This is a genomic window from Pseudomonas sp. RA_15y_Pfl2_54 (genome assembly GCF_963971015.1).
Taxonomy (GTDB): domain Bacteria; phylum Pseudomonadota; class Gammaproteobacteria; order Pseudomonadales; family Pseudomonadaceae; genus Aquipseudomonas; species Aquipseudomonas baetica_A.
In genome coordinates, this window is record NZ_CAXAPN010000009.1 from 114,642 (window position 1) to 172,151 (window position 57,510).

Below are 57,510 nucleotides of genomic sequence, written 5' to 3' on the forward strand. Positions count from 1 at the left end.
ATCACGTTGACCTGCAATGTCCTGCGGCACTGACGGCTTAGTCGCACGCAGGTGCCGAGCCGACGCAGATCACTGCCGATCAGCACGATGTCCGCCGAGGCCAACGCGATATCCGCACCACCCGCCCCCATCGCGACGCCAACCACGCCAGCCTTGAGCGCGAGCGAGTCGTTGATGCCGTCACCCACCACCATGGGCCGGAAGCCGTTGTCGATTTCCTTGAGCACGCGATTGAGCTTGTCCTCGGGCAAGGCTTGGGCTTGAACCTCCTGCAGACCGACATCCCTGGCCAAGGTCTGGGCGACGCTTTGCCGATCACCGGTCAGCAACAACTGCCGGCCCAGGCCCAGCTCTCGTAATTCGGCAAGTGCAAAACGCGCTTCCGGTTTAACCATGTCGGCCAACAACAACCACGCGAGAAACTCACCGTTCAGCGCCAGGCCGGCAATCGGCCCGTCATGTTCAGGAACCGGCGTTGTGGCGATAGCCAATTGCGCGAACAACTCCGGCCGCCCGAGTGCCGCCTTGCCCTGCCTGGTCGTGGCGACAACACCAAGCCCCTGCCGCTCGTGAATATCGCTAAGCGACAAGTATTCTTCCTGGGTAACCAGCCCGGCAAGCGCACGACTGACCGGGTGACTGCTCGCCGCGCCAAGACTGGCAGCCAGCGCCATGACAGAGGATGAATCCGCGCGAGCACTGTCGATCGACTGCAAGCGTAAAGTGCCGTAAGTCAGGGTCCCGGTCTTGTCGACCACCAGGGATGTGAGGTCGGCCAGCTCTTCGAGGAACGCCGAACTGCGGATCAGTATCCCGTGGCGCGCCGCCACCGCAACACCGGCAATCGCCGTGGCCGGTGCCGACAACACCAAGGCGCACGGACACGCCGCCACCAGCACCGCGAGCATCGCCTGCGCATCGTGGGTGATAAACCAGGTCACCGCCGCCAGCAGCAACACCAGCACCATGTAGCTGCCGGCATAACGTTCGAGCAACCGGGTGATCGGCGGCTTCGAGCGCTCGGCGTTTTGCATCAGTGCGATGACTTTACCCAGGGTCGACTCATCGCCCGTACGGGTCACTTCGACGCGCAGCAAACCGTCGAGATTGATCGCGCCACCGAACACGGTCATACCGACACCCGCCTCAACCGGTACGGACTCACCGGTAATCGACGCGGTGTCCAGGCTGGCTTGACCGAAAAGCACCCGGCCGTCCGCCGGGATGCGATCACCGGCCCGCACCTCAACCATGTCGCCGGATTTGAGCGTGCCGTTGTCCACTTCGATGATCGAACCGTCAGCCTGAATCTTGCGCGCATGGCTGCGGGTCAATTGACCGAGGGCGTGAATTGCTTCCTGCGAACCGATGACACTGCGCTCCTCCAGCACATGACCAAAAATCATGATGATCGGCAGCAGCGCCGCCGTCAGCAGATCGCCCGTCGCCCAGGCCCCCATCATCGCCAGGGCAATCAGTTGATCGGTAATGCCGTGCAGGCTCGGATAACGCAGGCTGTACCACGCCGAGCGCATGACCGGCACGGCCACCAACACAGAAGCAAAACCGAGCAGCAACTGACTGACGCCGGTTTGTTCCGGCACCTGCCAACGCCAGATCAGGCCCAAGCCAAGCAAACCCAGCGCGAGCATCGCCAAGGTCAATTGCCTCGCGGCGCGGCGTTGTTCGGCCGAGGACAACAGGCTCGGTGCAGCAGTGGTCGCACTCATTTACTGGCTCCCTGAATGATCAGGCGCGAATCGTCTTTCGGATCGACCGTGGTCACCGATCCGGCCTGACCGAGAATCTTCGGCATGCGCTCACGGTAAATCCGCAAGAGCATTTGCGGGTCGGTGCCTTGTTGCTGCGCCTTGGCCAGACTCAGCACTGTGGCGGTGTCGGCGGATGCTTTGGCCAAGCGTTCGCCGGCCTGGGCATGGGCAACCTGCAAGGTGCGATCGGCTTGTTCATTGGCGGTTTGGGTGAGTTTTTCGGCGTCTGTACGCGCATTGGCCACGGCTTTATCGGCTTGTTGGCTGGCGGTCAAAACCGCATTGAAGGCACTGACCGCTGGGCCTGGCAGACTCGATTGCACATCGACCCGCGCCACTTCAATCCCGATACCCTGACCGCTCGCCTTCAACTCGGCCAAGCGTTTGTTGATGCCTTGCACCAGATCACCGCGCAACCGTTCACGGCGTTCAGCGGCCTGACTGTCGGCGCCGATCAGTTCCGGGCGGGCGACCAGAATGGTGTCCAGATCGCGCGCGGCGGTTAGCGCCACGGCACTGCGTGTGACCAGACGATCCAGCGCCGGCAGCACATGATCCCCCTGAATCACGAAGTCATACGGATCGGTCACCTTGTAAAACACTCGCACATCCAGCTGCACCACGCCTGCATCACCGGTCAATAAATAACCAGATCCGGCCAGCGCATCGCTCAAAGGCGTGGCGAAAGAGGCGACCCGGTCGGCCTTCAGCGCCTCATCCGAGCGCAGAAGATTCTCCACTCGACGCTCGATCACCCGATCCGCCGCTGGTAGCAAAACCACCTGCTCGAACGGCTGCGGCCACGCCAATAACAGGCCAGCATTCTGAACGCGATCCAGCGCGCCAAAATGCAAAACCACGGCGCGATTCTGCGGGTCGATTTGCCGCACATTGGAAAATGCCCAAGCCAATGCGGCCAACACCGTCACCGCATACAGGGCAAGAAAGGCCAAACGTCCTGCCTGAATCCATGGGCTGTTCAGCGAATGTGTTCCACGTGGAACTTCTTCACTCATGGCTGCGATCCGGATTTACTGTCGAGATTGGGAGGGCCATCGACGAGCACGCGGAATGGCGCGGCATCGGTGCGCAGGATCAGTTTGGTGCCTGGCGTAACGATGGTGCCGAGGGTGTCGAGTGAACGCAGCAAGTTGTAAAGCTGCGGAGAACCGGCATAGGCGCGGCCGTAGATTTGCGCAGCTTCGACGCGCGATTGTGCTTCGATGTCCGCCGCTTTCACCGTTGCGTCTGCCTGAACAATCCGGGCATCGCGCTCGGCGGCAGAGCGGATCTGCGCCGCTTCACGCTTGCCGATGGCCGTGCGCTCAGTGGCGATGGTTTCACGCTCAGCGCGCATCCGATCAACGGTGGCGGTGAGCGTCACCGACGGCAACGTCAGCCGTTCGATGCCCACCTGCACCACGCGCACACCGTAAGTGGCGAGCAATTGCTGATCGATCTGCTGACGCAATTGCGCTTCAAAATCAGCAATGCGTACCTGACTCGCGTCGGTGTTCACCAGGCTCGCCAGATCAAAACTGCTGGCCGTGGTCTCAAGTGCCGAGCCGACAAACGTGCGGATCTGCCGCGCGGCTTCGTCCGGCTGGTTCTGCACCGCACGCATGAAGCGTTGCACATTGTCCGGATCACCCTGCACCTGCCAAGCGACGTAAGCCTGAACAATGATGCGCAAACCGTCGCGGGTACCGACATCTTGCAAGCCGCTGGAGGTGGTACGAAGGCGCAGATCCACCGGAATCGCCGCTTCGAACGGCGCCGGCCAGCGCCAGCTCAATCCTGGATCAAGCAACACCCGCGATGGGTTTCCGAAGCGCGTGATCACCGTGGCTTCACCGGAGCGAACTTGCACCAGGCTCGCAGCCGCAACGGCGAACGCGACCAACAACACCGCCCAACCCATGCGCCGCCATGGAAAGGGCCCTGCTTCAGCCGGATCACCGTGGTGGTGATGTCCATGGTGATGGTGATGCCCGCCGTGGCCGTGATCGTGGCCGCTGTGGTCATGATGATCGTGAGTGTGCGACTGGCTCAATGGGCAACTCCTGGTTGAGCGGTGGTGCGCGCGGGCGTCGGGTCAGCCGGCAGCGTGAACGTTCGCAAGTCGATGGTCGGCGCATTGCTGCTGCCGCCCAGACGATGGTCAAGAATAAGCAGTTTGGCTTTGCTCAACCCAAGGCTCAGTTGGCTGAGGTATTGCTCCAGCACAAAGGCCTGGCCAGCACTGGCAAAGGCTTTTTGCTCAGCGCTGAATTTCAGATCCGCCGCCTGCGCCGTCGCGTTGATTTCACGCGCATTGGCGCTGGCCTGGTCGCGAGCAAGGCTGGCCTGCAACTGCGCCTGATTGCTCGCCTCTGCCGCAGCGCCACGCTCACGGGAGATCAGCGCCTGCGCACCGATCTGCGCGGCCTGCACACTGTGATAGGCATTGGCGGCACCGGCCGGCGGATGAATGGCCTCGACCACCGTGGCGAGAATCTCCACACCGCTGTCGAGTTTCTGCAGGTCACCTTGCACGGCACGACCGATCTCTTCGGCCAGCCCTGCCCTGTCCTCACCGAGCAAACCGTCGAGGGTTCGCGAGGCGAAGTCGTGCACCAGAATCCGGCTGGCGGTGCTACGAATCAACGTAGGCACATCGGCGCTGTTGTAGGTGGCGGCGAGCGCTGCCTGATCGCTCAGACCAATGCGATAGATGAAACGCACGTCCATGTTGACGATCTGAAAGCTCTGCTGCTCGCCACGGCGGCTGGCAATGACCTGGGACTTGTCGTTGACATGGCTGGCGTCCCACAAACGGTTGGCCGTCATCGGCGCCGGCCCTTCAGCAGGGTCGAGTTGAGCCGGTGCCGGGTTCTCACCGACACTGGTTGCCAATTCATGTACCACACCGTTTTCAACGCTCAACACGCGCCCCAACGGCCACGGCAAACCCGCGTGCAAACCGGGGCCGAAGACCTGCACCGGTTTACCGAAACGCTCGTAGATGCCCCGGCCTTGCAGTGGAATTTCGTGGAGGCCGGTCAATAACCAGCCCACCGCCACCACCAACGCCAACACTGGCAAAAACGCCCGGCGCATGTAACTGAACGCCCAGATCTGACGCAGATCGATACCGAAACGGTTGTGCAATTCATGCTGCAACGCGAGCAACGGCTGTGGCGGCCAGCGCAGCATGTCGGCGACAAAACTGCGGGCAAGCAGTGTCGGCTCAAGCTGTTCACGACGGGGACTGAACACCGACAATACGGCGCGCAATAGCAACTCGATCGCTACCATTGCCGGCAAGATACCCACCACAACTGCCAAACGAATTGGCCACACCGCCTGCTCACTGGCGAACAACAAACACAGCGCGCCGAGTACCAGACTGATGATCGCCACGCGGGTCAGTTGTGCCAGCGATCCTGCTTCAGGCCATTGGGCAGGATTTTCCTGCGCCAGTTGCCGCTCCATCACCAGCAAACCGAACGCCAGCAGCAACGCCAATGCCGCACCGACCGTGGCAGACAATCCAACCGCCGCCGGTGCAAGTGCGAGGTTCCACACCTGCTCGATGCTGAGCATCACCAAGAGCGCCCAGCCGCCCAGCCACAAAGTCGCTGCGCCGATCTGGCCTAGCAGGTGCAAACCGCGCTGACTCAGGCGATCCAACAATCGTTCGTACCAGCCATTGGGCCCAGGCGGCACTTCATCAGCAAGCGCCGTTGGCGCCACCGGATTGATCACCCGCTCGCGCCATTGCGTCACCCACCAGGCCGATTGCAGCCCGGCAACCAGCACCAGCAACGCCGCGCTTTGACTCACCAACAGCGGCAGCCACACCGATTGCGGCGCAAACAGCGCGACAAAAAACGCCAGAAGCCAACCCACCCCAGCCACGGCGCCGAGACCGATCGCCACCCTGCGCAATCGTCGACCTTGTATGGCCGCCTGCTGAAAGCGTGGCAATCCGGTCACTTGCGTGCCATCAATCTCCAGATCGACTTGCATATCACCCCAAAATCACTGGTTCACTCTTCATATCGTTACGATATAACGAAAAGCGTGAAATATTCGTACACAATCACGTTTATTCAAAAACGCTCAACCTGTCGCTTGCCTGAAGCCTTGACCGAAATACCCGGAAACGCACATATTACGCCCGTAATTTTATTCGAGAACTACCTTTAGCCATCCGCATCCATCAATGAGGAGCAAGCGCATGAGCAACTATGACGTGGTGATTCTGGGCGGCGGTCCCGGCGGTTATAACGCGGCCATCCGCGCTGGGCAATTGGGCCTCAAGGCTGCCTGCGTTGAAGGCCGGGCGACCCTCGGCGGCACCTGCCTGAACGTCGGCTGCATGCCATCCAAAGCCTTGCTGCATGCCTCCGAGCTGTACGACGCGGCGATGGGCGCGGAGTTCGCCAATCTCGGGATCGAGGTCAAACCGACGCTGAACCTCGCACAGATGATGAAGCAGAAAGACGAAAGCGTGACCGGCCTGACCAAAGGCATCGAGTTTCTGTTTCGCAAGAACAAGGTCGACTGGATCAAAGGCTGGGGCCACATCGACGGCCCGGGCAAAGTCACGGTGACAGGCGATCAGGGCAGCACGATCGAGCTGACCGCCAAGGACATCATCATCGCTACCGGCTCAGAGCCCACTCCCCTGCCGGGTGTCGACATCGATAACAAACGCATCCTCGATTCCACCGGTGCGTTGTCCCTGAGCGAAGTGCCCAAGCATCTGGTGGTAATTGGCGCCGGCGTGATCGGTCTCGAGCTCGGTTCGGTGTGGCGGCGTCTCGGCGCCCAAGTCACCGTGGTCGAATTCCTCGACCGCATCTGCCCCGGTGTCGATGCTGAGGCTGGCAAAACCCTGCAGCGTTCGCTGAGCAAACAAGGCATCGCGTTCAGATTGAGTTCGAAAGTCACCAGCGCCACTTCATCGGCCAACGGTGTTCAACTCAGTGTCGAGCCAGCGGCCGGTGGCACCGCTGAGTTACTGGAAGCCGATTACGTCCTGGTGGCGATTGGTCGCCGGCCCTACACCCAAGGCCTGGGCCTGGAGAACGTCGGTTTGAGCACCGACAAGCGCGGCATGCTGGCCAACAAGCAGCACCGCACCGAAGCGCCCGGCGTGTGGGTGATCGGCGACGTGACCTCAGGCCCGATGCTCGCGCACAAGGCAGAAGACGAGGCGATGGCCTGCGTCGAGCAGATTCACGGCAAGGCCGGTGAGGTCAATTACGATCTGATCCCTAACGTGATCTACACCAAACCGGAACTGGCCAGCATCGGCAAGACCGAAGAACAGCTCAAGGCTGAAGGCCGCGCCTACAAGGTCGGCAAGTTTCCGTTCACCGCCAATAGCCGGGCGAAGATCAATCACGAGACCGACGGTTTTGCCAAAGTCCTCGCCGACGAGCGCACGGATGAAGTGCTCGGCGTGCATCTGGTCGGCCCGAGCGTGAGTGAAATGATTGGCGAGTTTTGTGTGGCGATGGAGTTCAGCGCATCGGCCGAGGACATTGCCCTGACCTGCCACCCACACCCGACCCGGTCCGAGGCGCTGCGTCAGGCGGCGATGAATGTGCAGGGGATGGCGACGCAGATGTAAGCGCTGGCAGGACCATCGCCTTCGCGAGCAAGCCCGCTCCCACCCTGGGAATGCAATCCTCTGTGGGGGCGGGCCCTCAATCATGTAGAACTGCACGATTAAGCAATCTGTGGTTTAAAAAACTGAACCCCTACAGTTTGCTCGCCAAACGAGCCACTCGGTCTAGAGCGCAAGATGCCCCAACGGCAGCGCCCCCGGCGTCTTCACGGTGTGAATCGCGAAGTTGCTGCGAATGTCGCTCACCCCCGGCAACTTCAACAGACACCCCGTGAGAAAGCGGTCATACGCCCGCAGATCCGGCACCACGACCTGCAGCAGAAAATCCGACTCGCCTGACACCAGAAACGCCGAAATCACCTCGGGCAATGCCGTGACCGCCTGGTAAAACGCCTCGGCCTGTTCCTCGTTGTGTCGCTCGACCTTGACCCCGACAAACACCGTCAGCCCCAACCCCACCTCATCGCGATCGAGATTGGCCTGATAGCCGCGAATCACTCCCGCCTCTTCCAGCATCCGCACCCGACGCAAGCACGGCGATGCCGAGAGGCCGATCTCTTCCGCCAGTTCGACATTGCTCAGGCGTCCGTCCCTTTGCAGAGCGGCGAGAATCTTGCGATCAAAGGCGTCAAGTTTCATGTTTGGCAGATTCCGATAGTCATGTCGCTTAAAGCCAGCAGGTTATGCCAATTCCAAGCGCATTTGAAGCTGACTACGCAAGCACCTGCCCCACCCTTTGGCCCTAGACTGGCGTCACCGAATCGCCAATCAAAGGGGTGTAGCGTGGCAAGTCTCTGGCTGTTTTTCCTGGCATTGGCGGTGGTCTATTTGTTGCCCGGCCCGGACATGATCCTGTTGCTGCAGACCGGCGCCCGTCAGGGACGTGGCGCGGCACTGGCCACCGCGATAGGCCTGGCGATTGCCCGAAGCTGTCATGTGGCGTTGGCGGCGCTGGGGCTGGCGGCGCTGTTCAAGGCTGCGCCATGGACGTTCGAAGTGGTACGGCTGGCCGGGGCGGCGTATCTGTTGTGGATCGGCATTCAATGCCTGCGCAGCACGCTGGTGCCGAACCTGAATCCCAGCGACATTGCCGAGACTCGCGGGCAATGGCGTGAAGCGATACGGCGCGGCCTGCTGACCAATCTGCTCAACCCCAAGGCGTTGCTGTTCTGCTCAGTGTTGTTGCCGCAATTCATCGTCGCCGACGGCGCACCGGTACTGGGCCAATTCGCCCTGCTCGGCGCGATGCTGGTCGGCGCAGGCTTGCTGTTCGACAGCGCCTACGCCCTGACCGGCGCCGCACTGGGCCGTTGGCTGCAACACAGTCCAACGGCTCAACGCGTGCAGCAATGGCTGTTCGGCGGCCTGTTGATCGGCTTCGCCGTGCGCCTGGCGTTTATCCAGCAGGCTTAGCCTTTGCGCACCTTGCGCTGGCGCCGGGTGATCAGCAATAACGCGGCGCCGACACCCAACACAATCGCACCGATCTGCACCGGCCACTTGTACGGCCGCAAGGTGTCGCGCACGGCATCAGTCACCTGGGTAACGTAACGCTTATCGGCGTTCTCGAAGTCCGGGTATGGACATTGATTGCCGAAATCCACAGCCCACGGCACGTACGGCCCTTCCTTCACATAACGCTGATACAGCGCGCTCTGATCCTTTGGGCTGCTGTTCCAACCGGCGGCGTTGCACAGCACGGCAGCAAACGCCTGACTGGTGTGCGGCAGATTATCGGCGGCTTTGCGGGCCAGTTCGGTGGCGACGAAACGGTAGTGATAACGCTGATCCGGCTGCGCTTCACTGGCTTTCTGACGTTGCAATTCGGCGTCACTTACCAGAGGACCGACTGTAAGTTCGGCCGTCTCCAGGCTGTAGTTGCCACCGAACGTGGCGTAGTCCGGGGCCATCTCGTAACCGAGGATATCCATGCCCCACTCGCGGGCCGTCCACGCTGCGTTGTACAGCGCACTGGCGCGCTGGGTCGGCCACCACGCGGCATCAGCCTTCATTCGTTGCTCGCCGTAGAGCCGGGCCTTGTTCTGCAGATCGGCACTGTCGAAATACCCGACCGCCTGCGCGTAATGGCCTTCGCGCAGCAAACGTCGACCGAGCAGATCGCGCAGGCGTGCAGCAACCGGCAGCGGCACATAGTTGTCACGTTCCTGCTGGGTCAGCGCCGGCGGGGCCGGTACGTTGTCATCGACATACTGTTTGAGTTCATCGACCGTCAGCACACGCTCAGCGACCGTCGCGGCATCAAACCAATAGAGGTCATTGCTGCGATACAACTGCACAAAGGCTTGCAGGTATTCGCCCCGTTGCAACGCCAGAATCGCACTCTCGCCCTCGACCCGGCATTTGGGCTGCACACTTTCATACGCCCAGTCCGGCGTGCGTCGATAACCCCAGTCTTCGCTCTGCGGAAAGGCCTGCGCCGCTTTGGCGTAGGCCGCGGCGGCAGCGTTTTTATCGCCATCACGTACCGCCAGTTTTGCCCGTAACCACCAGGCCAGTCCGCCATCGCCCGCGTTCTCGAGGAAGGCCTTGGCGCTGGCGTAATCACCCTGTTGATAATTCAGCGCCGCCAGCCGGTCGGCGTTTTCCAGGCTGCCACGCGTGCTGTTCTGCAGCAGTTTGATGAGTTTTTTCTCGTTCGGTGGTTGCTCATCAAATGACCAGCCGACGCGACTGATCAACGACGCCGTAACCAGTTGTTGCACCGCTTTGCGTTGCAGCAGCTTCGCCAACTCGGCTTCGGGCAACTCGGCCAGTTCATTCATCACCTGTTTCAGCGAGGTGTAACCCACGGCGGAACCGTGCAGGTTTTGCGCTTCGTACAGTTCGATGGCGCCACTCCAATCGCCAGCGGTGCGCAACACCCGCGCCTCTTCACCAAGGCTGGCAACGCCCAGTTCCAGCGGGTCACTGAAGCCGTCGATGCTCATCTGCCGGGTTTGACGGAACGCTTGGCGCGATTGCTCAAGCGCCTGATCTGCGTCGTCCACCTCGCGGCTCATGGCAAACCAGGTGCGCCCCAAGGAGTACGCGGCCCACGTGCTGCGCAAGGGACGTTGATCGGCCGGCAGCGCCAGCAACTTGCCAAAATAGTCGACCGCCCGTTGATGATCGCCCGTGGCAAATGCCACCGCGCCCGCCACGTACAAACGCACTTCCGCCGGCAGGCTGGCGCCCTGCACCTCAACCTGACGCGCATCGGTCAGACCACGCAGTTGCTTGACCAGCGTTTGCTGTTCGGCGCTCAAGCCGGCCTGTTCGGCTTTATCGCGTGCCTCATTTGGCTCGCTCGCTTCACCGTACAGATCATTGGGATTGTGTGTGGCGGCGGTGACGTTTTTCAGCCCGGCGATGGTTTTGCCGAGGCGGCTGACCTCAAAGTTGAAGTTGCCTTCAGGCAGTTCCGCCAGCGTCTGCCCACGATTGTCGAGCAGGCGCATGGGGAAGTCCGGGCCGCAGGCCAGCGCCGAACCCAGCGGCAGGCTGAGGCTCAGGCAGAGCAGATGGCGGGGCCAGTTACGGGTCAACATGCGAACCTCCTTGATCAATAATTGCGCAACGCGCCCAACCGATGGCGCGCTGCCCGTCCGCAGGCAAGCGGCCGGCGCGCAAGCGGGTGAAGGTAAGCAGATCACGACTTTGTTGCAACGAGTATCCGGCGAGCGCATCGGCGCCTTCGCAGTCCCGGGCTTTAAGGGTGATGCGGGCGGGCCAGGCGCTGTCGAGGTTGCCGACATTGGCGAGGCTGATGTCGTAAAGGCCATTCTGTTCGCTGAGGCTCAAGCTGAGTTGGCTGTGCAGCGCATCACCCCGGGCAACGGCGCGCAGCGTGGTCAAGCTCCAGGCGCGGCGGTCGTTGGCCAGCGGCAAGCGAAACCAGATCAGCCCAGCCAGATGCGCAGGTGGGGCCTCACGCAATTGCTTGGCGAGTCGGCTCAATGGCACGGGATCGGCAAGCAATTCGCGGCGCTGACCGCCGCGCTCAAGCGGCACTTCGCTTTCCACCACTGGCGCGCCACCGGCATCCGGCAACAGCGCCACCCCATAGGCCGGCAGCGCCAGATAGAACGGCTTTTCAGAGACGTTGCCCCAGGCTTGGGCCCAACGCTGCGCCTGCTCAGCGTCGAACAGACCGCGGCGCGGGTCACTGACGGCATGCACTTGCAATACGCTGCTGTCGACCGAGGCCAGCAATGTCGGCAGTTGTGCACTGTCGAGCCACGCCGGCAGCGCGGTCATGCTCAGGGGTAAAGACGCCGGCAGTGCCGAACGCAGATGACTGAGAAATTGCGCGTAGGCTGGCAGCCGCGCATTCCCGGCATCGTGGTCGATCTCCACGCCACTGAGGGTCAGGCCCAACGCCTGCCAATCATTGACCAGTTGAAGGATCTGCGCCGTAACCTGCTGTTGATCCAGCCCCTTGAGTTGGCCGTCGAGACGAATCACCGCGATCAACGCGCGCCCATCGCTCTTCAGCAACGCAGGATCAATACGTGCCCGGCTCCATCCGGCGTTCGGGAACGCTTGCAGCGCCAGCACCCGCAGGGTGGAAAAATCACCTCGGCTCTCGCGCAACGCCGCCTCATGGGCCGGCGTCCACTGGCGTTGCCAGACGTAGAGTTGTTGATCGAGCGGCGGCGTGTCCTGCTGTTCGCAAGCGGACAGCAAGATCAGTGCAACCATAACCACAATAAACCGCATACCTTGCTCAATCCCTGACAACTCAAGGCTGCAAGGTTACACAAAACCCTGCGTCAAAAGGTTCAAGGCTTGCGGGCAATGATCACCTGACTTTTGGCCACCACCGCATCCAGTGCCTGCTTGATTTGTGCCCCTCGTGGCGAGTCCAGCACCGCTTGCCAGGTGTCGGCCCAGTGGTTGAGCAACGGATGATCCGGGTTACCGAAGTCGACTTTGGCCTCCCAGAACAACAACATCCACATCGACCAGTAAAAGCCGTACTGGCTGTGGCTGATGACTTCCAGCCCCGCCTCGCTGACCATCGCCTTGAATTGCGCTTCGCTGATGATGCGGATGTGATTGGGCTTCTGGAAATACTCTGCGGCGGCGATGTCTTTTTGCAGGTCTTCGGAGCTTGGGTGCGGCACGCTCAACAGGTACAGCGCGCCCGGCTTGCCGACGCGCACCAGCTCCGCAAGAAACTGCGCAGGGTCGTCGACGTGCTCGATGACTTCAGTCGACACCACGCGGGTTGCCGTAGCGTCGGCAATCGGTAGCGGGTTGCAGTCGGTGACGTGGCATTCGATGTCGCGTGCCGGGGTGTCGCTCAGGCGCTGACGGGTGGCCTCGACCTTGGCGCCGTCAATGTCGGCGATGATGATCTTCGCCCCGCGCATGCCACAGAAATGCACGTTGCCGCCGTCACCACAACCGACGTCCAACAGCGTGTCATCGGCCGTCACCGCAAAGCCCTTGAACAGCTCGCCGGTTTCCTGATTGAACCAGCCGCTGAGCATTGCATCGTGCAGGCCGAGCATGTACGGGTCGGTCTTCTCGGCGGCCGCAACAGGGGCCGGTGCAGGCGTCGACGCCGTCAGTTTCTTGAAAAGGCTCAGCATGAGGTGGCTCCAGTGGATGAGACGGCGGTTCGCGAGGTACCGAGGCGTTTGACGAACGCGGCGCCACGGTTGCGCATGGGCATTTCAATGAAACGGTAATTGAGTTCACTGAGCAGCGCGATCAGGCCGAACGCCAGCAACAGCGTGATGACCGGGTGTCCCGCGGGACTCGGCAGGCCAGCGCTCTGCAAACGGAAGATCAGCTCACGCACCAGTTGATAGGCCGGAATATGGATCAGATAGATCCCGTAGGAACGGCTGCCGACCCATGCCAGAGAGCGCTGCACGCCCCCGACAGGCATCAGGTAATCACGGTTGTACGAGGCTATCCACACCAGCAGCGCGCCGAGCACAGCGATCGAACCGATGCGGTAATTGGCAAACGTGAAGCGGTCGGTGGCCATGAAGCTCAGCAACAAACTGATTACCAGCAGCGCGCAAATTCCCGCCCAGGGCTTGCGCAGAAATGTCGGTTCCCAGCGCTGATAACTCGGCTGTGCGCTCCACATCGCCAACAAGACGCCCAAGGCCAGGGCGTCGGTACGCACCACCATCAGCAGCGGGGTGCGCAGCGTGAAAAGCTGCACGGCGACCAGCGTCAGCAATGCCCACACCAGATGTTGACGACAGAGCACAATCAGCAGCGGGAACAGCAAGTAGAACTGCTCCTCCAGCGACAGGCTCCAGTAGACGAAACTGCTGCCGTATTCGTAATGAAAGAAGCTGTCGGCAAAGCGCAAGTTGGCGTATTGCAGCACCCCAGCCAGCGTCGCTTGCAGGTTGGCGTACAGCGTACCGAACGCCCCCGAGCGATTGAGAAGAACGCACGCCAGCAGCATCAGTGCCAGCCACAGCCAGGCTGAAGGCAATAAGCGAAAGGCACGGCGCAGCCAGAAATTCCGTGTCTGTACCCAGTATTCCTGACGGGTCGTGCAGACCCGCAGCGCCGGAATCAGGCTACGGGCTATGACGAATCCGGAGATGGCAAAAAAGAGATCGACGCCCCACCACGGTTGCGCCCAGCCATGGATTTTTTCCAGCAACGGCACCGGATCAGTGAACAGGCTGCCCTGTAAGTGATGAAACAGCACCCCGAGCACGGCGATGGCGCGCAGGACCTCAATGTCCATGATCCGTTTGCTGTTCATGATTCAGGAGCTTGCGCGACGCCAGCGCAGCGCTCAAACAACTGCGCAAGAAAGACCTGCAAACGCTGCTCGGCCACCGCCTGACTGCAAAACCCTTGCAGGCTGCTGACAGCTTGCGCCGACATCTGTGCATAGCGTGCCGGATCGTTTTTCGCCACGTCATAACTGGCTTTATAGGCTTGGCACAGTGACGCCCAGTTAGTCACGTAACGCAGCGTGCGGAACGCCTTGCGCGGATCGTGAGGCCAGGCCGTGAGTTCGTCGGTGGATTCGATCAGGAACGCATTATCGGCACTCAGGTAATCGATCATCGCCGTGGTACGCGGGGCCACCGCCGGTTTGCCACACGACATGAACTCCATCAGCGGCAGGCACTGGCCTTCGCCGTAGGAGGTATTCACGACATAGCGGGTCGCCTGCACCAGTCGCTCGTAATCGGGATCGGCAAGGTAACCGTAGATCAGCACGATGCGGCAGCGATAAGACTGATTTTTGTACAGGTGATGGAGGATGTCGCTGAGTGCTTCTTTGGCATCGTGGTGGGTGAGTTTGAGCACCAGCGTGGCGTCGTCGACGTCGCGAAAACTCACGCAGAAAGCGCTGAGCATGTCTTCCCAGTTCTTTCGGCCATCGCCTGGATTGAACACCGAGGTATACACCACACCGTCGAGCACCAGCTCCTGCTCGGTAACCGGCGCGGCAAAATCAATGCCTTTGCCGCGGCGCAAAGGTTTGGGCCCGAACGCATTCAGATCAAGTACGCGGCTGTCGACCACCAGACCTTTGATCTTCAAGCGAAACGATTGCCCCTCGGGATGCCGCTGCAACGGCGTACCCCGCGCCGCGAAACGATCCCAGACTGGCGCCGGCACCGCGACGATAGGGTAAGCCGCGCCCATCGCCTCGCGCACTGCGTTGACCGTATAACTGGAGTGAGTGATCGCCGCCCCGCAGGCGTGCAGCACGGTACGCCAGTCGTTGCGCGGTTCATCGGCAAACGCTTCGTTGGGGATGGTGCTGAACTCCCAGGCAAACACCGGCAGGGTCGGACAGGCCAGTTGCACCGGCGTGCGGTGGGGCGGGGAAAACGACAGGAACACGCAAGGTTCGCCACGGCCCAGGCACTCGCGATAGAGCGCGTCGACTTCACGCGGCGGATCGGCAACCTCCACCACCCGTCCAAGCCGTTCAAGCACCGGACGGTATTCCTTGAGCACGAAGTAATAGCTGTACTCCGAACGCCCGAGATTTTGCGCGATGGTGTGCTGGTTGGTTTCCGAATGAATGATGATCAGCATGAGGCGTTATCCGTCACTGTCGCAGCATCGGCGACTGGCGCTACCGGCCCGAAAAAATCCGCCATGCGTTTTTGCACCGGGGCGAAGGCACAGTAATCGTGCATGCGTTGCACTGCAGCAGCAGACATGCGCTGATAATCCTGCGGCTGTGTCTTGGCCATCCGGTAGCTCTGTTCGTAAGCGTTTTTCAGCGATCCCCAATCAGGGCGGTAACGCAGAGTGCGGTAAATGATGCGCGTGTCCTGTGGCCAGATGGTCAGCTCTTCGCTGGACTTGACCACAAACGCTACCGCGTCATCGATGTAGTCTTCCATGGCCGTATGATCCGGTGCGATCACCGGTTTGCCGCTGGACATGAACTCCATCAATGGCAGGCACAAGCCTTCGCAGCGTGAGGCGTTGACGTAAAAACTGGCAGCCTTGTAGAGCCCGGCGTACTGCGCATCGTCCAGATAGCCGTGCATCACTACCACCCGGCAGGCGAACGGCGTGAGCTGGGCGAGCAACGTCATCAACTCGTTGTAGTAGGACGCCAGATCGTTCTGGGTGATCTTCAACACCAGTGTCGCGTCGCTCGTTTGGCGAAAGGCCCAGCAGAACGCGGTGACCAGATGATGCCAGTTCTTGCGACCATCCTTGGGGTTGAACACGCTGACGTAGACCACACCGTCGACATGGGTCTGGACCACTGATGTGGTGTCCGGCAAATCCACCGGCAGCGGTTCATCCACGGGCACCGCTTGCGGGCCGCAGACCACCGCAAAGCGCTGTTCGAGCCAGCCGTGAAGGTTGTCCGAGACCAGGTCGCGAATGCCTTCCCAATACCAGTTGTGCAGAAACTTCACCCGAGGCACCGGCTCTGCTTGCTCGCGCCCCTGGTCTAGCGCCCACAGCCGCAGGTAATGCCGGGCGATGACCAAGCGCCGCTTGAAGGTCAGCGGTGGCGGGCGGGCGGCTTCAAGCGCGGCTTGCTCCTCAGGCGTCAGTGGTTTGGGGATCAACGCATCGGCAGACAGTTCGAGTGTGCGCGTATCGAAAATGCAGCCCTTGATCGCCAGCGTTGCACCCGGATTGACTGGCACAGGGACATGCTGCTGACGAACCTGCGCGTACTGCTCCCACAGCGGTGTCGGCAACACCAACACCGGAAAGTTTTCGCCCATGGCCCGGCGAATGGCCCGGGCAGTATGGCTCGACAGGGTGATGACCCGCCCCTGACGAGCGAGCATCTGCGTCCAGTCCTGTCGCGGATCGTTGTCCCACGACTCATCGGGGATCGAATCGAACTCCCACGCGACCACGCAAATCGTCGGGCATTGCAGATCGACCGGGGTTTTCTGTGGCGGGGTGAATGACAGGAAAACGCTGTCTTCGCCGGCGGCGAGCCGTTGCCGATAAAGCGCATCGACGTCGGCAGTGGACGACACCACATGCACGCGCCCAAGGCTTTCCAGCACCGGGCGATAAGCCTTGAGCACGAAGTAGTAGCTGTATTCAGGACGCCCGAGGCTCTGGCTGATGGAGCTGTCGTTGACGTCCGAGTAGAGAATGAAATTCATGGCATCCCACGATGAAACTGCCGTCCTGGCCGCTTCATGCTATGACGACCAGGCGTTGGATCAAGTCGGCATCACCGAGACTTGTCCTTCGTCATCCAGCACGTCTTCGTTCTTGTTTTAGTGGTCGGTTTCACTCAGTTGCACACCCCTCTGGCGAACCTTGGGAGATGGCGACGAGGGGCATTCTAAACACATCCATCGCGGGTCCGGGAACCGCCCGGCGAGAATAAATCCAGCTACGCTAACGAGAACTGACCGGTCACGGTTTGGCCAGTTGAAATTGCTGCTCAATTGGCACAGATTGGTGCCAAACAACTACAACAACAGACTTCGCCTGTAGTCTTCCCGGTTTTTCCTCCGGTCTGACAGACCTTCCAACAAAGCCTGTAGGAAAGTGGCGCAAGTTCAAGACCAAGGGGTCGCTGTTTGAAAAAGCGTCTGTTCATCACGGGTCTCAGTGGATTCGTGGGACAACATATTCAGTCACGTCTGGCTTTGCCCGATTCATCGTGGGAGCTGCTGCCTGCCGCATCGCCCTACGACCTCACGAATGCGAACAGCCTTGTCGACCTGTGGCCGCAAATGCCCGATGCGGTGATTCATCTGGCCGGCCAGACCTTCGTCCCCGAAGCGTTCCGCGATCCGGCCCGCACCCTCGAAATCAATGTTTTCGGCACCCTCAACCTGCTGCAGGCGCTCAAGGCTCGTGGCTTCGCAGGCACTTTTCTGTATGTCAGTTCCGGCGACGTCTACGGCCAGGTGGGCGAAAGCGATCTGCCGATTACCGAGCAACACACCCCCTGCCCGCGCAACCCTTACGCCGTGAGCAAACTCTCGGCGGAGTTCCTCAGCCTGCAATGGGGCTTGAGCGAACACTGGCCGGTGCTGGTGGCGCGCCCGTTCAACCACATCGGCACCGGGCAGAAAGACAGCTTCGTCATCGCCAGCGCTGCACGCCAGATCAATCGCATCAAACAAGGCCTGCAAGCCCCGCAACTGGAAGTCGGCGATATCGACGTGACGCGTGATTTCCTTGATGTCGGCGACGTCGTATCGGCCTATTTCGCCCTGCTGGAAAAAGGCCAGCCGGGGCAGGTTTACAACATCTGCTCAGGGCGCGAGCAAAGCATTCGCAGCCTCATCGAACAGTTGGGCGATCTGGCCGAAGTCCAGATGCAACTGGTTCAGGACCCGGCGCGCATGCGTCGCGCCGATCAGCGCCGCGTTTGCGGCAGCCACGCAAAACTGGCCAAAACCACCGGATGGTCGCCAGTCATCACAACACAACAATCCCTGCGGGCGATCCTGTCCGACTGGGAGACGCGAGTACGACAAGAATGACAAAAAGTGCATTGATCACAGGGATCACCGGACAGGACGGCGCGTATCTGGCCAAGTTGCTGCTCGACAAGGGCTACAAGGTTTACGGCTTCGTGGCGCGCCGCAGCAGCGATTCGCGCTGGCGCTTGCGCGAGATGGGCGTCGAAGCCGACATCGTCTATCTGGACGGTGACATGGCCGATGCCTGCTCGGTGCAGCGTGCGGTTATCAAATCGGCGCCAGACGAAATCTACAACCTCGCCGCACAGAGTTTTGTCGCGGCCTCCTGGGATCAACCGGTGACCACCGGCATTGTCGATGGCCTCGGCGTCACGCATCTGCTCGAAGCGATCCGCCAGTTCAGCCCGCACACCCGCTTCTATCAGGCATCGACCAGCGAAATGTTCGGGCTGATCCAGGCTGAACAGCAGGACGAGAACACGCCGTTCTACCCGCGCAGTCCTTACGGCGTGGCCAAACTGTATGGCCACTGGATCACCGTCAACTACCGCGAAAGTTTCAATCTGCACGCCAGCAGCGGCATCCTCTTCAACCACGAATCACCGCTGCGCGGCATCGAGTTTGTTACCCGCAAGGTCACTGACGCTGCCGCCCGCATCAAGCAGGGCAAACAGCAGGCGCTGGCGCTGGGCAACATCGACGCCAAACGCGACTGGGGGTTTGCCGGCGACTACGTCGAGGCCATGTGGCTGATGCTGCAACAGGACAAGCCTGACGATTTCGTGGTCGCCACCGGTGTCACCACCACGGTGCGTGAAATGTGCCGCATCGCCTTCGATCACGTTGGCCTCAACTACCGCGATTACGTGAAGATCGACCCGGCGTTTTTCCGCCCGGCCGAAGTCGAAGTGCTGCTCGGCAACCCGGCCAAGGCTCAGCGCGTGCTGGGCTGGAAGCCGAAAACCGATCTGGACACCCTGATCCGCATGATGATGGATACGGACATGAAACGCGTCGCCAAGGAGTAGGCCATGCTGATCCCCGTGATTCTGTCCGGCGGTGCCGGTACCCGTTTGTGGCCGGTGTCCCGCGAGGGCCATCCCAAGCCGTTCATGACCCTGCCCGACGGCCAGTCGCTGCTGGGCAAGACCTATCAGCGTGCAGCGGCGTTGCTGGACGGCTGGGGTGACATCGTCACGGTGACCAACCGCGAGTACTACTTCCAGAGCAAAGACCACTATGGCGCCGCCCACGTGTCGCGCCATCGCGGGCACTTTCTGCTGGAGCCGACCGGACGCAACACGGCCCCGGCCATCGCAGCCGCCGCCCTGTCGCTGCAAGCGTTGCATGGCGACGAGGCGATCATGGTGGTAATGCCGGCCGACCATTTGATCGTCAATCAGGACGCGCTCAAGACGGCCGTCGAGCACGCGGTGAATCTGGCGAAGGACGGTTACCTGGTGACCTTCGGCGTGCTGCCGACCGCACCGGAAACCGGCTTCGGCTATATCGAAACCGGTGCGCCACTGGACGCCAAAGGCGCGGCCAAAGTGCAGCGCTTCGTGGAAAAACCCGACCTGCAAACCGCTACGCATTACCTGGAGAGCGGCAACTTCCTGTGGAACTCCGGCATGTTCTGCTTCACCACCGCTGCGGTGATCGCCGAGCTGCAACTGCACGCGCCGCAACTGCTGGAGCAGACCCGCGCCTGCATGGCCGCCAGCGTCCCGGTGGAGACCGTCGGCTGCCTGCAACAGGAACTGTCGCCTGCGCTGTTCGCTGAAATCACCGACATCTCCATCGACTACGCGTTGATGGAGCGCTCGGAAAAAGTCGTGGTCGTGCCTGCCGGTTTCGACTGGAGCGACATCGGTTCGTGGGGCGCCGTCGCGGCGCTGGTCCCGGCCGATGCCGACAACAACCGCGCCAGCGGCGAAGCAATCTTCATCGACAGCCACAACAACTTCGTCCAGAGCGAGGGCCGACTGGTCGCCGCCGTGGGGGTGGATAACCTTATTGTGGTCGACACCGCCGATGCCGTGCTGATCGCCCACGCCGACCGTGCACAGGATGTGCGGCGCGTCGCCAAGCAGCTCAAGGACAAATCCCACGAAGCCTATCGCCTGCACCGTACGGTCAGCCGTCCGTGGGGCACCTACACCGTCCTTGAGGAAGGCCCGCGCTTCAAGATCAAACGCATCGTGGTCAAACCCGGCGGCAAGCTGTCCCTGCAAATGCACCATCACCGCAACGAGCACTGGGTGGTGGTCGAAGGCATGGCCAAGGTCACCAATAATGGCTCCGGCACGACGCTGGTGGCCAAGAACGAATCGACGTTCATTGCCGCCGGCCACCGCCATCGCCTGGAAAATCCCGGGGTGATCGACCTGGTGATCATCGAAGTGCAAAGCGGCGAATACCTGGGAGAGGACGACATCGTTCGCTTCGAAGACCACTACGGCAGGACGGTTTGAATGCTGTTTTCCCTGTACCGCTCGCTGCACAGCTACCGCGGATTCATCCTCGGTAGCGTCAAGCGAGAGTTTCAAGCGCGCTATCGCAATTCGCTGTTCGGTGCGTTGTGGCCGATCTTCAACCCGTTGTCGATGATCGTCGTCTACACCGTGATCTTTTCCCACATCATGCGCGCGCGACTGCCGGGTGTGGACGACAGCATGGCCTACAGCGTCTACCTCTGCGCCGGGCTGCTGGCGTGGGGACTGTTTTCGGAAATCACCCTGCGCAGCCAGACCATGTTTCTGGACAACGCCAACCTGCTGAAGAAAATCAGCTTCCCGCGGATCTGCCTGCCAGTGATCGTGCTGATCAATGCCGGGATCAACTTCGCGATCATCATCGGTCTGTTTCTGGGCTTTCTGCTGGTCTCCGGGCGCTGGCCGGGCATGGCCTTGCTGGCGCTGTTGCCGCTGATCCTCCTGCAAATGATGTTCTGTGCCGGCCTGGGAATGGTGCTTGGCGTACTCAACGTGTTCTTTCGTGATGTCGGCCAGCTCTTCGCGATCTGCCTGCAATTCTGGTTCTGGCTCACACCGATCGTGTACCCGATGAGCATCCTTCCGGAATGGGTTCAGCATCTGTTGCAGCTCAACCCGCTGACCAACCTGATTGCCAGCTATCAGAATCTGTTCCTTTACGGGCAGTGGCCGGTCTGGAGTTCGCTGCTGCCGATTTTCGTCGCGGGCGCGTTGTTGTGTGTCATCGGCCTGCGGCTGTTTCGCCAGCGCGTCGGCGAAATGGTGGATGAACTCTGATGGGGCATATCCGTGTGACCGGCCTGAGCAAGGCCTACAAGCAATACCCCAACCGCTGGGCGCGCCTGGCCGAGTGGCTGATTCCGTTCTCGCCTCTGCGCCATCATCAGCACTGGGTGCTGCGAGATGTCGAATTCGAGATCGCACCCGGCGAAGCGGTGGGCATTGTCGGCGCCAACGGTGCCGGCAAAAGTACCTTGTTGAAGATGATCACCGGCACCACGCAACCCACCGGTGGCAAGATCGAAATCGAAGGCCGGGTGGCGGCATTGCTGGAACTGGGCATGGGCTTTCACGCCGACTTTACCGGTCGCCAGAACGCGATCATGGCGGGGCAGTTGCTGGGCATGCAGCTTGAAGAAATCGAAGCGCTGATGCCTGAAATCGAGTACTTCGCCGAGATTGGCGAGGCCATCGACCACCCGGTGCGTACCTACTCCAGCGGCATGCAGATGCGCCTGGCGTTCAGCGTCGCCACCGCCCGCCGACCGGACATCCTGATCGTCGACGAAGCGCTGTCAGTGGGTGACGCCTACTTCCAGCACAAGAGCTTCGAGCGCATTCGCAGCTTTCGCAAGGCCGGCACCACCCTGTTGATCGTGTCTCACGATCGCTCAGCCATTCAATCGATCTGCGACTCGGCGATCCTGCTCAAGGATGGCCGCATGGCCATGTACGACAAACCGGAAGTGGTGCTCGATTATTACAACGCGTTGATGGCCGAACGCGAAGGCCAGGTCGTGCGTCAGGAAATGCTCGCCGGCGGCGAAGTGCAGACCGTGTCAGGTACCGGTGAAGCGGCCATTCTTGGCGTGCGCTTACTGGATGAACAGGATCACAGCATCGACGCCGCCGAAGTCGGTCAACCGGTGGTGCTGGAAGTCCAGGTTGAGGTGCGCAAGGACATTGAGCGGTTGGTGCTGGGCTTCATCCTCAAGGATCGTCTGGGCCAGATGATGTACGGCATCAACACCCATCGCCAGGACAAGGCACTGACCGATCTGCGTGCCGGCGAACGCTTCACCTACCGCTTTGCGTTCATCATGGGCCTGGGCAAGGGCAACTATTCGGTGTCGCTGAGCCTGTCGCGTCTGGACTCTCATCTGGATCGCAACTTCGAATGGCGGGACTACGGCCTGGTATTTCACGTCATCAACAATCGTCAGGAAGATTTCGTCGGCTGTTCGTGGCTCAACGCCCAAACCACGATTACCCGTCATACCGAAGCCAGACTTGCCGAGCGCGCGCCATGACCCGCTTGCTGGTGGAATGCACCCATGTGTTCAAACACCCGAAGGTCAACTCGGGCATCCAGCGGGTGGTGCGCAACGTCATCAAGCAATTGCCTTCGAGTGCCGAGGGCGTCGAATGCGTGCCAGTCATTGTGCTGCGCGGCCAACTCTATCGCGTACAGCACCTGGCACCTCTGGACACCCCGCTGTTCAACGCCTTGGCCAGTTTCGGCGAACGCCTGGAACGCATGGCCCATCGGTTCGGGCAATGGCATCAACGACTCGACGCCCAATGCACAGCAAAACTGGCGCGACGCTCACTGTATGTCTCGTATCGCTTGACGGCCTTCGGTGTATTTGGCCTGCCGTTACGTTTTATCGGGGCGATCAATCGGACCCAACTGCCAAAACGCTGTTCACCCTTGCAGCATCAGACCGGCGACCAACTGGTGCTACTGGATTCGTCCTGGCATTCGGATTTTTTCATGGCTGTAGAACGGCTCAAATGCGAGGGCGTCGGGATCATTGCGGTGATCTACGACCTGATCCCCCTGACCCATCCGCAGTTCTACGACACGCGGCTGGTGCGGGTTTTCAGTGAGTGGTTCGACTGGATCACCCGAACCGCCGACGGCTACATGGCAATTTCCGCCACCGTGCGCGATCAAGTGCGCGAAGAACTACAGCGCCGGATCGGTGCAGAACGCACCGACAAACACTGGTTCGATTACTTCCACCTCGGTTCCGAACTGGATCTGCACAGCGCCAAGGCCACCGTGGCCGCGTCCCTGCAACGGCTGTTCGCCAATCCTGAGCCGGTGTTTTTGATGGTCAGCACCATCGAACCGCGCAAGAACCACGAATACCTGCTCGACGCCTTCGACCGCGCCTGGGCCACCGGCTCGACCGCGCGGCTGTGCATTGCCGGGCGCATTGGCTGGAAGTGCGACGCCCTGCTCGCCCGGGTGCGCAATCATCCCGAGTTGAACCGGCGACTGTTCATGTTCAACGACCTGAACGACACCAGCCTGGAACACGCTTACGCCCACGCCAGTGCATTGGTGTTCCCCTCGTTCGTTGAAGGCTTCGGCCTGCCACTGGTGGAAGCCATGCAGCGCGGCTTGCCGGCGATGGGCAGTGACATTGCGGTGTTCCGCGAAATAGGCGGCGAGTTCATGGCGTACTTCGATCTGCAGGAGCCGCAAAGCCTCGCCGACCTGATCAACACCTTCCAGCGCAGCGGACAGTTCCCCGCCGCCCGCGACGTGGCCGATTGGCAATGGATCGGCTGGCGCGAAGCCAGCGCGCAACTGGCTGAACGCAGCGTGCGCAATGTGCAGCAGGCGCCAGCGGCGCAAGCGAGGCAACATGCGCATTGCCCTTAACGCACGGATTCTCCAGGCGCCGCGCACCGGTATCGGCCATTACGTCGCCGAACTGGTCAACGCTTTGCGCAACGAACCCGATGTTGAAGTGACGTTGTTTCACGGCTGGGGCTGGAGTTCAGCGCTGCCGGAAGCGGCCATGCCCGGCTATTCGCGGTTGACGCCACTGCTGCGGCAGATTCCCGGGGCTTATCAGGCGCGCCGCTGGCTGGAACAAAAACGCTTCGATCAGGGCCGCACCCAAGGCATCGACCTGTATCACGAGCCGAGCCTGTGGCCCCTGGCCTTCGACGGTCCGACCGTGATCACGCTACACGACCTGACGCACCTGAATTTTCCCGACACTCAGCCGCCCGCGCGACTCAAGGAAATCGAACGGCGACTGGCGGCTGGCGTACAGCAAGCGCGGCTGATTCTGACCGACTCGCAGGCCATTGCCGACGAAGCCCAGGAACATTTCGGGCTGCCGGCCGAGCGTTTTATCGTGGCGCCGCTGGGTGTCTGCGAGCGTTTCCATCCGCGTGAGGCGCACACCCTCGACGCCGTGCTCAAGGCCCATGCGGTCGAGGTGCGTGAATACTTCCTGTGTGTCGGCACTCTGGAGCCGCGCAAAAACCTGAGCCTGGCTCTGCGCGCCCATGCCCTGCTGCCGAACGCCGTGCGTGAACGTTTTCCGCTGCTGATCGTCGGCATGGCCGGCTGGCAGCGTGAACAGTTCAGCGACGAACTGCGTCAGGCACTGGCCAGCGGGCATGTGTGCCTGCTCGGTTATCTGCCCGATGAACAAGTCGCGCAATTGTTGGCCGGCGCCCGGGCGCTGATTTTTCCGTCGCGGTACGAAGGCTTCGGCCTTCCTGTGCTGGAAGCGATGGCCAGCGGCACGCCGGTGGTGGTCACCCGCGCTTCGGCGATGCCGGAAGTGGCGGGCGCTGCCGGCAACTATATTGAAGCTGACGATGCAGACGGCTTGCGTGACGTGATGAGCCGACTGATCGACGATCAAGCACATTGGCAGGCATGCCGAGAAGCCGGATTACAGCAGTCACGGCTTTTTTCCTGGGAACGTTGTGCACAGGCTACGGCCGGTGCCTACCGCCAGGCCATGGGAGGTTGAATGCGAGTTCTTCATTTTTTCAAGACGTACCTGCCTGATTCGGTCGGCGGCATCGAGCAAGTGATCTTCCAACTGTGCGAAAGTGGTGCCCAACACGGTGTCGACGGCCAGGTGCTGACGCTCAGCGCCGACCCGAATCCGCCGGTGGTGCAACTGGGTCAGCACGAAGTGCACCGCGCCAAACTCGACATCCAGTTCGCCTCAACCGGGTTTTCCTGGAGCGTGTTCAAGCAGTTTCGCGAAATGGCCGCCGAGGCGGACGTGGTCAATTACCACTTCCCGTGGCCGTTCATGGACCTGGTGCATTTCGCCAGCGCCATCAAGAAACCCAGCGTGGTCACCTACCACTCGGACATCATTCGTCAAAAACACCTGCTCAAACTCTACCGGCCACTGATGAACCGCTTCCTCGCCAGTGCCGACCGTATTGTCGCGGCCTCGCCCAATTACCTGCACACCAGCGATGTCCTGCAGCAGTTTCAGGACAAGACCCGGGTGATTCCCTACGGCTTGAACAAAGCAGGTTATCCACAGGCGGACAGTGAGCGGATGAACCACTGGCGGCAAAAGCTTGGGGATAAGTTTTTCCTGTTCGTCGGGGTGATGCGCTATTACAAAGGCCTGCACATCCTGCTCGACGCCATGAAAGATGTGGACTATCCGGTGGTCATCGTCGGCGCCGGGCCGCTGGAGCAGGCACTGCACGCCCAGGCAGCAGCGCTGGGGCTGCGTAACATTCATTTCCTCGGACGCCTTGGGGATGAGGACAAGGTCGCACTGCTGCAATTGAGCTACACGATTGTCTTCCCGTCGCACCTGCGCTCCGAAGCGTTCGGCATCTCGCTGCTGGAAGGCGCGATGTACGGCAAACCGATGATCTCCAGCGAGATCGGCACCGGCACCAGCTACATCAATATCCACAACGAGACGGGACTGGTGGTGCCGCCAAGTCATCCACAGGCATTTCGCGAGGCGATGCGCACCCTGTGGGAAAACCCGCTGCGCGCTGCAGAGATGGGAGTGAAGGCGCAGGCCCGTTACCGGCAGTTATTCACAGCCGATGAAATGGGCCGCAAGTGGACAGCGCTTTATCAGGAACTGCTGGAAGAAAAATCGCTGTCCTACGCCTGACTTTCGCTTGAAACATGTCTCCTCGGTGGCGAATGGAGGATCGGGTTTAAAGATCCAGCACCAGCGGTTGCTCGCTCTGCGCCGGCACCGCACAGCAAATCAGCACCTGTCCCTCTTCCGGGATATCGGCGGGGGGCTGTGGATAATTCACCGCACCGCTGACCAACCGGGTCTTGCAGGTACCGCACGAACCACCACGGCAACTGAATTCCGGACGCAATCCGCGACTTTCCGCCAGCTCCAGCAAACTGCCACCGTCCGGTTGCCAACGGGCCTCCTTGGCCGAGCGTTCGAACACCACGGGCACGGAGGTGGTAGCGGCCGGGGGCTGCTCAATCGTGATGGCGTCCGCATCGGCACGCCGCTTCAGGGTCGAAGGGCCGAAAGTCTCGGCGTGGATCTGTGCATCGCGCACGTCCAGTTCGCGCAAGCTGTCGTACAGACCTTGGGTGAAAGCGCCGGGGCCACACAGAACAAAGTCGATCTGATCGTAATCCTCGACCGCCAGCAGATTCCTCAGCACCGCGTCATCGATGCGCCCGTGCAGGTCAAAATCTTCACCTTCGTGTGCATCTTCTTCCGGCTGACTGAGCAAACGCAGAACCCGCACCGCATCGCCCGCACTGTCCAACAAACGGTCCAGTTCCTTGCGAAACGGTTGATCGGCCAGGCTGCGCGAACTCTGCAGCAACCACGTCGGACGAATCCTGCGCGTGCGCAAACCTTGATAAACCACTTCGCGCAGCATCGACAGCAGCGGCGTAATGCCGACCCCGGCCGCCAACAGCACCAGCGGCCGGCGTTCCAGCGGCGCCACGGTGAAATGCCCTTGCGGCGCTCGCGCCTCCAACACGTCACCCACCTGGATCTGCTCATGCAAATGGCTCGACACGCGGCCTTCGCGCTTCACACTGATCCGGTAAAAACCATCCGACGGCGCACTCGACAGGCTGTAAGTGCGGATGTGCACCTCGCCATCGAGAGTAAAACGCAGCGGTAGATGCTGACCCGCGAGAAACACCGGCAAACCGGCGCCATCGTCCGGCTCCAGGTAAATGGAGCGGATGTTGCGACTTTCTGCCTCGATCTTCGCCACCCGCAGCGGCCGCCAGCGGTTACCCAACGCCTGTGCCTGCAAACGGGCATCGGCCTCGGCCCAGTTGCCGGTCAGCAGACTGGTGGGCGACATGCCATCGAAGCGCCAGCGCAAGGCCAGCGCTGCCGGGCGCCGCACCAGTTTTTCCACATCAAATGTCCACAGCCGTTCGGCCCCCTGGAAAGCCTCGATCTGTGGCCCATCGAGGACGATTTCCGTACGGCCGCTCAGGTGCAGCAAATCGCCTGTGGAAAAGTCGATGAACAGCAAGCCAGCCTTGGGGTTGAGCAGCAGATTGCCGAGGGTGTTGAAGTGCAGGTTGCCGGCAAAATCCGGGATGGTCAGGCGATTGCCTTCTACGCGTACGAAACCGGCCTGACCGCCACGGTGGGAAACGTCCACTGATCGCTGGCCATCGACATCGACGTAACTGGCGATAAAGAACGTGTCGGCGCTGGCGATCAACGCGGCGCCCGCGTCGTCCAGCGCATCCAGATGCCGCGCCGGCCGCGACGCGGGATCAGTCAGCGGCACCCGCTGAAACTGGCGCAACTGAATGTACTGCGGGCAGTTGCCGAAGGCCTGATCCACCGTCACGTCGAAACCGCTCGCCTCAAGATTAGTGACATGACCATTGAGCCGGTTGCGCCGACGGGTGTGCAACTCGATGCCGAGCAAACCGACCGGCTCTCCATGACGAATCGGCGCCGGATCATCATCGGCGGGCAGGCTGGCAAATTGCAGGCGCTGCGGATCGGGCGAATGGGCGAACCCCGGCGCACCTTCCAGCACGCTGGCCCAAGGACGCCCCTCGGCATCCACTGCGCCGTACAACATGAACGGCAATTGCTGATAGAACTCACGGTGCTGGTCCGGCATCCAGGTACGAATGACCTTACGCCCGAATGCTTCCATGCGCTCGGCCACCCCCACATGCTCTTGCAGTTGCCGCTCGCCCGCGTGCCAAGGTGAACGTTCCATCACGACCTCTCCTCTGCCCCTGCGGCGCAGTGTGGATGATGAGCATCAGACTGCGGTTTGCAGACCGGCGACGGTGCGCGGCATACCGACAAAACCGGGCAGTGCTTCGACCCGAGCCAGCCAGGCGCGCACGTTGCCATAGTCATCCAGCGACACGTTGCCTTCCGGCGCGTGGGCAATGTAGCTGTAGGCCGACACGTCGGCGATGGTCGGCTCGCTGCCCGCCAGATACGGTGTGTTGCCCAGTTCGACTTCCATCACCTTGAGCAGGTTGTGCGCACGGGTAATCACTTCTTCAGCATTGAGTTTCGCCCCGAACACCGTGATCAACCGTGCTGCCGCCGGGCCAAAGGCGATTGGCCCGGCGGCTGCCGACAACCAGCGCTGCACCCGTGCGGCGCCCAGCGGATCGCTTGGCAGCCAGCGGCCATTGCCATATTTCTGCGCCAGATACACCAGAATCGCGTTGGAATCAGCCAACACCACGCCATTGTCATCAATGGCCGGTACCTGACCGAAACTGTTGATCGCCAGATACGCCGGCTGTTTGTGCTCGCCTTTGGCCAGATCGACGAAGATCAGTTCGGTCGGCAGTTGCAACAGCGATAGCATCAGCTCAACCCGGTGGGCGTGGCCGGAACGAGGGAAGTTGTAGAGTTTGATCGGTTGCATGGTCGACTCCGCTGGATGATCGCACCGCCCAAGGGTGGCAGCGCTGATGGAGGCCATCTTCTACCTATCCTTGAAGCAACAGAATCACCAGCATTTGCAATCGATTATTTCTTCTCATGCAATAAAGCGGCATTTTTCAGCCCCGGATGCTCACGCAGAGCATTTACCGTGAAATCAACAAAACTGCGCACCCGCGCCGGCGCCTTGCGCCCGCCCTGATACACCACATGAATCGGCAGCGGCGGCAGTTCGAAGTCAGCGAGGACGATTTCCAGTTCGCCGGCCGCGACCTTGTTCGCCACTTGATAGGAAAGCACCCGGGTCAGCCCCAGTCCCAGACACGCGGCCGTGATCGCAGCCTGATTGGCGGTGACTACCAGACGCGGCTCCGGGCGCACGATCAATGGTTCGCCCTGTTCGAGAAACGGCCAGGTGCGTATCTGGCCGGTGGCCGAAGTCGCCACCACGGGCAAACCGGCCAACGCCTGAGGATGCGTGGGGCGGCCGTGATCGGCCAGGTATTGCGGCGAACCGCAAACCACCCGCCGAACCTCGCCCACGCGAATCGCATGCTGATTGCTGTCCGCCAGTTCACCGATGCGCACCGCGACATCGATACCCTCCTCAACCATGCTCACCACCCGATCGAGCAACAGGGCATTGATCGAAACGTCCGGATACTGCGCCAGATAACCGGCCATCACCGGCGTGACAAACAACTCGCCAAACAACACCGGCGCCGTCACCGTCAATTGCCCACGGGGCTGGGCGTGACTGCCGGCAGCCGAATCCTCGGCTTCCTGCACCTCGGCGAGAATTCTGCGACAGTCCTCCAGATAACGTTGCCCCGCCTCGCTCAAATGCACGCTGCGCGTGGTTCGAATCAGCAATTGCGTACCGATGCGCTGCTCCAGTGCGGCCACAGCACGGGTGACGCTGGCGGCGGACAGGCCCAGATGCCGTGCGGCGGCGGCAAAGCCCTGCTCCTTGGCGACGGCGGCAAAGACTTGCATTTCCTGGAAGCGATCCATGGATACCCTCGAATCAGATACAAAAATCGCAGCCGAAGCTGCGATTTTTTTGGGTCGAACTCAGCTGTGGATAACTTATTCCACCGTTACCGACTTCGCCAGGTTACGCGGCTGATCCACGTCCGTGCCCTTGAGCACAGCAACGTAGTACGACAGCAGTTGTAGCGGAATGGTGTAGAGGATTGGCGACAGGATGTCGTGGATGTGCGGCATCTGCACGACGTGGGTGCCTTCGCCGTTGGTCATCCCGGCTTTTTCGTCGGCGAACACGACCAGTTCGCCACCACGCGCACGCACTTCCTGCAGGTTGGACTTAAGCTTCTCCAGCAGTTCGTTGTTCGGCGCTACGGTGACCACCGGCATGTCGTTATCCACAAGCGCGAGCGGGCCGTGCTTCAGCTCTCCGGCTGGATAGGCTTCGGCGTGGATGTAGGAGATCTCCTTGAGTTTCAAGGCGCCTTCCATCGCGACCGGGAATTGCGCACCGCGACCGAGGAACAAGGTATGGTTCTTCTCGGCGAACAGTTCGGCGACTTTCTCGACCGTGCTGTCCATCGCCAGGGCTTCGCCCAGGCGGGTTGGCAGGCGACGCAGTTCTTCCACCAGCGTGGCTTCAATGCCTTTGGCCAGCGTGCCGCGCACTTGGCCCAGCGAAAGGGTCAGCAGCAACAGACCGACCAATTGCGTGGTGAAGGCTTTGGTCGAGGCGACACCGATTTCGCGCCCGGCCTGGGTCAGCAGGGTCAGGTCGGATTCGCGTACCAGCGAACTGATGCCGACGTTGCAGATCGCCAGGCTGGCGAGAAAGCCCAGCTCTTTGGCGTTGCGCAGCGCGGCCAGGGTGTCGGCGGTTTCGCCGGACTGCGAGATCGTGACAAACAAGGTATCTGGCTGCACCACCACTTTGCGGTAGCGGAACTCGCTGGCGACTTCGACCTGGCAAGGGATACCAGCCAGTTCTTCGAGCCAGTAACGCGCAACCATACCAGCGTGATAACTGGTGCCGCAGGCCACGATCTGCACATTGCGTACTTTGGCGAACAGTTCGGCCGCTTGCGGGCCGAATGCCTGTACCAGCACTTGATCATTGCTCAGACGACCTTCGAGGGTGCGCTGAACAACGGTCGGCTGCTCGTGGATTTCCTTGAGCATGTAGTGACGGAACTCACCCTTGTCCGCTGCTTCGGCACCGTCGCTGTACTGCACGGTCTGGCGCTCGACGGCGTTGCCCTGAACATCCCAGATCTGCACGTTATCACGACGAATTTCGGCGATATCGCCCTCTTCCAGGTACATGAAGCGGTCTGTGACCTGGCGCAACGCCAGTTGATCGGAAGCGAGGAAGTTCTCGCCCAGCCCCAGGCCGATCACCAGTGGACTGCCACTGCGGGCGGCGACCAGACAATCCGGTTGCTTGGCATTGATCACTGCCAGACCGTAAGCACCGTGCAGTTCTTTAACAGTGGCTTTGAGGGCGGCGGTCAGGTCAGGTTGCTCCTTGAGCTTTTCGCTGAGCAGGTGGGCAATGACTTCAGTGTCGGTATCCGAAGTAAACACGTAACCCAGCGCTTTGAGTTGTTCACGCAGAGCTTCGTGGTTTTCGATGATGCCGTTGTGCACCACCGCGATGTCACCGGAGAAATGCGGGTGGGCGTTGCGTTCACACGGTGCGCCGTGGGTTGCCCAACGGGTGTGGGCAATTCCGAGACGGCCGATCAGTGGATGCTCAGCCAACGCGGTTTCGAGTTCGCTGACTTTGCCCGGGCGACGCATGCGCTCCAGGGTTTCGTCGTTGGTGTAGACCGCTACACCTGCGCTGTCATAGCCACGGTATTCGAGGCGCTTGAGGCCTTCGAGCAGGATGGCGGTGATATTACGTTCAGCCACTGCGCCGACAATTCCACACATGCTTATTTCTCCTGACTGACAGCCGCGCAAATCAAAGTGATGCCGCGGGCCTGAATCTGATCGCGGGCCTCATGGGGCAGGCGATCATCGGTAATGAGGGTATGGACGCTGCTCCATGGCAGCTCCAGGTTGGGAATCTTTCGGCCGATCTTGTCGGCCTCGACCATCACGATCACTTCGCGCGCGACTTCAGCCATCACCCGGCTCAAACCCAGCAGCTCATTGAACGTGGTGGTGCCGCGCACCAGGTCGATGCCGTCGGCACCAATGAACAACTGATCGAAGTCGTAAGAGCGTAGTACCTGCTCGGCCACCTGGCCCTGAAAGGATTCCGAATGCGGATCCCAGGTGCCGCCGGTCATCAGCAGCACGGGCTCGTGTTCGAGTTCACTCAAAGCACTGGCGACGTGCAGCGAGTTGGTCATCACCACCAGACCCGGCTGTTGGCCGAGTTCGGGAATCATAGCGGCGGTGGTGCTGCCACTGTCGATGATGATGCGTGCGTGTTCACGGATTCGTTTTACCGCTGCACGCGCAATCGCCTGCTTGTATCTGGAAACGCTCTGAGCAGTTTCCGCGACCAGTTCCTGGGGCATGGTGATCGCCCCGCCGTAGCGACGCAGCAACAGACCGTGACTTTCCAGCGCGGCGAGATCCTTGCGAATCGTAACTTCGGAAGTTTCGAAGCGCTTGGCCAGTTCATCCACACTCACTTCGCCCTGCTCGTTGAGCAAGGCCAGTATGTTGTGGCGGCGTTGGGGTGTGTTGCGTTTCGACATGGTGATTTAATGTTTCGTTTCGAAAGATAACGGAACCAATCAAAACCTATTGCCGAAAGGTCGTCAAGCGGCGGGCCGACTTTTTTGAGAGCGCCACAAACCAAAATGGGAGCGGGCTTGCTCGCGAACGCGGCGTATCAGTCACTGATTGTGTGCCTGATGCACCACGTTCGCGAGCAAGCCCGCTCCCATATGGAACAACATTGTGGATAACTCAGCTCTTCTTGATCTTCTCCGGCCGTTTCCAGCCATCGATGTTCTTTTGCCGCGCACGGCCAACAGCCAACTGCGCGTTATCCACATTTTGAGTAATGGTCGAACCGGCCGCTGTGGTTGCACCGCTGGAGATATCCACAGGTGCGACCAATGAGTTGTTCGAACCAATGAACACATCTTCGCCCAACACGGTTTTCCACTTGTTGGCGCCATCGTAGTTACAGGTAATCGTGCCGGCACCTATGTTGGTGCGAGCACCGATTTCGGCGTCGCCCAGGTAGGTCAGATGTCCAGCCTTGGCGCCCTCACCCATACGGGCGTTTTTCAGTTCAACGAAGTTACCCACATGGGCACGGGCCTCCAGCACAGTGCCTGGACGCAGGCGAGCAAACGGGCCGGCATCGCTGCCTTCACCGAGAACCGCGCCTTCGATGTGGCTGTTGGCTTTGACGATCACGCCTTTGCGCAGCGTACTGTCCTTGATCACGCAATTCGGGCCAATCATCACGTCATCTTCAATAACGACGTTGCCTTCGAGAATCACGTTGATATCGATCAGTACGTCGCGACCGACGGTCACCTCGCCGCGCACATCAAAACGTGCCGGGTCACGCAGGGTAACGCCCTGCGCCATCAGGCGGCGACCGGCGCGCAACTGGTAATGACGCTCCAGTTCGGACAGTTGCTTGCGGTCGTTGGCGCCCTGCACTTCCATCGGATCGTGCGGCTGTTCCGTGGCCACCACCAGACCGTCGTTGACCGCCATTTCGATCACGTCCGTCAGGTAATACTCGCCCTGCGCGTTGTTGTTCGACAGGCGGCTCATCCAGTCGGCCAGACGATTGGCTGGCACGGCGAGAATGCCGGTGTTGCCTTCGGTGATTGCACGTTGGGCTTGACTGGCATCTTTGTGCTCGACGATGGCGGCGACTTTGCCATCGGCGTCGCGCACGATGCGGCCATAGCCCGTCGGATCGTCCAACTCGACGGTCAGCAAACCCATCTGGCCTGGAACGACGTGCTTGAGCAGGCGTTGCAAGGTCTCGACTTCAATCAGTGGCACATCACCGTAAAGAATCAGCACGGTGTCGGCAGTAATGAAAGGCACTGCCTGGGCGGTCGCATGGCCGGTGCCCAGTTGCTTGTCCTGCAGCACGAAATTCAGATCATCAGCGGCCAGACGTTCACGTACCACATCGGCACCGTGGCCAATGACTACATGGATACGTTGTGGATCAAGTTGCCGGGCACTGTGGATAACATGGCCCAACATGGAATTGCCGGCAATCGGGTGCAAGACCTTCGGCAACGCCGAACGCATACGAGTGCCTTGACCGGCCGCGAGGATAACAATTTCGAGAGACATGACTGGCTACCAATCCTGGGTGGTCAGCAACTGCGACCGGGTTGTAAAAATCGGAAAAGAAAAAAGGGTAGCCGAGGCTACCCTTTTTTATCAATCGCACAACAAGTGACTGACGGATTAACCGCCAAACTTCTTGCGGATCTGCTGGACGGTGCGCAGCTGAGCTGCAGCCTCGGCCAGACGTGTAGCAGCGGCGCCGTAGTCGAACTCCGCGCCACGTTCATGCAACGCCTTCTCGGCAGCCTGGACGGCTTGCTGAGCGGAGGCTTCATCCAGGTCGGCAGCACGTTGCACAGTGTCGGCAAGCACCTTGACCATGTTCGGCTGAACCTCGAGGAAACCACCGGAGATGTAAAACACCTCGGCTTCCCCGCCTTGCTTGATCAGGCGGATTGGACCCGGCTTGAGATTAGTGATCAGCGGCGCGTGACCCAGAGCGATACCAAGATCACCCAGTGCACCGTGCGCAATCACCATCTCGACCAGGCCGGAAAAGATTTCCCCTTCCGCGCTGACGATATCGCAATGGACTGTCATAGCCATCTGATTGCCTCAACCTAAATTAGCGCCCGTTGCCGGGCGCCGGGATTACAGTTTCTTGGCTTTCTCGATCGCTTCTTCGATGCCGCCAACCATGTAGAACGCTTGTTCTGGCAGGTGGTCGTAGTCACCGTTGAGGATGCCTTTGAAGCCAGCAATGGTGTCTTTCAGGGAAACGTATTTACCCGAAGCACCGGTGAAGACTTCAGCCACGAAGAACGGCTGCGACAAGAAGCGCTGGATCTTACGAGCACGGTTAACCAACTGTTTGTCGGCTTCCGAAAGCTCGTCCATACCCAGGATCGCGATGATGTCTTTCAGCTCTTTGTAACGTTGCAGAACGTACTGAACGCCGCGAGCGGTGTCGTAGTGATCCTGACCGATTACGTTCGGGTCCAGCTGGCGCGAAGTCGAATCCAGTGGATCTACCGCCGGGTAGATACCCAGGGATGCGATGTCACGGGACAGAACGACGGTGGCGTCCAAGTGGGCGAAGGTGGTCGCAGGCGACGGGTCGGTCAAGTCATCCGCAGGTACGTATACCGCTTGGATCGAAGTGATCGAACCTTCCTTGGTCGAAGTGATACGTTCTTGCAGAACGCCCATCTCTTCAGCCAGGGTCGGCTGGTAACCTACTGCCGAAGGCATACGGCCCAGCAGTGCGGATACTTCAGTACCGGCCAGGGTGTAACGATAGATGTTGTCGACGAACAGCAGAACGTCGTTACCTTCGTCACGGAACTTCTCGGCCATGGTCAGGCCAGTCAGTGCTACGCGCAGACGGTTACCCGGCGGCTCGTTCATCTGACCGTAAACCAGTGCCACTTTGTCCAGAACGTTGGAGTCCTTCATCTCGTGGTAGAAGTCGTTACCCTCACGAGTACGCTCACCCACACCGGCGAACACGGAATAACCGCTGTGCTCGATGGCGATGTTACGGATCAGTTCCATCATGTTTACGGTTTTGCCTACACCGGCACCACCGAACAGACCGACTTTACCGCCTTTGGCAAACGGGCAAACCAGGTCGATAACCTTGATGCCGGTTTCCAGCAGGTCGTTGCCGCCTGCCTGTTCAGCGAACGAAGGCGCTGGACGGTGAATGCCCCAACGTTCTTCGGTGTCGATCGGGCCAGCTTCGTCGATCGGGTTACCGAGCACGTCCATGATCCGGCCCAGGGTCGCTTTACCGACCGGTACGGAGATGGCTGCGCCAGAGTCGGTAACTTCCAGACCGCGCTTCAAGCCCTCGGTGGAACCCATCGCAATGGTACGAACCACGCCGTCGCCCAGCTGCTGCTGAACTTCCAGAGTGGTTCCGGCCGCGCTTTGAACTGTCAGCGCGTTGTAGATGCTCGGTACGCTGTCGCGTGGAAATTCCACGTCGATAACGGCGCCGATGATTTGAACGATACGTCCGCTACTCATAGCTGGATCCTCTGAATATTTGAACCGTTAAACCGCGGCAGCGCCGCCGACGATTTCCGAGATCTCTTGGGTGATCGCAGCCTGACGCGCCTTGTTGTAGATCAGCTGCAAATCGCTGATCAAATCACCGGCGTTGTCGGTAGCGTTCTTCATCGCGATCATCCGCGCAGCTTGTTCAGCCGCGTTGTTCTCGACCACCGCCTGGTAGACCTGCGACTCAACGTAGCGGACCATCAAGCCATCAAGCAGCTCTTTGGCATCCGGTTCGTAGAGATAGTCCCAGTGGTGCTTGAGATCCTGATCCGGGGTGGCCACCAGTGGAATCAACTGCTCCACGGTAGGCTGTTGCGTCATGGTGTTGATGAACTTGTTGGACACCACGGACAGGCGGTCAATACGGCCGTCCAGGTAGGCATCCAGCATCACCTTGACGCTGCCGATCAGATCATTGATCGACGGCTCTTCACCCAGGTGGCTGATAGCTGCAACGACGTTACCGCCGAAGTTGCGGAAAAAGGCCGCACCCTTGCTACCAACAACACACAGATCAATCTCGACGCCGTTTTCGCGGTTTACCGCCATGTCCTTGACCAGGGCCTTGAACAGGTTGGTGTTCAAGCCACCGCACAAACCACGGTCACTGCTCACGACGACATAACCGACACGCTTGATTTCGCGGTCGATCATGAACGGGTGGCGGTATTCCGGGTTGGCGTTGGCCAGATGCCCAATTACCTGGCGGATACGCTCCGCATAAGGACGGCTAGCAGCCATGCGCATTTGTGCCTTGCGCATTTTGCTGACCGCCACTTTTTCCATGGCGCTGGTAATCTTTTGCGTGCTTTTGATGCTCGCAATCTTACTGCGAATCTCTTTTGCGCCTGCCATGTAACACCTATCAGGTTAGCAAGCGGGAGCCTCGCGGCTCCCGCTGCGGCTTACCAGGTTTGGGTGGCCTTGAACTTCTCGATACCGGCTTTCATGCCAGCGTCGATTTCGTCATTGAAGTCACCTTTAACGTTGATCTTGGCCATCAAATCGGCGTGATCGCGGTTGAAGAAAGCAATCAGCGCTTGTTCGAAGCTGCCGATCTTGGCGATTTCAATGTCAGTCAGGAACCCACGCTCAGCGGCATACAGCGACAGCGCCATGTCAGCGATCGACATTGGTGCGTATTGCTTCTGCTTCATCAGCTCGGTAACGCGCTGACCATGCTCAAGTTGCTTACGGGTCGCTTCGTCCAGGTCAGAAGCGAACTGGGCGAATGCCGCCAGTTCACGGTACTGAGCCAGAGCGGTACGGATACCACCGGACAGCTTCTTGATGATCTTGGTCTGAGCAGCACCACCCACACGGGATACCGAAACACCGGCGTTCACTGCAGGGCGGATGCCCGAATTGAACATGGCCGATTCCAGGAAGATCTGACCGTCGGTGATGGAAATCACGTTGGTCGGAACGAACGCGGAAACGTCGCCAGCCTGGGTTTCGATGATCGGCAGTGCGGTCAGGGAACCGGTTTTTCCGGTCACTGCTCCGTTGGTGAACTTCTCTACGTATTCTTCCGAAACGCGGGATGCGCGCTCCAGCAGGCGGGAGTGGAGATAGAACACGTCGCCTGGGTAAGCTTCACGGCCTGGTGGACGGCGCAGCAGCAGGGAAATCTGGCGGTAAGCCACTGCCTGCTTGGACAGATCGTCATAAACGATCAGCGCGTCTTCACCGCGGTCGCGGAAGAATTCACCCATGGTGCAACCGGAGTACGGTGCCAGGAATTGCAGCGCAGGAGATTCCGAAGCACTGGCAGCCACGATGATCGTGTTGGCCAGGGCGCCGTTTTCTTCCAGCTTGCGAACCACATTGGCGATGGTCGATTGTTTCTGACCGATAGCAACGTAGACGCAGAAAATGCCGCTGTCTTTCTGGTTGATGATCGCGTCGATCGCCAGAGCGGTTTTACCGATCTGACGGTCACCGATGATCAGCTCACGCTGGCCACGGCCGACAGGGATCATGGCATCGACAGCCTTGTAGCCAGTCTGTACAGGCTGGTCTACCGACTTACGCCAGATCACGCCCGGAGCAACTTTCTCGACCGCGTCGGTCTCGGTGTTGCCCAGTGGACCTTTGCCGTCAACAGGGTTACCCAGTGCGTCGACTACGCGACCCAGCAGTTCCTTACCAACCGGAACTTCGAGGATGCGGCCTGTGCACTTGGCGCTCATGCCTTCAGCCAGAGACTGGTAAGCACCCAAAACAACGGCACCTACGGAGTCTTGCTCCAGGTTGAGGGCCATACCGTAGACGCCGCCCGGAAACTCGATCATCTCGCCGTACATGACGTCGGCCAGACCGTGAATCCGCACGATGCCGTCAGATACGCTGACGACAGTGCCTTCGTTACGGGCTTGGGAGGTCACATCGAGCTTGTCGATGCGGCCCTTGATAATTTCACTTATTTCGGAAGGATTGAGTTGCTGCATTGCTCTGCTGCCCCTTCAAACTCAAGATTTCAATGCTTCGGCAAGTTTCGCGATTTTGCCGCGAATCGAGCCATCGATAACCAGGTCGCCGGCGCGGATAACGACACCACCTATTAGGGCAGCATCCTCCGCAACTTGCAGGCGCACTTCCCGGTTGAGTCGTGCACTGAGAACCTTGGCGAGTTTGTCTTGCTGTTCTTGGTTCAATGCAAAAGCACTGGTCACTTCAACGTCTACCGATTTCTCTTGTTCAGCCTTGTACAGGTCGAAAAGAGCGGCGATCTCCGGCAGAAGCGGGAGACGGTCGTTTTCGGCAACGACATTGATGAAGTTCTGTGCCTTGGCATCAAACTTGTCGCCGCACACGTCAATAAACGTGGCGGCCTTTTCTGCGCTCGTCAGTCGCGGGGCCTTGAGCACGCGCTGCATGGTGTCGTCTTGCGACACCGCTGCAGCCAGGCCGAGCATGGCTGACCAATTGGCCAGTTGCTGGTGGGCCTGAGCGTGCTCGAAGGCCGCCTTAGCGTAAGGTCGGGCCAACGTGGTCAGTTCTGCCATGATCGCCCTCGCTTAGATTTCAGCAGCCAGTTGGTTAACCAGCTCTGCGTGCGCGTTTTGATCGATTGTGGCACCCAGGATCTTCTCGGCGCCGCCGACAGCCAGCATGCCCACTTGGGCGCGCAGTTTGTCTTTGACACTGTTCAGTTCCTGTTCGATCTCGGCTTGAGCCTGAACCTTCACACGGTCAGCGTCGACACGGGCCTTTTCAACGGCCTCTTCGACAATCTGGTTACCGCGTTTCTTGGCTTGCTCGATGATTTCAGCTGCCTGAGCTTTCGCTTCGCGCAGTTGCTGACCCGCTTTTTCTTGGGCCAACTCCAGGTCGCGAGCTGCTCGGCTGGCAGCGTCCAGGCCATCAGCGATCTTCTTTTGACGTTCGTGCAGTGCCGTAATGACCGGAGGCCATACAAACTTCATGCAGAACAGTACAAAAATCAGGAACGCAACGGACTGGCCAATCAGGGTCGCATTAATGTTCACGCCAACACCTCGCAGTTACGTTGTCCATCACATCAAATTACTCGGAAGAATCCGGGTAATTAGCCAGCGATCTGACCAACGAACGGGTTCGCAAAGGTGAAGAACAGAGCGATACCAACACCGATCATGGTTACGGCGTCGAGCAGACCGGCAACGATGAACATTTTAACTTGCAGCATTGGAACCATTTCTGGCTGACGCGCTGCGCCTTCCAGGAACTTGCCGCCCAGCAGGCCGAAACCAATTGCGGTACCCAGTGCGCCCAGGCCGATCAACAGTGCAACAGCGATAGCGGTTAGACCAACTACAGTTTCCATCTTTCCTCCCGACTTTTACGTCGTATGGTTTAGGTTTTTTAGATTAAAGCGGTAAAACAAATCGTTTCAGGTGCCCTGTGAAGAGCCCCTTCCCGTATTACCGGGAAGGACATCAGACTAGTCGAGACTGGCCTTAATGGTTTTCTTCGTGCGCCATCGACAGGTAGACGATGGTCAGCATCATGAAGATGAACGCCTGCAGGGTGATGATCAGGATGTGGAACACCGCCCACGCCCACTGCAGAACAACGCCCAGGCCGCTCAGCCAGAGCAGGCCGCTGCCGAACATCACAGCGATCAGAATGAACACCAGCTCACCGGCATACATGTTGCCGAACAGACGCAGAGCCAGAGAGATCGGTTTGGCGATAAGGGTCACGAACTCCAGCAGGAAGTTCACCGGAATCAGCAGCGCCTGAACGAAGATGTTCTTGCTACCGAACGGGTGCAAGGTGAGTTCGCCGATGAAGCCGCCGAAGCCCTTGATCTTGATGCTGTAGAAAATGATCAGTGCGAACACCGAGAACGCCATGCCCAGCGTCGCGTTCGGGTCGGTCGTCGACACGGCACGGAACGGGATGTGGTGGTCGCCGGTGATCAGGATGGCCAACTGAGGAATCCAGTCGACCGGTACCAGGTCGACGGCGTTCATCAGGAACACCCAGACGAAGATGGTCAGTGCCAGCGGTGCAATCACCGGGCTACGGCCATGGAAGCTGTCTTTCACGCTGCCATCGACGAATTCGACCAATACTTCAACGAAGTTCTGCAAAGCACCTGGCTGACCCGAAGTCGCCTTCTTTGCCGCCATGCGGAAAAGAAGAACGAAGATCAGACCCAGCGCGACCGACCAGCCGAGGGTATCGACGTGGAAAGCCCAAAAGCCCATTTCTTTGGCTTCTGCTGCGGTGTGAGCAAAGCCCCAGCCGCCGTTGGGTAGCTGACCGAAGGTCAGGTTCTGCAAGTGGTGCTGGATATAGCCCGAAGCGGTTGTCTCTGCCATGGTTGCCTCAAACGCCCTAAGGTCTCGAAAGTCTTGTTCTCATCAGCAGGGGAGCGAACCAGCTGACCGACTGAGTCAGCACGAACACGCCGAATACTGCTACCGGCGCCAGTGGCTTCACACCTGCAAACACCAGTGCAAAGAGCACTGCCGTCAAAATAAGTTTGCCTGCCTCGCCGGCATAAAAAGACCGGACGATGGACTGGGCTGCTCGGGCGCCGGAAAACCGAAATGCCTTGTGAGCGAAATAAACATTGGGCAGCAAGGCTATCAGGCCTCCGCAAAGTCCCGAGTATCCGGCAACGACTCCGTGCCATTGCCAGAGCGCCAAAGCGCCAACGAGCAAAATGACAAATTGAGCCATCAACACCGGAAAAACCGCCAGGCGATGGAACGGCAGGCGGTTTGGCTTGCGGGTTTCCATCACGATTGCTCTCCAATGGTCGGCTGCCGAAATTCAATAACTTGGCATAATTTGTGCCGACAAAATGCGCGCAGAGTATAGGGGCGGTTCTGCCCCTATTCAACTGTCAGGTAGTGATTTCCGACTGCTCGCTACATGAGGAAATGTTTCAGCGGATGTGTGCGAGCACACCTTGAAGCTCATCGAGGGAGTTGTAACCAATCACCAACTGCCCTTTCCCCTTCTTGCCGTGGCGAATCTGCACCGCAGAGCCTAGGCGCTCGGCCAGACGCTGTTCGAGGCGGGCGATATCCGGGTCGGGTTTGCTGGCTTCCACAGGCTCCGGTTTACCACTCAACCATTGGCGAACCAGCGCCTCGGTTTGGCGCACGGTGAGGCCGCGTGCGACAACATGTCGCGCCCCCTCCACCTGCTGATTGTCCGGCAGACCGAGCAAAGCACGGGCATGACCCATTTCAAGGTCACCGTGGGACAACATGGTCTTAATGACTTCCGGCAGTGCAATAAGTCGCAACAGGTTAGCCACAGTGACGCGAGACTTACCCACAGCCTCGGCGACTTGCTGCTGAGTCAGCTGGAATTCCTGCTGCAACCGTTGCAACGCGACCGCTTCCTCGATCGGATTGAGATCTTCACGCTGAATGTTCTCGATCAGCGCTATGGCGATCGCGGTTTCATCCGGTACGTCGCGAACCATCGCCGGGATGGTTTCCTGCCCGGCCTGCTGACTGGCGCGCCAGCGGCGTTCACCGGCGATGATTTCAAAGCGGCCGCCACCAATCGGACGAACCACGATCGGCTGCATCACGCCCTGTGCCTTGATCGACTGTGCCAACTCTTCGAGCGCCTGCGGGTCCATATCCCGGCGTGGCTGATACTTGCCACGCTGCAGCAGGTCCAGTGGCAGGTGCTGCAGTTCACGGGTATCCGCTTGCGCCGCTTGTTCTTCCAGCGCACCGACAGTCGGACCACTCAGCAGTGCATCCAGTCCACGTCCGAGACCTCGTTTCTTGACGGCCATGGGGATTCCTTAAGTTGCCTGAGCAGCGGCGATACGTGAATTTTTGCGCTGACGGCGAACCATTTCGCCCGCCAATGCCAGATAAGCCAATGCGCCGCGCGATTGCTTGTCGTAGGCCAGCGCCGGCATGCCGTAACTTGGCGCTTCAGCCAGACGAATGTTACGCGGGATCACCGTGTCGTAGAGTTGATCGCCGAAGTGCTCTTTGAGCTGCGCCGAAACGTCGTTCATCAGGCTCAGGCGCGGGTCGTACATGGTCCGCAGCAGGCCTTCGACTTTCAGGTTGGGATTGAGCAGTTCAGCGATGCGCTTGATGTTATCCACAAGGTCGCTCAAACCTTCCAGCGCAAAGTACTCGCACTGCATGGGGATAATCACGCCATCAGCAGCCACCAATGCGTTCAGTGTGAGCATCGACAGGGACGGCGGGCAGTCGATCAGAATGTAATCGTAGTTTTCACGGATCGGCGCCAGCGCGCTGCGCAGGCGGCTTTCCTTCATCTGCATTTCCAGCAGAACCACTTCAGCCGCGGTCAGGTCGCGGTTGGCCGGCAGCAGTTGATAACCGCCATGCTCGGAGTAGTGCATGGCCTGAGTCAGATCGCATTCGCCGATCAGCAGGTCATAGACCGAGTTTTCCAGGCCATGTTTATCCACACCGCTACCCATGGTGGCGTTGCCCTGTGGATCGAGATCGATCAACAGCACCCGGCGCTTGGTTGCGACCAGGGATGCTGCGAGGTTGATGCAGGTGGTGGTCTTGCCCACACCACCCTTCTGGTTCGCTATCGCGAATACCTTAGCCATTCTTGCTTGTGTTCCCAATCATGCCGTGCGGCGCAGTATCAGCAGATGGCGTTGGCCTTGGCAACCGGGTACGGCCAAGGCGTGTTCGCTATCGAGTTTGAAGTCTGCCGGCAATGCTACCAGCTCATCGGCCGGATGAACGCCCTTCATTGCCAGCCAGCGTGTATCCGCGTCGCCCAGATGGCGAGTCCAGTTGGTGAAGTTCTCCATGCTGCTGAACGCCCGGGAAATAATTCCGTTGAAGGGTTGTGCTGGCTGCAGAGCTTCGACACGACTGTGGATAACTTGGAGGTTATCCAGTTTCAATTCGAGTTTGACCTGGGTCAGGAAGCGGGTTTTCTTGCCGTTGCTGTCCAGACAGGTCACTTGCGAGTCTGGATACAGGATCGCCAACGGGATGCCCGGCATGCCGCCACCACTGCCAACATCGAGCCAGCGGCCGTTTTCGATGAACGACATCACACTCAGACTATCGAGCAGGTGGCGAGAAACCATTTCGTCAGGATCGCGAACAGCCGTGAGGTTGTAGGCCTGGTTCCACTTGATCAACAGTGCCAGATAACCCAGCAGCAATTCATGCTGGGTTTCACTGAGATTGACACCGAGCTCGCGGGCTCCTGTGGATAACTCTTCAGCGTGTTGCGAAGTGACCTTAGAACTCAAGCGCTTTGCTCCAACTGACGGCCCGCGCCGCGTTTTTTCAAATGAATCATCAACAGCGAAATCGCTGCCGGGGTCACGCCAGGGATACGCGAAGCCTGCCCAAGCGTCTCTGGACGGGTCGCGCCGAGCTTGCTCTGGATCTCCTTGGAGAGACCGGAAATGTTGGTGTAATCGATATCCACAGGCAGCTTCGTGTCTTCACTGGCGCGCAGACGGGCGATTTCGTCCTGTTGACGATCGATGTAACCGGCGTATTTGGTCTTGATTTCAACCTGTTCGGCAACCTGGGGGTCTTCGGCACCGTTGCCGGTCACTTCGACCAGACCAGCGTAGTCGATTTCCGGACGACTCAAGAGGTTGAGCAAGTTGTATTCGTGGGTCAGCGGTGTGCCGAATTTTTCCGCAATCGCATCGCCTTGCGGTGTACCCGGGCGAACCCAGGTGCTTTTCAGGCGCTGCTCTTCGAGTTCGATGCTTTCGCGTTTCTTGCAGAAGGCCGCCCAACGCGCGTCATCGACCAGACCCAGCTCGCGACCTTTTTCGGTCAGACGCAGGTCGGCATTGTCCTCGCGCAGGATCAGGCGGTACTCGGCCCGGGAAGTGAACATGCGGTACGGCTCTTGTGTGCCGAGGGTGATCAGGTCGTCGACCAACACGCCGATGTACGCTTCATCACGGCGCGGGCACCAGGCTTCTTTGCCTTTGGCACGCAAAGCGGCGTTGGCACCGGCAAGCAAACCTTGCGCACCGGCTTCTTCGTAACCGGTCGTGCCGTTGATTTGCCCGGCGAAGAACAGACCGCCGATGACTTTGGTTTCCAGGCTGTACTTCAGATCCCGCGGGTCGAAGTAGTCGTACTCGATCGCATAACCCGGACGCACGATGTGCGCGTTTTCCATGCCGCGGATCGATTGCACGATCTGCAATTGCACGTCGAACGGCAAGCTTGTGGATATCCCGTTCGGATACAGCTCATGGGTGGTCAAACCTTCCGGTTCGATAAACACCTGATGGCTTTCCTTGTCGGCAAAGCGGTGGATCTTGTCTTCGATCGACGGGCAATAACGCGGGCCGATGCCTTCGATTTCACCGGCAGCGGAATACATCGGCGAACGGTCGAGGTTCGCGGCAATGATTTCGTGGGTGCGGGCGTTAGTGTGAGTAATCCAGCAGCTCACTTGGCGTGGATGCTGTTCTTTGTTGCCCATGAACGACATCACAGGGATCGGCGTATCCCCTGGCTGCTCGGTCATCACCGAGAAATCCACAGACTTGCCGTCGATACGCGGTGGCGTACCGGTTTTCAAACGACCGACACGCAGTGGCAGTTCACGCAGACGGTGAGCCAGCGCGATGGACGGTGGATCACCGGCACGGCCGCCGGAAAAATTCTGCAACCCGATGTGGATAAGTCCGCCGAGGAATGTTCCGGTGGTCAACACCACGGAGTCTGCGAAGAAACGCAGACCCATTTGCGTAACAACACCGCGCACTTGTTCCTGCTCAACGATCAGGTCGTCGGCAGCCTGTTGAAATATCCACAGGTTCGGCTGGTTTTCCAGAATTTCGCGGACAGCGGCTTTGTAAAGAATGCGGTCCGCTTGTGCACGGGTTGCGCGTACGGCCGGGCCTTTACGGCTGTTCAAAACGCGAAACTGGATGCCGCCTTTATCGGTAGCCATGGCCATCGCACCGCCGAGGGCGTCGATTTCCTTGACCAGATGGCTTTTGCCAATGCCACCGATAGCCGGGTTGCAACTCATGGCGCCGAGGGTTTCCACGTTATGCGTCAGCAACAGGGTTTTTGCCCCCATACGTGCTGAGGCCAGTGCTGCCTCGGTACCGGCATGACCGCCGCCGATGACGATCACTTCAAAACGGGAAGGGAAATCCACCACGCACCTCGTGCCTGCTTAAGTAGGTCATTCAGGAAAAGTTTGAGATCAGGTTTTTGGACCTGGTCGGCAAGTATAGGGACTTCGCCCTTCCTAAAGAACCCTTTGCACAAAATTTAACCAGCGGTGGAGAACTCGAGGTTAAAAGAATAAAAAAGAAAGAAATTTATAAAACCTTTGTTTTTATGTTTATTCTTACTGACCCGCCTTTCTGTGGATAAATCTCTACAGCCCTTTATATTCAATGTGTACAGAGATTCAAAACCCTGTGCCCATGTACCAATGAGATCCTTGGATAACCGGTGTAAGCCTGTGGATGAAAGGGGTTGTTATCCACAGGGTGGGTTATATCCAGTTTTTTGGCCCTGTTATCAACTGACCTCAGAGGCAGTTATTCACAGGGCTTAATCCACAGAAATCTGTTGAATGAGCGCGAGTCGGGTACAGGGAGTCCGCTCAGGAAGAACACATCTGCCCGGCACTCAAGGAAGGATTTATAAAAAGAGGGAGTCAGACAGGCCGCGATTGGGCCTGTCTGTGAACAGCAGGAGGACTATTTTCCGATGCAGAAGCTGGAAAATATCCGTCCGAGCAGATCATCGGAGCTGAATGCTCCAGTGATTTCACCCAGCGAGTGCTGGGCCTGACGTAAATCTTCAGCCAACAGCTCGCCAGCGCCAGCCAAGGTTAATTGCGCACGACCGTGTTCAAGGGCCGCACTGGCATGGCGTAACGCTTCCAGGTGTCGCCGGCGGGCACTGAAACTGCTTTCCGAGGTTTGTTCGTAACCCATGCAGGCCTTGAGATGTTCGCGCAGCAATTCCAGGCCTTCGCCCGCCGATTTGGCGCTCAGGCTGATAGTCACATGGCCGTCATCGCTGACTTCCAGAACAATCGCTTCACCGGTCAGGTCTGCCTTGTTACGGATCAGGGTAACTTTGGCGGGATCGGGACGGATTTCGAGGAATTCGGGCCACAAGGCGAACGGATCCAGCGCTTCTGGAGCTGTCGCATCGACTACCAGCAGCACACGATCGGCTTCACCAATGGCTTTCAAAGCGCGCTCGACTCCGATTTTCTCCACCTGGTCGTCGGTATCACGCAGACCGGCGGTATCCACAACGTGCAGCGGCATGCCATCGATGTGGATGTGTTCGCGCAAGATGTCTCGGGTGGTACCGGCAATCTCGGTCACGATCGCGGCTTCGCGCCCGGCCAATGCATTCAGCAGGCTCGACTTGCCGGCATTCGGCCGTCCAGCGATCACCACCGTCATGCCGTCACGCAGCAAGGCACCCTGGCCGGCTTCGCACAGCACTGTGGATAATTCATCACGCACCTTGTCGAGCATGCTCAGCACATGGCCATCGGCGAGGAAGTCGATTTCTTCTTCCGGGAAGTCGATGGCAGCTTCGACGTAGATGCGTAGACCGATCAACTGTTCGGTGAGGTTATGCACACGTTGGGAAAACGCACCCTGCAAGGAACGCAGCGCGTTACGCGCTGCCTGTGCAGAACTGGCTTCGATCAGGTCCGCGATGGCCTCGGCCTGGGCCAGGTCGAGTTTGTCATTGAGGAACGCTCGCTCACTGAATTCCCCCGGGCGAGCCAAACGGCAACCCAGTTCGAGACATCGTTTGAGCAGCATATCGAGTACGATCGGGCCGCCATGGCCCTGCAATTCCAGTACGTCTTCACCGGTGAACGAGTTAGGCCCAGGGAAGTACAACGCCAGGCCTTCGTCCAACACCTGCTGATCGTCGCTGTAAAACGGTCCGTAATGGGCGTAACGCGGTTTCAGTTCTCGGCCGCTGATGGCTTTGGCTGCAACACTGGCCAACGGCCCGGAAATACGGACGATGCCCACACCGCCACGACCTTGAGCGGTGGCAACGGCTGCAATGGTTTCACGAGGTGTGCTCATAAACCGGAATCCAGACAAAAGTGACAGATAGCAAAACGCCCCACTAGGGGGCGTTTTGAGTGGTGTTATCCACAGAGCAAGTTACGCCTCGGCTTTTTTCGTCGCCGCTTCGATCTTACGCGTGATGTACCACTGCTGGGTAATCGACAGGCAGTTGTTCACAACCCAGTACAGCACCAGACCAGCCGGGAACCACAGGAAGAAGAAGGTGAAGATGATTGGCATCATTTTCATGACCTTCGCCTGCATCGGATCCGGAGGAGTCGGGTTCAACTGCTGCTGGATGAACATGGTTGCACCCATGATGATCGGCAGAATGAAAAACGGATCCTTGATCGACAGGTCAGTGATCCACAGCATGAATGGCGCTTGGCGCATTTCCACGCTTTCCAGCAGAACCCAGTACAGCGAAAGGAAAACCGGCATCTGCACAAGGATCGGCAAGCAGCCGCCCAGTGGATTGATCTTCTCTTTCTTGTACAGCTCCATCATGGCTTGCGACATTTTCTGCCGGTCATCGCCATGTTGTTCTTTCAGTGCAGCCAGTTTCGGCGCAACGGCACGCATGCGCGCCATCGATTTGTAGCTGGCAGCCGACAGAGGGAAGAAAAGCCCTTTGATCAGCATGGTCAGGAAGATGATCGACCAGCCCCAGTTACCGACAATCGCGTGGATATGTTGCAGCAGCCAGAAGATTGGCTGGGCAATGAACCAGAGGATGCCATAGTCGACGGTCAGTTCCAGGCCTGGGGACAACTGTTTAAGCACTGCCTGGCTTTTCGGACCTGCGTACAGAACAGCACTGGTTTCAACTTTGGCACCCGGGGCAGCGGTCAGTGTAGGACCGGTGTAACCGATGATGTAGTTGCCTTTGCTGTCTTTACGGGTCTGGACGATGTTGTTTTCGCCCTTGGCCGGAATCCATGCAGTCACGAAGTAGTGTTGCAGCCAGGCTACCCAACCACCGGTGACAGTTTCTTTGAGTTGGCCCTTGTCCATGTCCTTCATGGACACTTTCTTGTACGGCTCCGAACTTGTCCACAGGGCGGCGCCCAGGTAAGTCGCGGTACCGGTGGCAGTAGTGGACGAAGGATCGGCGCTGTTATCGCGCTTCAACTGGGCGAACATCGCGCCGTTCCAGGGCTGAGCGCTCTGGTTATCCACAATGTAGGAAACGGCTACGTCATACAGGCCACGTTTCAAGGTGAAACGCTTGATGTAATTGACGCCGTCCTTGCTGAACTTCAGGTCTACGACCAGTTGGTCCTGACCGTCAGCCAGTTGATAAGTCTTCTTCTCCGAGGAGTAGACCGGGCGACCTGCCGGATTGGCGTCCGGACCGTTGGTGCCGATCAGACCGCTTTGCGCCAGATAAACACGCTCGCCGCCGTTATCGAACAGCTGGAAAGGAACGTCCGGACGATCCTGACGACGTGGATACAGAGGCAAGGTCAGTTGAGCAACGTCACCACCTTGTGGATCGATCGCAAGATCGAGGACGTCGGTTTTGATCTGGATCAGATCCTTGCTGGCGGCTACCGGTGTTTCGGCAGGTGCGCTGGTATCGCTTGCGGCACGCGGAATATCGTCACTGGCTTCAGCATTATTGCCAGTGGCGGTGTCCGGCAAACCGGATGTAGTCGTACTGGAAGCAACATTCTGAGTCGGCAGGGCAGCTTGGCCATAGTCCTGGTTCCATTTAAGAACCATAACGTAGGCCACGATTGCCAGGGCGACGATCAGGATCGTGCGTTTGATATCCATGATTACTCGGCCATCGAAGAAGAACGGGAGGTAGGGATAGGTGGAACCGGGTCATAACCACCGGGATTCCACGGATGACAGCGACCTAAACGACGAAAGGTCAGCCAGCCACCGCGCAGAAGGCCATGATTTTCAATGGCTTCATACGCGTAGCAGGAACAACTGGGGTAGAAGCGACAGTGACTGGCCATCAGAGGACTAATGGCATAGCGATAAAACTGGATCGGAACGAGGGCCAGTTTACGCATCTGAACTGTCTACCCCTACAGTTTCGGTTTTGACTGCTGGAACTGGCTTGTTACGTGCCAAACGCTTCCAGAGCTTGCCGAAATGCTGAATCAATTCGGGGTTTTCTACATCACCTAAACCTTTGCGCGCGACGATAACGATATCCCAACCAACCAGTGAATCCTGGTGAAGACGGAACGATTCGCGCATCAAACGTTTGAGGCGATTGCGCTCAACGGAGAGCTTTACGCTCTTTTTCCCGATAACCAGCCCTAGACGGGGGTGATCAAGATCGTTGTTGCGTGCAAGGAGCAGGAGATTTTTCCCCGGAACCTTGCCGGTAGGGGAGTCAAAGACTGCCTTGAAATGCCGGGCGGTAAGCAGACGCTTTTCCCGACTGAAGTCCTGACTCACCTCCAGTGCCGGATTATCAAACTGCCAGACGCGCACGACCTTTGGCGCGACGACGCGACAGGACGGCACGACCGTTTTTGGTAGCCATGCGAGCACGGAAACCGTGGGTACGAGCGCGTTTGATAGTGCTTGGTTGGAAAGTACGTTTCATGTCGTGTTACCTGGTTCGTCCACAACGGGCCGGAATGGCCCCCGTTTTAAGAGACCGGGGATTCTAGAGAAAGCAAGCCTTCAGGTCAATTTCCAACCAACGTTTCCTTATAAATAGATCACGAGGCGTTTTTGGCCGACACCCTGTTCGCCATACATAAAAATAAAGAAGGGAATTATTTAAAGCTTTTCTGTAAAGCTTATAAAAGCTAGACCCGGCCCTGACTGTGGATAACTGCTTTCAGCCCTTGTTTTGCTTCGTGTACAGCCAATGACAACTACAGTGGAAAACGGTGTTCAGCCTGTGCTGCGCTGTCGGATAAGCTGTGTGTGGAATGGGCAGTTATCCACAGCCTGGTTGTCCACCGAGTTCAACCCCCACTTGTCCAGTGACCTTAGAGGCGGTTATCCACAGAGCTTATTCACACACCGTTGGTCGCCTTTTTTCCAGTTAACGCATTGATAAATCATGTTCACCGGGCAACCTGCATGTGGATAAGTAAACGGCTCGCCGCTACAATGGCCGCTTGTTTTTGCCTCACCGGCTTTCAACTTAGGGGATATCCGTGTCAGTGGAACTTTGGCAGCAGTGCGTGGAGCTTTTGCGCGAGGAGCTGCCGGCCCAACAATTCAACACCTGGATCCGTCCACTACAGGTCGAAGCCGAAGGCGACGAGTTGCGCGTTTACGCACCGAACCGTTTTGTCCTGGACTGGGTCAACGAAAAGTACCTGGGGCGCGTCCTTGAACTGCTCGATGAGCACGGCAACGGCATGGCGCCAGCGTTGTCCTTATTAATAGGCAGCAAACGCAGTTCGGCACCTCGTGCAGCACCCAATGCTCCGTTGGCCGCCGCGCAAGCTTCCCAGGCCCAGGCAAATGCCGCGCCTGCCAGCACGCCAGCGCCCGCCCCGACGCCAGCGGCGGCCAAGCGTTCTACGCAGAAAACCGCCGAAGTCAGTGAAGAGCCGTCCCGCGACAGCTTCGATCCGATGGCCGGTGCCGCGTCGCAGCAAGCCCCGGTTCGCGCCGAACAGCGCACCGTGCAGGTCGAGGGTGCGCTCAAGCACACCAGTTATCTGAACCGCACGTTCACCTTCGAGAACTTCGTCGAAGGCAAGTCCAACCAACTCGCCCGAGCGGCAGCCTGGCAAGTGGCAGACAACCCCAAGCATGGCTACAACCCGCTGTTCCTTTATGGTGGAGTGGGTCTGGGTAAAACCCACTTGATGCACGCGGTGGGTAACCATCTATTAAAGAAGAATCCGAATGCCAAGGTCGTGTACCTGCATTCAGAGCGTTTCGTGGCCGACATGGTCAAGGCACTGCAACTGAACGCGATCAACGAATTCAAGCGTTTCTACCGTTCGGTGGACGCTTTGCTGATCGACGATATTCAGTTTTTCGCCCGCAAAGAGCGCTCGCAGGAAGAGTTTTTCCACACTTTCAACGCCCTGCTTGAAGGTGGCCAACAGGTCATTCTCACCAGTGACCGCTACCCGAAAGAAATCGAAGGCCTTGAAGAACGCCTCAAATCCCGATTCGGGTGGGGGCTGACGGTTGCCGTCGAGCCGCCGGAACTGGAAACCCGTGTAGCGATCTTGATGAAAAAGGCCGACCAGGCCAAAGTCGAGTTGCCTCACGACGCAGCGTTCTTCATCGCCCAGCGAATTCGCTCCAACGTCCGCGAGCTGGAAGGTGCGCTGAAACGCGTAATCGCCCACTCGCACTTCATGGGCCGCGACATCACCATCGAGCTGATTCGCGAATCCCTGAAAGACCTATTGGCGTTGCAGGACAAACTGGTCTCTGTGGATAACATTCAGCGCACTGTCGCCGAATACTACAAGATCAAGATCTCCGACCTGCTGTCCAAGCGCCGTTCGCGCTCGGTGGCTCGTCCGCGTCAGGTGGCCATGGCATTGTCCAAGGAACTGACCAACCACAGCTTGCCGGAAATCGGCGATGTGTTTGGCGGTCGCGACCACACGACAGTTTTGCACGCCTGCCGCAAGATCAACGAACTTAAGGAATCCGACGCGGACATCCGCGAGGACTACAAGAACCTGCTGCGTACACTGACCACTTGATGAACACCAGCGCAGCTTATTAAGGCAAGGGACTAGACCATGCATTTCACCATTCAACGCGAAGCCCTGTTGAAACCCCTGCAACTGGTCGCAGGCGTCGTCGAGCGCCGACAGACCTTGCCGGTACTCTCCAACGTGCTGCTGGTTGTCGAAGGCCAGCAACTGTCGCTGACCGGTACCGATCTGGAGGTCGAGCTGGTTGGTCGCGTGCAACTTGAAGAACCGGCCGAGACAGGCTCCATCACCGTGCCTGCGCGCAAGCTGATGGACATCTGCAAAAGCCTGCCTAACGACGCGTTGATCGACATCAAGCTCGACGAGCAGAAGCTGGTGGTGAAGGCCGGTCGCAGCCGCTTCACCCTGTCGACCCTGCCAGCCAACGATTTCCCGACGGTTGAAGAGGGGCCGGGTTCGCTGACCTGCAGCCTTGAGCAAAGCAAACTGCGTCGTCTGATCGAACGCACCAGCTTCGCCATGGCCCAGCAGGATGTACGCTACTACCTCAACGGTATGTTGCTTGAAGTATCGGCCGGCGTAATCCGCGCGGTGGCTACCGACGGCCACCGTCTGGCAATGTGCTCGATGCAGGCCGATATCGGTCAGCCGGATCGCCACCAGGTGATCGTGCCGCGCAAAGGTATTCTCGAACTGGCGCGTCTGCTCACCGAGCCGGACGGCAACGTCAGCATCGTTCTTGGTCAGCACCACATCAGAGCCACTACCGGTGAATTCACCTTCACCTCGAAACTGGTCGACGGTAAGTTCCCGGACTACGAGCGTGTTCTGCCCAAGGGCGGCGACAAGCTAGTGTTGGGCGATCGTCAGGCGCTGCGTGAAGCGTTCAGCCGTACTGCGATTCTGTCCAACGAGAAGTACCGTGGTATCCGTCTGCAACTGGCCAGTGGTCAGTTGAAGATCCAGGCCAACAACCCGGAGCAGGAAGAAGCGGAAGAAGAAGTGGGCGTTGAGTACAACGGCGGCTCCCTGGAAATTGGCTTCAACGTGAGCTATCTGCTCGACGTGTTGGGCGTAATGACTACCGAGCAGGTTCGTCTGATCCTGTCCGACTCCAACAGCAGTGCGCTGGTGCAAGAGTCTGACAACGACGATTCGGCTTACGTTGTCATGCCGATGCGCCTGTAATCAGCTGACTCTGGATGTCCTTAAGTCGTGTTTCGGTCACCGCGGTGCGCAATCTACACCCGGTGACCTTCTCCCCGTCCCCCCGCATCAATATCCTTTACGGCGCCAACGGCAGCGGCAAAACCAGTGTTCTGGAAGCCATTCATCTGCTGGGGCTTGCCCGTTCGTTTCGTAGCACGAGGCTGCTGCCGGTCATCCAGTACGAACAACTCGCTTGCACCGTGTTCGGTCAGGTGGAACTGGCCGAAGGTGGGCACAGTGCTCTGGGGATATCCCGCGACCGTCAGGGCGAGTTTCAGATCCGCATCGACGGCCAGAACGCCCGTAGTGCCGCGCAACTTGCAGAAATACTGCCGCTCCAGTTGATTAACCCGGACAGCTTTCGCCTGCTCGAAGGCGCGCCCAAGATTCGCCGGCAGTTTCTCGATTGGGGCGTGTTCCACGTCGAGCCGCGCTTCATGGCCACCTGGCAGCGCTTGCAGAAGGCCCTGCGCCAGAGAAACTCTTGGCTGCGGCATGGTACACTTGACGCCGTTTCGCAAGCGGTTTGGGACAGGGAGCTGTGCCAGGCCAGCGCTGAAATAGATGAATACCGCCGCGCTTACATCAAAGCCTTGAAACCAGTCTTTGAACAAACCTTGAGTGAACTGGTTGAACTCGAGGGTTTGACGCTCAGCTATTACCGAGGCTGGGACAAAGACCGGGAGCTGAGTGCCGTACTTGCCGGATCCCTGCAACGGGATCAGCAAATGGGTCATACCCAGGCTGGACCACAACGGGCTGATTTGCGTCTTAGATTGGGCGCACACAACGCCGCGGACATTTTGTCCCGGGGTCAGCAGAAGTTGGTGGTCTGTGCATTGCGGATTGCCCAGGGGCACTTGGTTAGCCAGGCCCGCCGCGGCCAATGTATTTATCTGGTGGATGACTTGCCGTCCGAATTGGACGAGAACCACCGTCGCGCGTTGTGCCGTTTGCTGGAAGACTTACGCTGCCAGGTTTTTATCACCTGTGTAGATCATGAATTATTGAGGGAAGGCTGGCAGACGGAAACGCCAGTCGCCCTGTTCCACGTGGAACAGGGCCGTATCACCCAGACCCACGACCATCGGGAGTGAAGGCATTGAGCGAAGAAAATACGTACGACTCAACGAGCATTAAAGTGCTGAAAGGCCTGGATGCCGTACGCAAACGTCCCGGTATGTACATTGGTGACACCGACGATGGTAGCGGTCTGCACCATATGGTGTTCGAAGTGGTCGACAACTCGATCGACGAAGCCCTCGCCGGCCACTGCGATGACATCAGCATCATCATCCACCCGGATGAGTCCATCACCGTTAAAGATAACGGTCGTGGCATCCCGGTCGACGTGCACAAAGAGGAGGGCGTTTCCGCCGCAGAGGTCATCATGACCGTCCTCCATGCTGGCGGTAAGTTCGACGACAACTCCTACAAAGTATCCGGCGGTCTGCACGGTGTAGGTGTTTCGGTAGTGAACGCGCTGTCCGAGGAGCTGGTGCTGACTGTGCGTCGCAGCGGCAAGATCTGGGAACAGACCTACGTCCACGGCGTACCTCAGGCACCGATGGCCATCGTAGGCGACAGCGAGACCACCGGCACCCAGATCCACTTCAAGGCTTCCAGTGAAACCTTCAAAAACATTCACTTCAGCTGGGACATCCTGGCCAAGCGGATTCGCGAACTGTCTTTCCTCAACTCCGGTGTCGGCATCGTCCTCAAGGACGAGCGCAGCGGCAAGGAAGAACTGTTCAAGTACGAAGGCGGCCTGCGTGCGTTCGTTGAATACCTGAACACCAACAAGACTGCGGTCAACCAGGTGTTCCACTTCAACATTCAGCGTGAAGACGGCATTGGCGTGGAAATCGCCCTGCAGTGGAACGACAGCTTCAACGAGAACCTGTTGTGCTTCACAAACAACATTCCGCAACGCGACGGTGGTACTCACCTGGTGGGTTTCCGTTCCGCACTGACGCGTAACCTGAACAACTACATCGAGCAGGAAGGCCTGGCGAAGAAGCACAAAGTCGCCACCACCGGTGACGATGCCCGTGAAGGCCTGACCGCGATCATCTCGGTGAAGGTGCCGGATCCCAAGTTCAGCTCCCAGACCAAAGACAAGCTGGTTTCTTCGGAAGTGAAGACCGCGGTCGAACAGGAAATGGGCAAGTACTTCTCCGACTTCCTGCTAGAAAACCCGAACGAAGCCAAGCTTGTCGTCGGCAAGATGATCGACGCCGCCCGTGCTCGTGAAGCCGCGCGCAAGGCCCGTGAGATGACCCGCCGCAAAGGCGCGCTGGACATCGCCGGTTTGCCAGGCAAACTCGCGGACTGCCAGGAAAAAGACCCGGCGCTGTCCGAACTGTACCTTGTGGAAGGTGACTCTGCGGGCGGCTCTGCCAAGCAGGGACGTAACCGCAGGACTCAAGCCATCCTGCCGTTGAAGGGCAAGATCCTCAACGTCGAGAAAGCACGTTTCGACAAGATGATCTCTTCCCAGGAAGTGGGCACCCTGATCACCGCGCTGGGCTGCGGTATTGGTCGCGAAGAGTACAACATCGACAAGTTGCGCTATCACAACATCATCATCATGACCGATGCTGACGTCGACGGTTCGCACATTCGTACCCTGCTGCTGACCTTCTTCTTCCGTCAGTTGCCAGAACTGATTGAACGCGGCTATATCTACATCGCCCAACCGCCGCTGTACAAAGTCAAGAAAGGTAAGCAAGAGCAATACATCAAAGACGACGACGCCATGGAAGAGTACATGACGCAGTCGGCCCTGGAAGACGCGAGCCTGCACCTGAACGAAGATGCCCCGGGCATTTCTGGCGGAGCGCTGGAGCGTCTGGTCAATGACTTCCGCATGGTAATGAAGACCCTCAAGCGTCTGTCGCGCCTGTACCCACAGGAACTGACCGAGCACTTCATCTACCTGCCGGCCGTGAGCCTGGAAACGCTCGGCGACCACGCCGCGATGCAAGAGTGGCTGGCCCAGTACGAAGTCCGCCTGCGCACCAATGAGAAGTCCGGCCTGGTCTACAAGGCCAGCCTGCGTGAAGATCGTGAACGCGGCGTTTGGCTGCCAGAAGTCGAACTGATTTCCCACGGTCTGTCGAACTACGTCACATTCAACCGCGATTTCTTCGGCAGCAATGACTACAAAACCGTCGTCACCCTCGGCGCTCAGCTCAGCACTCTGCTCGACGAAGGCGCTTATATCCAGCGTGGCGAGCGAAAGAAAGCGGTTACCGAGTTCAAGGAAGCTTTGGACTGGCTGATGGCTGAAAGCACCAAGCGCCACACCATTCAGCGATACAAAGGTTTGGGCGAAATGAACCCGGATCAGCTGTGGGAAACCACCATGGACCCAAGCGTGCGTCGCATGCTCAAAGTTACCATCGAAGACGCCATTGGCGCAGACCAGATCTTCAACACCCTGATGGGTGATGCGGTCGAACCTCGCCGTGACTTCATCGAGAGTAATGCTTTGGCGGTTTCGAACCTGGACTTTTGATTTCGTGTTTGGCGCTTTTAACGGTTCGATCTTCTCGGTCGAAAGCGGAGAAAAAGAGGTGTTGACAGCAGCGTGTAACGCTGTAGAATTCGCCTCCCGCTGACGAGAGATCGAAGGCGCAAGTGGTTGAAGTTGTTGAAGAATTCTTCGAAAACTTCTGAAAATAACCACTTGAC

49 protein-coding genes (1 of these 49 cut by a window edge) are annotated in these 57,510 nt (G+C 59.0%); 14 read left to right on the forward strand and 35 right to left on the reverse strand.

The genetic code is table 11. From position 1 onward, the window contains the following. The 4 genes in view from AACY50_RS09165 to hflK (AACY50_RS09180) are tightly spaced (each overlapping or abutting the next) and all read right to left on the reverse strand, a layout consistent with a single transcriptional unit that may run on beyond the window. Positions 1-1,730, reverse strand: the 5' portion of a protein-coding gene (locus AACY50_RS09165; RefSeq protein WP_339538469.1) for a heavy metal translocating P-type ATPase. Its footprint begins 178 nt before the window's first position; only the first 1,730 of its 1,908 coding nucleotides appear in the window; its start codon is at positions 1,728-1,730; its stop codon lies off the left edge, out of view. Then, on the reverse strand, positions 1,727-2,788 hold the full coding sequence (gene hflK / locus AACY50_RS09170; protein WP_339538470.1) for a protease modulator HflK: 1,062 nt from the start codon (positions 2,786-2,788) through the stop codon (positions 1,727-1,729). Before hflK (AACY50_RS09170) ends, AACY50_RS09165 begins: the two co-directional genes overlap by 4 nt. Next, positions 2,785-3,825, reverse strand: a complete 1,041-nt coding sequence (gene hflC / locus AACY50_RS09175) for a protease modulator HflC (RefSeq protein ID WP_339465138.1) — start codon at positions 3,823-3,825, stop codon at positions 2,785-2,787. The genes hflK (AACY50_RS09170) and hflC overlap by 4 nt, the downstream gene beginning before the upstream one ends. Continuing rightward, on the reverse strand, positions 3,822-5,783 hold the full coding sequence (gene hflK / locus AACY50_RS09180; protein WP_339538471.1) for a protease modulator HflK: 1,962 nt from the start codon (positions 5,781-5,783) through the stop codon (positions 3,822-3,824). The genes hflC and hflK (AACY50_RS09180) overlap by 4 nt, the downstream gene beginning before the upstream one ends. Positions 5,784-5,994: 211 nt before the next feature. Between hflK (AACY50_RS09180) and lpdA the strand changes: the two genes are divergently transcribed. Further along, complete coding sequence (lpdA, locus tag AACY50_RS09185; protein ID WP_339538473.1) at positions 5,995-7,395, forward strand: dihydrolipoyl dehydrogenase; 1,401 nt, start codon at positions 5,995-5,997, stop codon at positions 7,393-7,395. A 162-nt stretch (positions 7,396-7,557) separates the two neighbouring features. On the opposite strand, the gene AACY50_RS09190 is transcribed toward lpdA, so the two are convergent. Continuing rightward, a complete protein-coding gene (locus AACY50_RS09190) occupies positions 7,558-8,031 on the reverse strand; it encodes an Lrp/AsnC family transcriptional regulator (RefSeq protein ID WP_339538474.1) in 474 nt (157 codons plus the stop codon). A 144-nt stretch (positions 8,032-8,175) separates the two neighbouring features. Here AACY50_RS09190 and AACY50_RS09195 point away from each other — a divergent pair, with 144 nt between their 5' ends. Then, complete coding sequence (locus AACY50_RS09195) at positions 8,176-8,805, forward strand: LysE family translocator (RefSeq protein WP_339465133.1); 630 nt, start codon at positions 8,176-8,178, stop codon at positions 8,803-8,805. Here AACY50_RS09195 and AACY50_RS09200 read toward each other — a convergent pair. The 6 genes from AACY50_RS09200 to AACY50_RS09225 all read right to left on the reverse strand — a co-directional run bounded on the left by AACY50_RS09200 (position 8,802) and on the right by AACY50_RS09225 (position 16,994). Beyond that, complete coding sequence (locus tag AACY50_RS09200; RefSeq protein ID WP_339538475.1) at positions 8,802-10,940, reverse strand: hypothetical protein; 2,139 nt, start codon at positions 10,938-10,940, stop codon at positions 8,802-8,804. The genes AACY50_RS09195 and AACY50_RS09200 overlap by 4 nt on opposite strands. Then, a complete protein-coding gene (locus tag AACY50_RS09205) occupies positions 10,927-12,111 on the reverse strand; it encodes a DUF3142 domain-containing protein (protein ID WP_339465129.1) in 1,185 nt (394 codons plus the stop codon). The genes AACY50_RS09200 and AACY50_RS09205 overlap by 14 nt, the downstream gene beginning before the upstream one ends. A 62-nt stretch (positions 12,112-12,173) precedes the next feature. Beyond that, on the reverse strand, positions 12,174-12,989 hold the full coding sequence (locus AACY50_RS09210) for a class I SAM-dependent methyltransferase (protein WP_339431452.1): 816 nt from the start codon (positions 12,987-12,989) through the stop codon (positions 12,174-12,176). Next, positions 12,983-14,137, reverse strand: a complete 1,155-nt coding sequence (locus tag AACY50_RS09215; RefSeq protein WP_339538476.1) for an acyltransferase family protein — start codon at positions 14,135-14,137, stop codon at positions 12,983-12,985. Before AACY50_RS09215 ends, AACY50_RS09210 begins: the two co-directional genes overlap by 7 nt. After that, complete coding sequence (locus AACY50_RS09220) at positions 14,134-15,435, reverse strand: glycosyltransferase (protein ID WP_339431450.1); 1,302 nt, start codon at positions 15,433-15,435, stop codon at positions 14,134-14,136. The genes AACY50_RS09215 and AACY50_RS09220 overlap by 4 nt, the downstream gene beginning before the upstream one ends. Continuing rightward, a complete protein-coding gene (locus AACY50_RS09225) occupies positions 15,429-16,994 on the reverse strand; it encodes a glycosyltransferase (RefSeq protein WP_339494131.1) in 1,566 nt (521 codons plus the stop codon). The genes AACY50_RS09220 and AACY50_RS09225 overlap by 7 nt, the downstream gene beginning before the upstream one ends. Positions 16,995-17,420: 426 nt before the next feature. On the opposite strand from AACY50_RS09225, the gene AACY50_RS09230 reads away from it, so the two are divergent. Genes AACY50_RS09230 through AACY50_RS09265 form a run of 8 tightly spaced genes read left to right on the forward strand, consistent with a single transcriptional unit; the run spans position 17,421 to position 26,409 of the window. Beyond that, positions 17,421-18,335: a GDP-mannose 4,6-dehydratase gene (locus AACY50_RS09230; protein WP_339431448.1), complete on the forward strand. Its 915-nt coding sequence runs from the start codon at positions 17,421-17,423 to the stop codon at positions 18,333-18,335. Continuing rightward, positions 18,332-19,303 carry a GDP-mannose 4,6-dehydratase gene (gmd, locus tag AACY50_RS09235; protein WP_339538477.1) on the forward strand — a complete coding sequence of 324 codons (972 nt, stop codon included), beginning with the start codon at positions 18,332-18,334 and terminating at the stop codon, positions 19,301-19,303. The genes AACY50_RS09230 and gmd overlap by 4 nt, the downstream gene beginning before the upstream one ends. A gap of 3 nt (positions 19,304-19,306) precedes the next feature. Further along, a complete protein-coding gene (locus AACY50_RS09240) occupies positions 19,307-20,749 on the forward strand; it encodes a mannose-1-phosphate guanylyltransferase/mannose-6-phosphate isomerase (protein ID WP_339431446.1) in 1,443 nt (480 codons plus the stop codon). After that, positions 20,750-21,547 carry an ABC transporter permease gene (locus tag AACY50_RS09245; protein ID WP_339538478.1) on the forward strand — a complete coding sequence of 266 codons (798 nt, stop codon included), beginning with the start codon at positions 20,750-20,752 and terminating at the stop codon, positions 21,545-21,547. After that, positions 21,547-22,800 (forward strand): ABC transporter ATP-binding protein, encoded by a 1,254-nt coding sequence (locus tag AACY50_RS09250; protein WP_339538479.1) that lies wholly within the window; start codon positions 21,547-21,549, stop codon positions 22,798-22,800. Before AACY50_RS09245 ends, AACY50_RS09250 begins: the two co-directional genes overlap by 1 nt. Next, the gene (locus tag AACY50_RS09255) at positions 22,797-24,164 is read left to right on the forward strand and encodes a glycosyltransferase family 4 protein (RefSeq protein ID WP_339538480.1); all 1,368 of its coding nucleotides are present in this window, start codon (positions 22,797-22,799) and stop codon (positions 24,162-24,164) included. Before AACY50_RS09250 ends, AACY50_RS09255 begins: the two co-directional genes overlap by 4 nt. Beyond that, a complete protein-coding gene (locus tag AACY50_RS09260; RefSeq protein WP_339465121.1) occupies positions 24,148-25,278 on the forward strand; it encodes a glycosyltransferase family 4 protein in 1,131 nt (376 codons plus the stop codon). Before AACY50_RS09255 ends, AACY50_RS09260 begins: the two co-directional genes overlap by 17 nt. Beyond that, complete coding sequence (locus AACY50_RS09265) at positions 25,279-26,409, forward strand: glycosyltransferase family 4 protein (RefSeq protein ID WP_339431441.1); 1,131 nt, start codon at positions 25,279-25,281, stop codon at positions 26,407-26,409. Positions 26,410-26,455: 46 nt separating this feature from the next. On the opposite strand, the gene AACY50_RS09270 is transcribed toward AACY50_RS09265, so the two are convergent. From AACY50_RS09270 to rpmH, 24 genes are all read right to left on the reverse strand, one after another. Next, a complete protein-coding gene (locus tag AACY50_RS09270) occupies positions 26,456-28,486 on the reverse strand; it encodes a pyridoxamine 5'-phosphate oxidase family protein (RefSeq protein WP_339431440.1) in 2,031 nt (676 codons plus the stop codon). A gap of 45 nt (positions 28,487-28,531) precedes the next feature. Further along, complete coding sequence (locus tag AACY50_RS09275; RefSeq protein WP_339494122.1) at positions 28,532-29,158, reverse strand: glutathione S-transferase family protein; 627 nt, start codon at positions 29,156-29,158, stop codon at positions 28,532-28,534. A 104-nt stretch (positions 29,159-29,262) separates the two neighbouring features. Then, entirely contained in the window at positions 29,263-30,189 is a 927-nt protein-coding gene (locus tag AACY50_RS09280; protein ID WP_339431438.1) for a LysR family transcriptional regulator, read from the reverse strand. A 75-nt stretch (positions 30,190-30,264) separates the two neighbouring features. After that, positions 30,265-32,097, reverse strand: a complete 1,833-nt coding sequence (gene glmS, locus AACY50_RS09285; protein ID WP_339538481.1) for a glutamine--fructose-6-phosphate transaminase (isomerizing) — start codon at positions 32,095-32,097, stop codon at positions 30,265-30,267. Between the two features lie 2 nt (positions 32,098-32,099). After that, positions 32,100-32,876, reverse strand: coding sequence for a DeoR/GlpR family DNA-binding transcription regulator (locus tag AACY50_RS09290; RefSeq protein ID WP_339431436.1), 777 nt, complete (start codon positions 32,874-32,876; stop codon positions 32,100-32,102). A 214-nt stretch (positions 32,877-33,090) separates the two neighbouring features. Continuing rightward, positions 33,091-34,458, reverse strand: coding sequence for a bifunctional UDP-N-acetylglucosamine diphosphorylase/glucosamine-1-phosphate N-acetyltransferase GlmU (glmU, locus tag AACY50_RS09295; RefSeq protein WP_339431435.1), 1,368 nt, complete (start codon positions 34,456-34,458; stop codon positions 33,091-33,093). A gap of 117 nt (positions 34,459-34,575) precedes the next feature. Then, a complete protein-coding gene (locus AACY50_RS09300) occupies positions 34,576-35,001 on the reverse strand; it encodes a F0F1 ATP synthase subunit epsilon (RefSeq protein ID WP_339431434.1) in 426 nt (141 codons plus the stop codon). A gap of 45 nt (positions 35,002-35,046) precedes the next feature. Continuing rightward, positions 35,047-36,426, reverse strand: a complete 1,380-nt coding sequence (gene atpD / locus AACY50_RS09305; protein WP_339431433.1) for a F0F1 ATP synthase subunit beta — start codon at positions 36,424-36,426, stop codon at positions 35,047-35,049. Positions 36,427-36,453: 27 nt separating this feature from the next. Beyond that, positions 36,454-37,314, reverse strand: a complete 861-nt coding sequence (atpG, locus tag AACY50_RS09310; RefSeq protein WP_007911960.1) for a F0F1 ATP synthase subunit gamma — start codon at positions 37,312-37,314, stop codon at positions 36,454-36,456. Positions 37,315-37,364: 50 nt separating this feature from the next. Next, the gene (gene atpA, locus AACY50_RS09315) at positions 37,365-38,909 is read right to left on the reverse strand and encodes a F0F1 ATP synthase subunit alpha (RefSeq protein ID WP_016984064.1); all 1,545 of its coding nucleotides are present in this window, start codon (positions 38,907-38,909) and stop codon (positions 37,365-37,367) included. A 21-nt stretch (positions 38,910-38,930) separates the two neighbouring features. Beyond that, on the reverse strand, positions 38,931-39,467 hold the full coding sequence (locus AACY50_RS09320; RefSeq protein WP_007911956.1) for a F0F1 ATP synthase subunit delta: 537 nt from the start codon (positions 39,465-39,467) through the stop codon (positions 38,931-38,933). 12 nt (positions 39,468-39,479) lie between these two features. Continuing rightward, positions 39,480-39,950: a F0F1 ATP synthase subunit B gene (locus AACY50_RS09325; RefSeq protein ID WP_221733261.1), complete on the reverse strand. Its 471-nt coding sequence runs from the start codon at positions 39,948-39,950 to the stop codon at positions 39,480-39,482. Positions 39,951-40,009: 59 nt separating this feature from the next. After that, on the reverse strand, positions 40,010-40,267 hold the full coding sequence (gene atpE, locus AACY50_RS09330; RefSeq protein WP_003097235.1) for a F0F1 ATP synthase subunit C: 258 nt from the start codon (positions 40,265-40,267) through the stop codon (positions 40,010-40,012). A gap of 133 nt (positions 40,268-40,400) precedes the next feature. Next, on the reverse strand, positions 40,401-41,270 hold the full coding sequence (gene atpB, locus AACY50_RS09335; RefSeq protein WP_339431432.1) for a F0F1 ATP synthase subunit A: 870 nt from the start codon (positions 41,268-41,270) through the stop codon (positions 40,401-40,403). Between the two features lie 16 nt (positions 41,271-41,286). Next, positions 41,287-41,694 carry a F0F1 ATP synthase subunit I gene (locus AACY50_RS09340; protein ID WP_339431431.1) on the reverse strand — a complete coding sequence of 136 codons (408 nt, stop codon included), beginning with the start codon at positions 41,692-41,694 and terminating at the stop codon, positions 41,287-41,289. 148 nt (positions 41,695-41,842) lie between these two features. Further along, positions 41,843-42,715: a ParB/RepB/Spo0J family partition protein gene (locus AACY50_RS09345; RefSeq protein ID WP_221733259.1), complete on the reverse strand. Its 873-nt coding sequence runs from the start codon at positions 42,713-42,715 to the stop codon at positions 41,843-41,845. A gap of 9 nt (positions 42,716-42,724) precedes the next feature. After that, a complete protein-coding gene (locus AACY50_RS09350; RefSeq protein WP_221733258.1) occupies positions 42,725-43,522 on the reverse strand; it encodes a ParA family protein in 798 nt (265 codons plus the stop codon). 18 nt (positions 43,523-43,540) lie between these two features. Next, on the reverse strand, positions 43,541-44,185 hold the full coding sequence (gene rsmG / locus AACY50_RS09355; RefSeq protein ID WP_339431429.1) for a 16S rRNA (guanine(527)-N(7))-methyltransferase RsmG: 645 nt from the start codon (positions 44,183-44,185) through the stop codon (positions 43,541-43,543). Continuing rightward, positions 44,182-46,080, reverse strand: a complete 1,899-nt coding sequence (gene mnmG, locus AACY50_RS09360) for a tRNA uridine-5-carboxymethylaminomethyl(34) synthesis enzyme MnmG (RefSeq protein ID WP_339538483.1) — start codon at positions 46,078-46,080, stop codon at positions 44,182-44,184. Before mnmG ends, rsmG begins: the two co-directional genes overlap by 4 nt. Before the next feature lie 553 nt (positions 46,081-46,633). After that, a complete protein-coding gene (gene mnmE, locus AACY50_RS09365) occupies positions 46,634-48,004 on the reverse strand; it encodes a tRNA uridine-5-carboxymethylaminomethyl(34) synthesis GTPase MnmE (protein ID WP_339465114.1) in 1,371 nt (456 codons plus the stop codon). Positions 48,005-48,085: 81 nt separating this feature from the next. Beyond that, entirely contained in the window at positions 48,086-49,768 is a 1,683-nt protein-coding gene (gene yidC / locus AACY50_RS09370; protein ID WP_339431426.1) for a membrane protein insertase YidC, read from the reverse strand. 2 nt (positions 49,769-49,770) lie between these two features. Beyond that, positions 49,771-50,016 carry a membrane protein insertion efficiency factor YidD gene (yidD, locus tag AACY50_RS09375; RefSeq protein ID WP_010465488.1) on the reverse strand — a complete coding sequence of 82 codons (246 nt, stop codon included), beginning with the start codon at positions 50,014-50,016 and terminating at the stop codon, positions 49,771-49,773. Further along, positions 50,009-50,410, reverse strand: coding sequence for a ribonuclease P protein component (gene rnpA / locus AACY50_RS09380; RefSeq protein WP_339431538.1), 402 nt, complete (start codon positions 50,408-50,410; stop codon positions 50,009-50,011). Before rnpA ends, yidD begins: the two co-directional genes overlap by 8 nt. Positions 50,411-50,426: 16 nt before the next feature. Further along, a complete protein-coding gene (rpmH, locus tag AACY50_RS09385; RefSeq protein ID WP_003213577.1) occupies positions 50,427-50,561 on the reverse strand; it encodes a 50S ribosomal protein L34 in 135 nt (44 codons plus the stop codon). Positions 50,562-51,126: 565 nt separating this feature from the next. Between rpmH and dnaA the strand changes: the two genes are divergently transcribed. The 4 genes from dnaA to gyrB are packed head-to-tail and all read left to right on the forward strand — an operon-like array spanning position 51,127 to position 57,334. Next, positions 51,127-52,650, forward strand: a complete 1,524-nt coding sequence (gene dnaA, locus AACY50_RS09390; protein WP_339431425.1) for a chromosomal replication initiator protein DnaA — start codon at positions 51,127-51,129, stop codon at positions 52,648-52,650. A 39-nt stretch (positions 52,651-52,689) separates the two neighbouring features. Next, a complete protein-coding gene (gene dnaN / locus AACY50_RS09395; RefSeq protein WP_221733252.1) occupies positions 52,690-53,793 on the forward strand; it encodes a DNA polymerase III subunit beta in 1,104 nt (367 codons plus the stop codon). 14 nt (positions 53,794-53,807) lie between these two features. Then, positions 53,808-54,911: a DNA replication/repair protein RecF gene (gene recF, locus AACY50_RS09400; protein WP_053125303.1), complete on the forward strand. Its 1,104-nt coding sequence runs from the start codon at positions 53,808-53,810 to the stop codon at positions 54,909-54,911. Between the two features lie 5 nt (positions 54,912-54,916). After that, the gene (gene gyrB, locus AACY50_RS09405; RefSeq protein ID WP_339431423.1) at positions 54,917-57,334 is read left to right on the forward strand and encodes a DNA topoisomerase (ATP-hydrolyzing) subunit B; all 2,418 of its coding nucleotides are present in this window, start codon (positions 54,917-54,919) and stop codon (positions 57,332-57,334) included. The last annotated feature ends 176 nt before the right edge of the window (positions 57,335-57,510 follow it).

Coding starts and splice junctions, on each gene's coding strand:
- hflK (WP_339538470.1), bottom strand. CDS start 2,788: ATGAGTGAAGAAGTTCCACGTGGAACACATTCGCTGAACAGCCCATGG.
- hflK (WP_339538471.1), bottom strand. CDS start 5,783: ATGCAAGTCGATCTGGAGATTGATGGCACGCAAGTGACCGGATTGCCA.
- lpdA (WP_339538473.1), top strand. CDS start 5,995: ATGAGCAACTATGACGTGGTGATTCTGGGCGGCGGTCCCGGCGGTTAT.
- AACY50_RS09190 (WP_339538474.1), bottom strand. CDS start 8,031: ATGAAACTTGACGCCTTTGATCGCAAGATTCTCGCCGCTCTGCAAAGG.
- AACY50_RS09200 (WP_339538475.1), bottom strand. CDS start 10,940: ATGTTGACCCGTAACTGGCCCCGCCATCTGCTCTGCCTGAGCCTCAGC.
- AACY50_RS09205 (WP_339465129.1), bottom strand. CDS start 12,111: ATGCGGTTTATTGTGGTTATGGTTGCACTGATCTTGCTGTCCGCTTGC.
- AACY50_RS09210 (WP_339431452.1), bottom strand. CDS start 12,989: ATGCTGAGCCTTTTCAAGAAACTGACGGCGTCGACGCCTGCACCGGCC.
- AACY50_RS09215 (WP_339538476.1), bottom strand. CDS start 14,137: ATGAACAGCAAACGGATCATGGACATTGAGGTCCTGCGCGCCATCGCC.
- AACY50_RS09220 (WP_339431450.1), bottom strand. CDS start 15,435: ATGCTGATCATCATTCATTCGGAAACCAACCAGCACACCATCGCGCAA.
- AACY50_RS09225 (WP_339494131.1), bottom strand. CDS start 16,994: ATGAATTTCATTCTCTACTCGGACGTCAACGACAGCTCCATCAGCCAG.
- gmd (WP_339538477.1), top strand. CDS start 18,332: ATGACAAAAAGTGCATTGATCACAGGGATCACCGGACAGGACGGCGCG.
- AACY50_RS09240 (WP_339431446.1), top strand. CDS start 19,307: ATGCTGATCCCCGTGATTCTGTCCGGCGGTGCCGGTACCCGTTTGTGG.
- AACY50_RS09245 (WP_339538478.1), top strand. CDS start 20,750: ATGCTGTTTTCCCTGTACCGCTCGCTGCACAGCTACCGCGGATTCATC.
- AACY50_RS09250 (WP_339538479.1), top strand. CDS start 21,547: ATGGGGCATATCCGTGTGACCGGCCTGAGCAAGGCCTACAAGCAATAC.
- AACY50_RS09255 (WP_339538480.1), top strand. CDS start 22,797: ATGACCCGCTTGCTGGTGGAATGCACCCATGTGTTCAAACACCCGAAG.
- AACY50_RS09260 (WP_339465121.1), top strand. CDS start 24,148: ATGCGCATTGCCCTTAACGCACGGATTCTCCAGGCGCCGCGCACCGGT.
- AACY50_RS09265 (WP_339431441.1), top strand. CDS start 25,279: ATGCGAGTTCTTCATTTTTTCAAGACGTACCTGCCTGATTCGGTCGGC.
- AACY50_RS09270 (WP_339431440.1), bottom strand. CDS start 28,486: ATGGAACGTTCACCTTGGCACGCGGGCGAGCGGCAACTGCAAGAGCAT.
- AACY50_RS09275 (WP_339494122.1), bottom strand. CDS start 29,158: ATGCAACCGATCAAACTCTACAACTTCCCTCGTTCCGGCCACGCCCAC.
- AACY50_RS09280 (WP_339431438.1), bottom strand. CDS start 30,189: ATGGATCGCTTCCAGGAAATGCAAGTCTTTGCCGCCGTCGCCAAGGAG.
- glmS (WP_339538481.1), bottom strand. CDS start 32,097: ATGTGTGGAATTGTCGGCGCAGTGGCTGAACGTAATATCACCGCCATC.
- AACY50_RS09290 (WP_339431436.1), bottom strand. CDS start 32,876: ATGTCGAAACGCAACACACCCCAACGCCGCCACAACATACTGGCCTTG.
- glmU (WP_339431435.1), bottom strand. CDS start 34,458: ATGTCTCTCGAAATTGTTATCCTCGCGGCCGGTCAAGGCACTCGTATG.
- AACY50_RS09300 (WP_339431434.1), bottom strand. CDS start 35,001: ATGGCTATGACAGTCCATTGCGATATCGTCAGCGCGGAAGGGGAAATC.
- atpD (WP_339431433.1), bottom strand. CDS start 36,426: ATGAGTAGCGGACGTATCGTTCAAATCATCGGCGCCGTTATCGACGTG.
- atpG (WP_007911960.1), bottom strand. CDS start 37,314: ATGGCAGGCGCAAAAGAGATTCGCAGTAAGATTGCGAGCATCAAAAGC.
- atpA (WP_016984064.1), bottom strand. CDS start 38,909: ATGCAGCAACTCAATCCTTCCGAAATAAGTGAAATTATCAAGGGCCGC.
- AACY50_RS09320 (WP_007911956.1), bottom strand. CDS start 39,467: ATGGCAGAACTGACCACGTTGGCCCGACCTTACGCTAAGGCGGCCTTC.
- atpE (WP_003097235.1), bottom strand. CDS start 40,267: ATGGAAACTGTAGTTGGTCTAACCGCTATCGCTGTTGCACTGTTGATC.
- atpB (WP_339431432.1), bottom strand. CDS start 41,270: ATGGCAGAGACAACCGCTTCGGGCTATATCCAGCACCACTTGCAGAAC.
- AACY50_RS09340 (WP_339431431.1), bottom strand. CDS start 41,694: ATGGAAACCCGCAAGCCAAACCGCCTGCCGTTCCATCGCCTGGCGGTT.
- AACY50_RS09345 (WP_221733259.1), bottom strand. CDS start 42,715: ATGGCCGTCAAGAAACGAGGTCTCGGACGTGGACTGGATGCACTGCTG.
- AACY50_RS09350 (WP_221733258.1), bottom strand. CDS start 43,522: ATGGCTAAGGTATTCGCGATAGCGAACCAGAAGGGTGGTGTGGGCAAG.
- mnmE (WP_339465114.1), bottom strand. CDS start 48,004: ATGAGCACACCTCGTGAAACCATTGCAGCCGTTGCCACCGCTCAAGGT.
- yidC (WP_339431426.1), bottom strand. CDS start 49,768: ATGGATATCAAACGCACGATCCTGATCGTCGCCCTGGCAATCGTGGCC.
- yidD (WP_010465488.1), bottom strand. CDS start 50,016: ATGCGTAAACTGGCCCTCGTTCCGATCCAGTTTTATCGCTATGCCATT.
- rpmH (WP_003213577.1), bottom strand. CDS start 50,561: ATGAAACGTACTTTCCAACCAAGCACTATCAAACGCGCTCGTACCCAC.
- dnaN (WP_221733252.1), top strand. CDS start 52,690: ATGCATTTCACCATTCAACGCGAAGCCCTGTTGAAACCCCTGCAACTG.
- recF (WP_053125303.1), top strand. CDS start 53,808: ATGTCCTTAAGTCGTGTTTCGGTCACCGCGGTGCGCAATCTACACCCG.